The 57,671-nt window shown below is 55.6% G+C and carries 45 protein-coding genes (2 of these 45 running past the window's edge); 29 read left to right on the forward strand and 16 right to left on the reverse strand.

Annotated elements, in window-relative coordinates; genetic code table 11:
* The 3 genes from pflB to ycaO all read right to left on the reverse strand — a co-directional run.
* A protein-coding gene (gene pflB, locus C8D90_RS15780; RefSeq protein ID WP_115459423.1) for a formate C-acetyltransferase crosses the window boundary here: on the reverse strand, window positions 1-1,072 show its start. 1,211 nt of this gene lie to the left of the window's left edge; the window shows 1,072 of its 2,283 coding nt (coding positions 1-1,072); the start codon lies at window positions 1,070-1,072; its stop codon lies off the left edge, out of view.
* 62 nt (window positions 1,073-1,134) lie between these two features.
* The gene (gene focA, locus C8D90_RS15785) at window positions 1,135-1,992 is read right to left on the reverse strand and encodes a formate transporter FocA (RefSeq protein WP_115459424.1); all 858 of its coding nucleotides are present in this window, start codon (window positions 1,990-1,992) and stop codon (window positions 1,135-1,137) included.
* Window positions 1,993-2,388: 396 nt separating this feature from the next.
* Window positions 2,389-4,146, reverse strand: a complete 1,758-nt coding sequence (gene ycaO / locus C8D90_RS15790) for a 30S ribosomal protein S12 methylthiotransferase accessory factor YcaO (RefSeq protein WP_115459425.1) — start codon at window positions 4,144-4,146, stop codon at window positions 2,389-2,391.
* Window positions 4,147-4,289: 143 nt separating this feature from the next.
* On the opposite strand from ycaO, the gene ansB reads away from it, so the two are divergent.
* The 17 genes from ansB to C8D90_RS15875 all read left to right on the forward strand — a co-directional run bounded on the left by ansB (window position 4,290) and on the right by C8D90_RS15875 (window position 24,517).
* The gene (ansB, locus tag C8D90_RS15795; RefSeq protein WP_115459426.1) at window positions 4,290-5,336 is read left to right on the forward strand and encodes an L-asparaginase 2; all 1,047 of its coding nucleotides are present in this window, start codon (window positions 4,290-4,292) and stop codon (window positions 5,334-5,336) included.
* A gap of 293 nt (window positions 5,337-5,629) precedes the next feature.
* Entirely contained in the window at window positions 5,630-6,718 is a 1,089-nt protein-coding gene (serC, locus tag C8D90_RS15800) for a 3-phosphoserine/phosphohydroxythreonine transaminase (protein WP_115459427.1), read from the forward strand.
* 175 nt (window positions 6,719-6,893) lie between these two features.
* A complete protein-coding gene (gene aroA, locus C8D90_RS15805; RefSeq protein ID WP_115459428.1) occupies window positions 6,894-8,180 on the forward strand; it encodes a 3-phosphoshikimate 1-carboxyvinyltransferase in 1,287 nt (428 codons plus the stop codon).
* A 232-nt stretch (window positions 8,181-8,412) separates the two neighbouring features.
* Window positions 8,413-9,099, forward strand: coding sequence for a (d)CMP kinase (gene cmk, locus C8D90_RS15810; protein WP_115459429.1), 687 nt, complete (start codon window positions 8,413-8,415; stop codon window positions 9,097-9,099).
* A gap of 243 nt (window positions 9,100-9,342) precedes the next feature.
* Window positions 9,343-11,016 carry a 30S ribosomal protein S1 gene (rpsA, locus tag C8D90_RS15815; protein WP_115459430.1) on the forward strand — a complete coding sequence of 558 codons (1,674 nt, stop codon included), beginning with the start codon at window positions 9,343-9,345 and terminating at the stop codon, window positions 11,014-11,016.
* A gap of 83 nt (window positions 11,017-11,099) precedes the next feature.
* Window positions 11,100-11,384 carry an integration host factor subunit beta gene (ihfB, locus tag C8D90_RS15820; protein WP_115459431.1) on the forward strand — a complete coding sequence of 95 codons (285 nt, stop codon included), beginning with the start codon at window positions 11,100-11,102 and terminating at the stop codon, window positions 11,382-11,384.
* A 177-nt stretch (window positions 11,385-11,561) separates the two neighbouring features.
* Complete coding sequence (locus C8D90_RS15825; RefSeq protein ID WP_115459432.1) at window positions 11,562-13,859, forward strand: DNA internalization-related competence protein ComEC/Rec2; 2,298 nt, start codon at window positions 11,562-11,564, stop codon at window positions 13,857-13,859.
* 35 nt (window positions 13,860-13,894) lie between these two features.
* A complete protein-coding gene (gene msbA / locus C8D90_RS15830; protein WP_115459433.1) occupies window positions 13,895-15,643 on the forward strand; it encodes a lipid A ABC transporter ATP-binding protein/permease MsbA in 1,749 nt (582 codons plus the stop codon).
* A complete protein-coding gene (gene lpxK, locus C8D90_RS15835; RefSeq protein WP_115459434.1) occupies window positions 15,640-16,626 on the forward strand; it encodes a tetraacyldisaccharide 4'-kinase in 987 nt (328 codons plus the stop codon). Before msbA ends, lpxK begins: the two co-directional genes overlap by 4 nt.
* Window positions 16,627-16,847: 221 nt before the next feature.
* Window positions 16,848-17,057, forward strand: coding sequence for a transcription antiterminator/RNA stability regulator CspE (gene cspE / locus C8D90_RS15840; protein ID WP_115459435.1), 210 nt, complete (start codon window positions 16,848-16,850; stop codon window positions 17,055-17,057).
* Between the two features lie 218 nt (window positions 17,058-17,275).
* Window positions 17,276-17,491, forward strand: a complete 216-nt coding sequence (locus C8D90_RS15845) for a cold-shock protein (RefSeq protein ID WP_115459500.1) — start codon at window positions 17,276-17,278, stop codon at window positions 17,489-17,491.
* Between the two features lie 115 nt (window positions 17,492-17,606).
* The gene (locus C8D90_RS15850; RefSeq protein WP_115459436.1) at window positions 17,607-18,836 is read left to right on the forward strand and encodes a winged helix-turn-helix domain-containing protein; all 1,230 of its coding nucleotides are present in this window, start codon (window positions 17,607-17,609) and stop codon (window positions 18,834-18,836) included.
* A 369-nt stretch (window positions 18,837-19,205) separates the two neighbouring features.
* A complete protein-coding gene (locus C8D90_RS15855; RefSeq protein WP_115459437.1) occupies window positions 19,206-19,388 on the forward strand; it encodes a Trm112 family protein in 183 nt (60 codons plus the stop codon).
* Window positions 19,385-20,140, forward strand: coding sequence for a 3-deoxy-manno-octulosonate cytidylyltransferase (gene kdsB, locus C8D90_RS15860; protein ID WP_115459438.1), 756 nt, complete (start codon window positions 19,385-19,387; stop codon window positions 20,138-20,140). Before C8D90_RS15855 ends, kdsB begins: the two co-directional genes overlap by 4 nt.
* A gap of 139 nt (window positions 20,141-20,279) precedes the next feature.
* On the forward strand, window positions 20,280-21,173 hold the full coding sequence (locus tag C8D90_RS15865) for a YcbJ family phosphotransferase (RefSeq protein ID WP_115459439.1): 894 nt from the start codon (window positions 20,280-20,282) through the stop codon (window positions 21,171-21,173).
* A 364-nt stretch (window positions 21,174-21,537) separates the two neighbouring features.
* Window positions 21,538-22,932, forward strand: coding sequence for a nucleobase:cation symporter-2 family protein (locus C8D90_RS15870; protein ID WP_115459440.1), 1,395 nt, complete (start codon window positions 21,538-21,540; stop codon window positions 22,930-22,932).
* A 217-nt stretch (window positions 22,933-23,149) separates the two neighbouring features.
* Window positions 23,150-24,517: an 8-oxoguanine deaminase gene (locus C8D90_RS15875; RefSeq protein WP_115459441.1), complete on the forward strand. Its 1,368-nt coding sequence runs from the start codon at window positions 23,150-23,152 to the stop codon at window positions 24,515-24,517.
* 44 nt (window positions 24,518-24,561) lie between these two features.
* Here C8D90_RS15875 and C8D90_RS15880 read toward each other — a convergent pair whose 3' ends face one another.
* Window positions 24,562-24,825: a hypothetical protein gene (locus tag C8D90_RS15880; RefSeq protein ID WP_147291378.1), complete on the reverse strand. Its 264-nt coding sequence runs from the start codon at window positions 24,823-24,825 to the stop codon at window positions 24,562-24,564.
* A 15-nt stretch (window positions 24,826-24,840) separates the two neighbouring features.
* Window positions 24,841-25,614: an envelope biogenesis factor ElyC gene (elyC, locus tag C8D90_RS15885; protein WP_115459443.1), complete on the reverse strand. Its 774-nt coding sequence runs from the start codon at window positions 25,612-25,614 to the stop codon at window positions 24,841-24,843.
* 147 nt (window positions 25,615-25,761) lie between these two features.
* Here elyC and cmoM point away from each other — a divergent pair, with 147 nt between their 5' ends.
* From cmoM to C8D90_RS15920, 7 genes are all read left to right on the forward strand, one after another.
* Window positions 25,762-26,547 carry a tRNA uridine 5-oxyacetic acid(34) methyltransferase CmoM gene (gene cmoM / locus C8D90_RS15890; RefSeq protein WP_115459444.1) on the forward strand — a complete coding sequence of 262 codons (786 nt, stop codon included), beginning with the start codon at window positions 25,762-25,764 and terminating at the stop codon, window positions 26,545-26,547.
* Window positions 26,544-27,866 carry a chromosome partition protein MukF gene (gene mukF / locus C8D90_RS15895; RefSeq protein WP_115459445.1) on the forward strand — a complete coding sequence of 441 codons (1,323 nt, stop codon included), beginning with the start codon at window positions 26,544-26,546 and terminating at the stop codon, window positions 27,864-27,866. Before cmoM ends, mukF begins: the two co-directional genes overlap by 4 nt.
* Window positions 27,847-28,578, forward strand: a complete 732-nt coding sequence (gene mukE / locus C8D90_RS15900) for a chromosome partition protein MukE (protein ID WP_115459446.1) — start codon at window positions 27,847-27,849, stop codon at window positions 28,576-28,578. Before mukF ends, mukE begins: the two co-directional genes overlap by 20 nt.
* Window positions 28,575-33,032: a chromosome partition protein MukB gene (gene mukB / locus C8D90_RS15905; protein WP_115459447.1), complete on the forward strand. Its 4,458-nt coding sequence runs from the start codon at window positions 28,575-28,577 to the stop codon at window positions 33,030-33,032. Before mukE ends, mukB begins: the two co-directional genes overlap by 4 nt.
* 308 nt (window positions 33,033-33,340) lie before the next feature.
* On the forward strand, window positions 33,341-35,236 hold the full coding sequence (gene ldtD / locus C8D90_RS15910) for a L,D-transpeptidase (protein WP_115459448.1): 1,896 nt from the start codon (window positions 33,341-33,343) through the stop codon (window positions 35,234-35,236).
* A 192-nt stretch (window positions 35,237-35,428) separates the two neighbouring features.
* The gene (locus C8D90_RS15915) at window positions 35,429-35,977 is read left to right on the forward strand and encodes a YcbK family protein (protein WP_115459449.1); all 549 of its coding nucleotides are present in this window, start codon (window positions 35,429-35,431) and stop codon (window positions 35,975-35,977) included.
* A 72-nt stretch (window positions 35,978-36,049) separates the two neighbouring features.
* Window positions 36,050-36,697: an MBL fold metallo-hydrolase gene (locus C8D90_RS15920; RefSeq protein WP_115459450.1), complete on the forward strand. Its 648-nt coding sequence runs from the start codon at window positions 36,050-36,052 to the stop codon at window positions 36,695-36,697.
* 71 nt (window positions 36,698-36,768) lie between these two features.
* Here the strand turns inward: C8D90_RS15920 and C8D90_RS15925 are convergent, their stop codons facing one another.
* The 3 genes from C8D90_RS15925 to asnS form a co-directional block, all read right to left on the reverse strand.
* Entirely contained in the window at window positions 36,769-37,965 is a 1,197-nt protein-coding gene (locus C8D90_RS15925) for an amino acid aminotransferase (RefSeq protein WP_115459451.1), read from the reverse strand.
* A 242-nt stretch (window positions 37,966-38,207) separates the two neighbouring features.
* A complete protein-coding gene (ompC, locus tag C8D90_RS15930) occupies window positions 38,208-39,293 on the reverse strand; it encodes a porin OmpC (protein ID WP_312026878.1) in 1,086 nt (361 codons plus the stop codon).
* A gap of 325 nt (window positions 39,294-39,618) precedes the next feature.
* Window positions 39,619-41,019, reverse strand: coding sequence for an asparagine--tRNA ligase (gene asnS, locus C8D90_RS15935; RefSeq protein WP_115459452.1), 1,401 nt, complete (start codon window positions 41,017-41,019; stop codon window positions 39,619-39,621).
* A 278-nt stretch (window positions 41,020-41,297) separates the two neighbouring features.
* On the opposite strand from asnS, the gene C8D90_RS15940 reads away from it, so the two are divergent.
* Window positions 41,298-42,032, forward strand: a complete 735-nt coding sequence (locus C8D90_RS15940; protein ID WP_115459453.1) for a DUF6882 domain-containing protein — start codon at window positions 41,298-41,300, stop codon at window positions 42,030-42,032.
* Between the two features lie 44 nt (window positions 42,033-42,076).
* Here the strand turns inward: C8D90_RS15940 and pncB are convergent, their stop codons facing one another.
* Entirely contained in the window at window positions 42,077-43,282 is a 1,206-nt protein-coding gene (pncB, locus tag C8D90_RS15945; RefSeq protein WP_115459454.1) for a nicotinate phosphoribosyltransferase, read from the reverse strand.
* Window positions 43,283-43,474: 192 nt separating this feature from the next.
* Complete coding sequence (locus C8D90_RS15950) at window positions 43,475-45,199, reverse strand: GGDEF domain-containing protein (protein WP_115459455.1); 1,725 nt, start codon at window positions 45,197-45,199, stop codon at window positions 43,475-43,477.
* A 404-nt stretch (window positions 45,200-45,603) separates the two neighbouring features.
* On the opposite strand from C8D90_RS15950, the gene pepN reads away from it, so the two are divergent.
* Window positions 45,604-48,222 carry an aminopeptidase N gene (gene pepN, locus C8D90_RS15955; RefSeq protein ID WP_115459456.1) on the forward strand — a complete coding sequence of 873 codons (2,619 nt, stop codon included), beginning with the start codon at window positions 45,604-45,606 and terminating at the stop codon, window positions 48,220-48,222.
* A 55-nt stretch (window positions 48,223-48,277) separates the two neighbouring features.
* Here pepN and ssuB read toward each other — a convergent pair whose 3' ends face one another.
* Genes ssuB through ssuE form a run of 5 tightly spaced genes read right to left on the reverse strand, consistent with a single transcriptional unit; the run spans window position 48,278 to window position 52,586 of the window.
* On the reverse strand, window positions 48,278-49,066 hold the full coding sequence (gene ssuB, locus C8D90_RS15960) for an aliphatic sulfonates ABC transporter ATP-binding protein (RefSeq protein WP_115459457.1): 789 nt from the start codon (window positions 49,064-49,066) through the stop codon (window positions 48,278-48,280).
* Window positions 49,063-49,866 carry an aliphatic sulfonate ABC transporter permease SsuC gene (ssuC, locus tag C8D90_RS15965; RefSeq protein ID WP_115459458.1) on the reverse strand — a complete coding sequence of 268 codons (804 nt, stop codon included), beginning with the start codon at window positions 49,864-49,866 and terminating at the stop codon, window positions 49,063-49,065. The genes ssuB and ssuC overlap by 4 nt, the downstream gene beginning before the upstream one ends.
* 11 nt (window positions 49,867-49,877) lie before the next feature.
* Entirely contained in the window at window positions 49,878-51,014 is a 1,137-nt protein-coding gene (gene ssuD, locus C8D90_RS15970; protein ID WP_115459459.1) for an FMNH2-dependent alkanesulfonate monooxygenase, read from the reverse strand.
* A gap of 33 nt (window positions 51,015-51,047) precedes the next feature.
* The gene (locus C8D90_RS15975; protein WP_115459460.1) at window positions 51,048-52,007 is read right to left on the reverse strand and encodes a sulfonate ABC transporter substrate-binding protein; all 960 of its coding nucleotides are present in this window, start codon (window positions 52,005-52,007) and stop codon (window positions 51,048-51,050) included.
* A 15-nt stretch (window positions 52,008-52,022) separates the two neighbouring features.
* Entirely contained in the window at window positions 52,023-52,586 is a 564-nt protein-coding gene (gene ssuE, locus C8D90_RS15980) for an NADPH-dependent FMN reductase (RefSeq protein WP_115459461.1), read from the reverse strand.
* A gap of 268 nt (window positions 52,587-52,854) precedes the next feature.
* On the opposite strand from ssuE, the gene pyrD reads away from it, so the two are divergent.
* Both pyrD and C8D90_RS15990 read left to right on the forward strand, forming a co-directional pair.
* On the forward strand, window positions 52,855-53,865 hold the full coding sequence (gene pyrD, locus C8D90_RS15985; protein ID WP_115459462.1) for a quinone-dependent dihydroorotate dehydrogenase: 1,011 nt from the start codon (window positions 52,855-52,857) through the stop codon (window positions 53,863-53,865).
* A gap of 164 nt (window positions 53,866-54,029) precedes the next feature.
* Window positions 54,030-54,581, forward strand: a complete 552-nt coding sequence (locus C8D90_RS15990; RefSeq protein ID WP_115459463.1) for a cell division protein ZapC — start codon at window positions 54,030-54,032, stop codon at window positions 54,579-54,581.
* Between the two features lie 36 nt (window positions 54,582-54,617).
* Here the strand turns inward: C8D90_RS15990 and C8D90_RS15995 are convergent, their stop codons facing one another.
* Entirely contained in the window at window positions 54,618-55,721 is a 1,104-nt protein-coding gene (locus tag C8D90_RS15995; protein WP_115459464.1) for a YcbX family protein, read from the reverse strand.
* Between the two features lie 99 nt (window positions 55,722-55,820).
* Between C8D90_RS15995 and rlmKL the strand changes: the two genes are divergently transcribed.
* Window positions 55,821-57,671 carry the 5' portion of a bifunctional 23S rRNA (guanine(2069)-N(7))-methyltransferase RlmK/23S rRNA (guanine(2445)-N(2))-methyltransferase RlmL gene (gene rlmKL / locus C8D90_RS16000; protein ID WP_115459465.1) on the forward strand. 276 nt of this gene lie beyond the right edge of the window, so the window shows 1,851 of its 2,127 coding nt (coding positions 1-1,851); its start codon is at window positions 55,821-55,823; the stop codon falls past the right edge of the window.

Genomic DNA, 57,671 nt, shown 5'->3' on the forward strand with positions numbered 1-57,671 from the left:
GGAAACGGAAGCTGTTTTTGGTGACCAGGGTACGGCCATCCAGGCCCATACCGGCCAGGGATTCGGTTGCCCAGATCGGGTCGCCGGAGAACAGCTCATCATATTCCGGGGTACGCAGGAAGCGAACCATACGCAGCTTCATGACCAGGTGGTCGATCAGCTCCTGAGCTTCTTCTTCGGTCAGTTTGCCGGCTTTCAGGTCGCGTTCGATGTAGATATCCAGGAAGCTGGATACACGGCCGAAGGACATGGCGGCGCCGTTCTGGGATTTAACCGCGGCCAGGTAGCCGAAGTAGGTCCACTGCACAGCTTCACGTGAGTTGGTTGCCGGACCGGAAATGTCGCAGCCGTATTTGGCAGCCATTTCTTTGATCTGGCCCAGCGCACGGTGCTGGTCGGCGATTTCTTCACGCAGGCGGATGGTTGCTTCCAGATCGATACCGTTTTCCAGTTTCTCCTGCAGGGAAGAGAACTGGGCAAACTTGTCTTTCATCAGGAAGTCGATGCCGTATACGGCAACGCGGCGGTAGTCACCGATGATACGGCCACGGCCATAAGCATCCGGCAGACCGGTCAGCACGCCGGATTTACGGCAGCGCAGGATATCCGGGGTGTAAACGTCGAATACGCCCTGGTTGTGGGTTTTACGGTATTCGGTGAAGATTTTCTTCAGCATCGGATCCAGTTCACGACCGTAAACTTTGCAGGAACCTTCAACCATTTTGATACCGCCGAACGGAATGATGGCGCGCTTGAGCGGGGCATCAGTCTGCAAACCGACGATTTTTTCCAGGTCTTTGTTAATGTAACCGGCGTCGTGAGAGACGATGGTGGCAGCAACATCAGTATCAAAATCAACCGGCGCATGCGTGCGGTTTTCGATTTTGATGCCTTCCATGACTTTGTCCCACAGCGTGCTGGTTGCCGGAGTAGCGCCAGCCAGGAAGGATTCGTCACCTTCATAGGGGGTATAGTTCTTCTGGATAAAGTCACGAACGTTGACTTCTTTCTGCCAGTCGCCCGCGGTAAAGCCTTCCCACGCGGCTGCTTGTTTTTCATTAAGCTCGGTCATTTAGCACCTACCTTCTAGTGTGGATTTCTTGTAAACCCGTTTCTGCGCCGAGGCGGCAAGCATTAATGCTTATCGTCCGCGCGTAAATAAATCACCCAGTACGTCAAACCTACCAGCAGGCCTCCGCCGATGATGTTCCCGATCGTCACGGGAATCAAATTATCGGTGATGAAATTGCCCACGGTTAAATGTGCAAACTGCTCAGGTGCCGCGCCCACGGCCTGCCAGAACTCCGGCGCAGCAAAATTTTTGATTACGATACCCAGCGGAATCATGAACATGTTTGCGATACTGTGCTCAAAACCGCTGGCGACGAACATGGCTACCGGCAAAATCATGGCGAACATTTTGTCCAGCAGGCTGCGTCCGGAATAGCTCATCCAGACGGCCAGGCATACCATCAGGTTCGCCAGAATACCCAGGCAAACCGCCTCAATGAACGTATGATGCATTTTATGATCGGCGGTTTGTAAAACGTTCAGACCCCAACCGCCGTTGGCGGCCATATGCTCCCCGGACAGCCAAATCAGGGCGACGAACAACAGCGCGCCGATCAGGTTACCGACATAAACGTTCAGCCAGTTTTTGCCTAATTGGCCCCAGGTGATACGTCCGCTGGCTTTGGCGACCACGATCAGTACGGTTGAAGTAAACAGATCGGCGCCGCATACCACAACCAGCATCAGGCCAAGGGAAAAGCAGATACCACCGACAAGCTTGGCAAGGCCGAAAGGAATGGTGGCCGTGCCCGTCGTGGACGTAATATAGAAGACGAAGGCTATCGAAATGAAAACACCGGCGGTAATCGCCAGATAAAATGTTTTCAGCGGATGCTTGGTAGCTTTATAAACACCCGCATCTTCGGCCACTTTGGCCATAGCTGCTGGTAATAATAAATCAAAGGGGTTGTCAGCTTTCACACTAACTCTCTCTTAAGTTTAATCAGCGGGAAGATACTAGCAAAGCAGTATACTGCAAAAATTGATATGGATCATGGAGCACCAATCCTGCATTGACAAAAAAGCCCTAAAAACAGTGGGTTAAAATGCAAAGTCTTTGATTTAAATCGGAAAAAAATTTTTTAAAATTTACAAAATGAGTTGAAATCAGGGGTTGGAAAAAGTGTTGCAAGGTTAATTAAGATGCTTTTTTGATATCGATTTGATCGAGATGTTTTTGTTGTGAAATATAAAAGCAACTCAAGTTTAACAAATAAAGAAATAATTATCTTTACTCTGAAAAATTAATTCTACTCGCACAAAAAAACCTATAGCCGGTGAAAGCCGGAAGGCATGCCGCCCTCCGGCAATTGCGGCTTATTGCTGATGATTGCGCTTGGCGCGCTGCAGCTTCTCATAAGCGGTTAGCAGTGCCTGATGGGCCGGCAGGGCGCCCAACGCATCATCCACGGCCGGCAGGCCGTAGAAACGGCGTTCGCCGCGCAGCACGGCCTGTGCGGTCGCCAGCGTTTCGGCGCCGTACATACGTGAAAAGGCCGTGGCGTATTGTGCGGCTTCTCTGCCTTCCTCCTGCGAGAGCAACAATAAGGTATGCAGGCAGCGGTAAAAATTGGCCCGTTCCGGCGTAAAGACCGAAGCATTGAACTCTTGCGTCCACTCCGTCCAGATCAGCGCCTGCTCGAGATCGCTGCCGGCCAGCGCCAGCATGGCTTTAAGCTCGCCCACGCGCAGGGTATACCAGCCGTTGTCTTTGCCGGAAGCAATGCCGAGCAGCTCGCGCACCCGGGTGAAATCATCCAGCCCTTCATCGTCCAGCGTTTGGATCAGCGCCAGATAACGCCGGCGCGGCCATTCGCTTTGCGGAAGTTGCAGCAGGGTGGTGCGCAGGTGCGCGCCCATGTTGTTGTTCGCCAGCAGCAGATCTTCCGCCGGGTAAATGTCTGACATGCCGGGCGCCAGGATGCGGCAGGCGTAGACACCCAGATGTTCATAGTCGGCGATATAAACTTCCTGGCCGGCGTCCCGGAAGATATCCATTAATGTGGCGAACTCTTCTTCCGTCGAACCGCTGAAAGACCAGTCGGCAAACGGATAATCGGCGTCTTTCTTAAACAAATCCCAGGAAATCAGGCCGCTGGAATCGATAAAATGCGTTTCCAGGTTGGCGTGTTCGGCGACCTCTTCATCATCAAAGGTCGGTGCTGTAAAGACGTCCAGATCTTTCAGGCTGCGCCCCTGCAGCAGCTCGGTGACGGTACGCTCCAGCGCGACGCCGAAATCGGGGTGGGCGCCGAATGACGCGAAGCAGGTGCCGTTGGCCGGGTTAAACAACACCACGCAGATGACCGGATACTGGCCGCCCAGCGAGGCGTCATAGGCGAAAATCGGAAATCCTTCCTGCTCCAGCTTCGCAATGGCTTCCACCACGCCGGGATAGCGCGCCAGAACGTCCGGCGGAATCTCCGGCAGGCTGATGGACTGCGCGATGATGTGGTTTTTTACGTAGCGCTCGAAAATCTCCGACAGCCCCTGCACGCGGGCTTCCGTGCAGGTGTTACCCGCCGACATGCCGTTGGAAACGTACAGATTGCCGATGATGTTCACCGGAATATAGACCGTTTTCCCATCCGACTGACGGGTAAAAGGCAGGGCGCAAATGCCGCGCTCGCTGTTGCCGGACTGGAGATCGACCAGATCGCTGCCGCTTAATTCATCTTCCGGATTGTAAAACTCAAGCAACGCCTCATCCAGAATACCTTCCGGCAGGGTGTTGTCCTGCGGGATCGGGAACCATCTTTCATTCGGATAGTGAACGAAATCGCCGTTCGCGATTTGGCTGCCGAGATAGAAATCGGCAAAGAAGTAGTTGGTGGACAGGCGCTCGAAGTATTCGCCGAGCGCAGAGGCCAGCGCGGCCTTTTTACTGGCGCCTTTTCCGTTGGTAAAGCAAAGCGGGCAGTCCCGGTCGCGGATATGGACGGACCAGACATGGGGAACCGGGTTGAGCCATGAAGCTTCTTCGATATTGAAGCCCAGGTCGGCGAGCTTCTGCTGAAAACGGGCGATGGAATCTTCCAGGGCGGCGTCTTTACCGGGGATAAATGTTTGTGTCATGTCAGGCCAATGTTAATGAATAAAACAAGCATTCTACGTCCTTTTCCAAAAATGCTCTACGAATTCACTAACTTTGTTGAATGTCACAGTAATTGTATGGATATGGGTGATAATTCAGCGAGTTATCCTACAGGAGAGATCTGATGAAGTTAGTAAAAGTAAGCTTGTTGGCACTCTTGGTTTCAGGCTTCAGCGGCGCAGCCCTGGCGTTACCCAACGTGACGATTCTGGCAACGGGCGGAACCATCGCCGGCGGCGGCGATTCTGCAACGAAGTCCAGTTATAAGGCGGGTAAGGTTGGTGTTGAAACGCTGGTCGATGCAGTACCGCAACTGAAAGATATTGCCAACATCAAAGGCGAGCAGGTAGTCAGCATCGGTTCACAAGATATGAACGATGAGGTTTGGTTGAAGCTGGCGAAGAAAATCAACGCCGACTGCAACAAAACCGACGGTTTCGTGATTACCCATGGTACGGATACCATGGAAGAAACCGCATATTTTCTTGATTTAACCGTGAAGTGCGAAAAGCCGGTGGTCATGGTCGGCGCGATGCGTCCTTCAACGGCAATGAGTGCAGACGGCCCCTTCAACCTGTATAACGCGGTGGTCGCCGCCGCCGATCCGGCCTCCGCGCGCCGCGGCGTGCTGGTGGTGATGAACGACACCGTACTGGATGCGCGCGATGTGACGAAAACCAACACCACCGGCGTGCAGACGTTCCAGTCGCCGAATTACGGGGCGCTGGGATACGTTCACAACAGTAAAATCGATTACCAGAGAAGACCGGGACGTCGTCACACTTCGGAAACGCCGTTTAACGTCAACAATCTGAATGCGCTGCCGAAGGTGGGTATCGTCTATAACTATGCCAACGCCTCCGAACTGCCGGCTAAAGCTCTGATTGATGCAGGTTATCAGGGCATCGTCAGCGCCGGGGTGGGTAACGGCAACCTGTATCACAGCGTGTTCGATACGCTGGCCAACGCCGCGAAAAAAGGCGTGGTTGTCGTGCGTTCTTCCCGTGTTCCGACAGGGTCGACCACACAAGATGCGGAAGTGGATGACGTCAAATACGGATTCGTGGCCTCCGGCACGCTGAATCCGCAAAAGGCGCGCGTTCTGTTGCAGTTGGCGCTGACCCAGACCGACGATCCGCAAAAGATTCAGCAGATATTTAATATGTACTGAGTTGCTGCGGGCTGACGCCCGTACACGCTCCGCGCCCGTACCTTAACCGGTGCGGGCGTTTTTATCTCCGTAACAAAAATTAAACATGGGTTGGCGGAGGATATGCAGAAGAAAATGGTGCACAGGGAAAAGAGTGAAGGAGAAAGTACAGCATAAGCCGGACATGCCGGCATGCTTGCCTGATCGCTTTTGTCCGGAAGAAACGGGATAACCGTTGCAGTGAACGTGCGCGGGTGATAAAACCAAACGATTACGCGAATTTTTGGTACTTAATTACAAAGCGGTGAGGGGAAATGACACAGGTTTATAATTTCAGCGCCGGCCCGGCGATGTTGCCGACGGAAGTCTTGCGTCGCGCAGAGCAGGAATTGTGCAATTGGCATGGTCTGGGTACATCGGTGATGGAAATCAGCCATCGCAGCAAGGAGTTCATGCAGGTGGCGGCTGAAGCTGAGCAGGATCTGCGTGACTTGCTGAAGGTGCCGGATAATTACAAAGTTTTGTTTTGCCACGGCGGCGCGCGCGCCCAGTTTGCGGCAGTTCCCCTCAACCTGTTGGGCAACAGCCAGAGTGCGGATTATATGGACGGCGGTTATTGGGCGCACTGTGCGGTCAAAGAGGCGCTAAAATATTGCACGCCGGTGGTATGTGATATCACAACCCGCAACGCCGATGGCGAGCAGGCGATCAAGCCGATGCGCGAGTGGACGTTAACCGATGATTCGGCATTTCTGCACTTCTGCCCGAATGAGACGATTGACGGTATTGCGATTGATGAGCAACCGGACTTCGGCGACAAGGTCGTTGTGGCCGATTTCTCCTCCACCATCCTTTCCCGTCCGCTGGATGTTAGCCGCTACGGTCTGATCTACGCCGGTGCGCAGAAGAATATCGGCCCTGCGGGTATTACCGTAGTGATTGTGCGTGAAGACCTGTTAGGTAAAGCGCGTAAAGAGCTGCCGTCTATTCTGGACTACAAGGTTCTGGCGGAAAATGATTCCATGTTTAATACGCCGCCAACATTTGCCTGGTACCTGTCAGGTATGGTATTTAAATGGCTTAAAGAACAAGGTGGCCTGACGGAAATGCAGAAGCGCAACCAGGCCAAAGCTGAATTATTGTATAGCGCTGTCGATGGCAGCGATTTCTATAGCAATAGCGTCGCTAAAACTAACCGTTCATGGATGAACGTTCCCTTCCAGTTGGCCGATCCCAAATTGGATCCGTTGTTTCTTGAGGAAGCGAAAGCCGCCGGATTGCATGCCCTGAAAGGGCACCGGGTGGTAGGGGGAATGCGGGCGTCCATTTATAACGCTATGCCGATTGAAGGCGTGAAGGCATTAACAGATTTTATGGCCGGGTTTGAACGCCGCCACGGTTAAGCGTAAAGTACGAAAAACACCCTGAAACCCCGGCATGCCGGGGTTTTTTGTCGCCGATATTTTTTCAGCGGCAGCTTTTGGGGTGACAGCGTGACAAGAAATATGTACAACAGTGTCATCTTTTATTTGCAGGGCGAATACGCTGCTGCCGTTGAGTTTAGCCGGAGAACACATCATGCAGGATTCCCTGACATTATCACCGATAGCCAAATTTTCAGGGGAGATCAATCTGCCCGGTTCTAAAAGCGTTTCCAACCGCGCGTTGCTGCTGGCGGCGCTGGCCCGGGGAACGACCCGGCTGCACAACCTGCTGGACAGCGACGACGTCCGCCATATGCTCAATGCGCTGAAGGCGTTGGGCGTGCACTACCAGCTTTCCGACGATCGTACCCGCTGTGAAATTACCGGTGTCGGCGGCCCATTGCAGGCGAAAAGCGCGCTGGAGCTCTTTCTGGGCAACGCGGGGACGGCGATGCGTCCGCTGGCGGCCGCGTTGTGCCTGGGGCAGGGGAACGTCATTCTGACCGGCGAACCACGCATGAAAGAGCGCCCGATCGGCCATTTGGTTGACGCGCTGCGTCAGGGCGGGGCGCAGATTGACTATCTGGAGCAGGAAAACTATCCGCCGCTGCGCCTGCGCGGCGGTTTTCACGGTGGTGATATTTCCGTGGACGGCAGCGTTTCCAGCCAGTTCCTTACCGCATTACTGATGACGGCGCCGCTGGCCGGGCAGGATACGACGATTACGATCAAAGGCGATCTGGTATCGAAGCCCTATATCGATATTACGCTGGCGCTGATGAAAAACTTCGGCGCGCGCGCAACGCATGAAAATTACCAACGGTTCCATATTCCCGGCAATCAGCAGTATGTCGCGCCGCAGGATTATCTGGTGGAGGGCGATGCTTCGTCTGCTTCTTATTTCCTGGCGGCGGCGGCTATTCGCGGCGGCTGCGTGCGGGTGGGCGGCATCGGCAGGAACAGCGTACAGGGTGATATCCGCTTTGCCGACGTACTGGAAAAAATGGGAGCGGAAATTCGCTGGGGAGACGACTACATCGAGTGCTGCCGCGGTTCGCTGCACGGTGTGGATATGGATATGAACCATATTCCCGACGCCGCGATGACCATCGCCACTACGGCGCTGTTTGCCGAAGGCCCCACGACGATTCGCAATATTTATAACTGGCGGGTAAAAGAAACGGACCGCCTGAGCGCCATGGCGACGGAGCTGCGTAAAGTCGGGGCGGACGTGGAGGAAGGTGAGGACTACATCCGGATAACGCCGCCGCAGCAACTGAAGGCCGCCGAGATCGGCACCTACAACGATCATCGCATGGCGATGTGTTTTTCGCTGGTGGCGCTGTCAGACACGCCGGTGACTATTCTCGATCCGGGGTGTACGGCGAAGACATTCCCTGATTATTTCCGCCAGTTCGCCCGGCTGAGCCATTCATCCTAATCTGAAAAAGCGGCCCCGTGGGGCGGCGCTTGCCGCCCTGCTGATTGCCCGTTTGCGCAGCTCGGCCTGCATGCGCAGTCGCAAAGTGCAAAAAATTACCTACAGTAAATTGGTAGTTTTTCCGGCAACTGAACCGGCTGAGGGTAACAGATTGATGGCGGTAAGCGTATAATGCGCGCCGCTATGCCTGCCCCGGCAGGCGGACCGTTTTCCCTAACGCAAGGAGACATGAATGACGGCAATAGTTCCCGTGATCACCGTTGATGGGCCGAGCGGCGCCGGTAAAGGGACATTGTGCAAAGCGCTTGCTGAAACGCTGGGATGGCATTTGCTGGATTCCGGCGCCATTTACCGGGTGCTGGCGCTGGCAGCCCTGCATCATCAGGTTGATATTTCATCGGAAGAAGCCCTGGTTCCTCTGGCTGCGCACCTTGACGTACGTTTTGTGGCGCAAAGCGGGCAACTGCAGGTCATCCTGGAAGGCGAAGACGTCAGTAACGAAATCCGTACGGAAACCGTGGGCAACACGGCATCGCAGGCGGCGGCGTTCCCCCGTGTCAGAGAGGCGCTGCTGCGCCGTCAGCGCGCATTTCGCGAAGCGCCGGGCCTGATTGCCGACGGACGCGACATGGGTACCGTGGTATTTCCGGATGCGCCGGTAAAGATTTTTCTTGATGCCAGCGCGGAAGAACGTACGCATCGCCGTATGCATCAGTTGCAGGAAAAAGGCTTTAGTGTTAATTTTGACCGCCTTTTGGCCGAGATCCAGGAGCGGGACTACCGCGACCGTAACCGTGCCGTGGCGCCATTAGTGCCGGCGCAGGACGCGTTGCTGCTGGATTCGACCCGGATGTCCATTGAACAGGTCATCGACCGTGCGCTGGGCTATGTCCGGGAGAAATTGTCACTTCCTGAATGAGCGGCTTTATTGCAACAGCGCGGGAAGTCAGGTCGCTTTTTTGACCGTGAATGATAGCCAGTAATGCAAAAATGCACTCTGGCTATTGTTGTTATTGATATTTTTGTTCATCATCACCCGGTGAACGTTGTATAATTATTACCCCCCCTGCCGCAACGGAACCGTAGCAGGGTATGTTAAACAACCCCCATCTCGCAGGATGCCTGATGGACGTTAAATTAAAGAACCCTGAAGATTATCAACATGACTGAATCTTTTGCTCAACTCTTTGAAGAATCCTTAAAAGAAATCGAAACCCGCCCGGGTTCCATCGTTCGTGGTGTTGTTGTTGCTATCGACAAAGATGTCGTGCTGGTTGACGCCGGCCTGAAATCTGAGTCCGCCATTCCGGTAGAGCAGTTCAAAAACGCCCAGGGCGAACTGGAAATCCAGGTAGGCGACGAAGTTGACGTTGCACTGGACGCAGTGGAAGACGGCTTCGGCGAAACGCTGCTGTCCCGTGAAAAAGCCAAGCGCCACGAAGCCTGGCTGATGCTGGAAAAAGCTTACGAAGAAGCTGCAACCGTTACCGGCGTGATCAACGGCAAAGTGAAGGGTGGCTTCACCGTAGAACTGAACGGCATTCGCGCGTTCCTGCCGGGCTCCCTGGTAGACGTTCGTCCGGTGCGTGACACTCTGCACCTGGAAGGAAAAGAGCTTGAGTTCAAAGTCATCAAGCTGGACCAGAAGCGCAACAACGTAGTTGTTTCCCGCCGTGCCGTTATCGAATCCGAGAACAGCGCAGAGCGCGATCAGCTGCTGGAAAACCTGCAGGAAGGTATGGAAGTCAAGGGTATCGTTAAGAACCTGACCGACTACGGTGCCTTCGTTGACCTGGGTGGCGTTGATGGCCTGCTGCACATCACTGATATGGCCTGGAAACGCGTTAAGCATCCGAGCGAAATCGTGAACGTGGGTGACGAAATCACCGTTAAAGTGCTGAAGTTTGACCGCGAGCGTACCCGTGTTTCCCTGGGCCTGAAGCAACTGGGCGAAGATCCGTGGGTAGCTATCGCCAAGCGTTATCCGGAAGGTACCAAACTGACCGGCCGCGTGACCAACCTGACCGACTACGGCTGCTTCGTTGAAATCGAAGAAGGCGTTGAAGGCCTGGTTCACGTTTCCGAAATGGATTGGACCAACAAAAACATCCACCCGTCCAAAGTTGTCAACGTTGGCGACGTAGTGGAAGTGATGGTTCTGGATATCGACGAAGAGCGCCGTCGTATCTCCCTGGGTCTGAAGCAGTGCAAATCCAACCCGTGGCAGCAGTTCGCTGAAACCCACAACAAGGGCGACCGCGTTGAAGGTAAGATCAAGTCAATCACTGACTTCGGCATCTTCATCGGCCTGGACGGTGGCATCGATGGTCTGGTTCACCTGTCTGACATCTCCTGGAACGTTGCCGGCGAAGAAGCCGTGCGCGAATACAAGAAAGGTGATGAAATCGCCGCTGTTGTTCTGCAGGTCGATGCAGAGCGCGAGCGTATCTCCCTGGGCGTGAAGCAGCTGGCTGAAGATCCGTTCAACAACTACATCTCTATGAATAAGAAAGGTGTGATTGTTAAGGGTAAAGTCACTGCAGTTGACGCTAAAGGTGCTACAGTTGAATTGGCGGATGGCGTAGAAGGTTATCTGCGTGCTTCTGAAGCTTCCCGTGACCGCGTTGAAGACGCCACCCTGGTGCTGAACGTGGGCGACGAAGTTGAAGCCAAATTCACCGGCGTAGATCGTAAGAACCGCGTTGTAAGCCTGTCTGTACGTGCTAAAGACGAAGCTGACGAGAAAGATGCAATCGCTTCTGTGAACAACAAGCAGGAAGATTCAAACTTCTCTAACGCTATGGCTGAAGCATTTAAAGCAGCTAAAGGCGAGTAATGATGAGGGCGGCTTCGGCCGCCTTTTAACGGTAGTTAAGCTGCGGCGTGTTTCGTTAATACGGAGCACAGCTTGGAGGATATATGACCAAGTCAGAACTCATTGAAAGACTAGCTGGCCAGCAATCGCATCTCCCCGCCAAGGTGGTTGAGGATGCGGTAAAAGAGATGCTTGAGCATATGGCTGCTACGCTTGCCGGCGGTGAGCGCATTGAAATCCGCGGATTCGGCAGTTTTTCGCTTCACTACCGTGCACCGCGTGTTGGCCGTAACCCAAAAACCGGCGACAAAGTTGAGTTGGAAGGTAAATACGTTCCGCACTTTAAACCGGGTAAAGAGTTGCGCGACAGAGCGAACATTTACGCGTAAAACCGTAGTCGATAAAAATTCCGAGCGGCGCCTTTTATGGCGCCGTTTTTTTTGCCTGTTTCCGTTGCTGCGGCGTGCTCCGCAGTTTCCTCAGTAACATGCGTGATTGCCGTTTTTGTTTGCAATGTACTTTGACAAGTACGTTTTTGCCGGTTGGCTCCTCAACAGACAACCGGCATGCTGAGGCCCAAAGCAGCGGGAGGAGGCAGAAACATCGAAACGGGCAAAATCATTACCGCACTGGCAGCGGGATCCGCCATTATTGGCTTATTGCCGGTATTACCTTCGCACAATGTGTTGCTGCTGCTTTCCCTGGCCGCCATGTTGCTGCTTTGCTGTAATAACGCGCCGTTAATCCTGGTTGCGCTGCTGTGCTGCGGCGTAGTGTGGGGATGCCTGAACGCATGGCAGGTTATGGCGCCTCTGCGGCTGCTCCAGCCACATAATCGGGCGGTATTACTGCGGGGATACGTTATTTCAGCCAGCCTGCACGATGAGCGGGAGAAGATAAAGACGGTATTTCGGGTAACTCATGTCGGAGGTGAAAAATACCGGGTTCCGTTTAACGTCACGCTTGACTGGAATAACCGGCAATATCCGTTTTGCGCGGGTCAGCGCTGGGCGCTTAGCGTACGTTTGCGGGCGATACACAGCCGCCTGAATGAGGGGGGCTTTGACGGGCAACGGTATGCCGTCAGCAATGGCCGGGTGCTGCAGGGCAGCCCTGTATCTTACCGGGCGATAGATATGCGCTGCGGCTGGCGGCAGCGCATCATTGACCAGGCGCTGCAAAAGCTTCCTTCCACTGAAGGACGCGCCATTCTTATCGCCCTGGCTTTTGGCGAACGGGGATTGCTGAGTGCTGACCAGCGACGTTTGATGCAAGACCACGGCATTGCCCACCTGATGGCGATTTCCGGGCTGCATATTGCTCTGGCGGCATTATTCGGTTGGGGCATGGCCCGGCTGGGGCAACTGATTTTACCCGTGAACTATAATACGCCGACGTTTCCTCTGCTGCTGGGCATCGTTTGTGCCTGGGGCTACGTATGGCTTTCCGGCGCGAACCCGCCGGCATTGCGCGCCGGGGTCGGTTGTACCTTCTGCGCGGTGCTCAGCCTTTGCGGATACAGCATGACGGTACGCCAACGTTTTCAATGGGTTGTTGCCGCGATTGTGCTCTATGATCCCCTGACCGTGTTATCGCAGAGTTTCTGGTTATCATTTACTGCGGTAGGGTGCCTGACGTTATGGTATTGGCTGCTGCCGTTACCAGAAAACGTGCGCAGGAGAAGGCGCTTCTTTCCCGTGCGTCTTCTCCATTTGCAGCTTGGCATCATGCTGTTAATGCAACCACTGCAAATTCTCCTGTTTCATGGCGTCAGCCTGACGGCGTTGCCGGTCAATATGTTGGCGGTTCCCTTTGTTTCTTTTCTGCTGGTCCCGGTGATTCTTCTGGGGCTGTTGCTGCAGGCTCAGATCGTGTGGGCGGCTGCGGATATGTTGGTCAGCGGGCTGATGTCCCTGCTTCAACCGCTGCCGGCGCTGTGGTTTCCCGCCAGCGGAACCTGGGCGGCATTCGCCCTGATGCTGGCGCTATGGATGATGATGACGCTTCTCTGCCGCTGGCGTGGTTTTATGGGCGGTGGTGTGGCGGCGGCTGTCATCCTATATTCTATGAAGGTCGTGAATGTAGCAGATAAGGATACCTGGCATCTTCACATGCTTGATGTGGGGCATGGGCTCGCCGTGGCCATAGAGCGTAACGGAAAAGTGTTACTCTACGATATCGGCAACCGCTGGGACGGCGGGGATATGGCGACGATGGAAATCATTCCCTGGTTACGCGGCAAAGGGTTGGAACCGGAAGGCATTATCATCAGCCATATGCATACTGACCACAACGGTGGCTTGCGCCCGCTGCAAGAGGCGTATCCCGGCATCTGGCTGCGTTCCCCACAGATGGGCGACATGCCCTGTATACGCGGAGAGCGCTGGCAGTGGCAGGGGATTACGTTCAGTGCGCTGTGGCCGGAAAAAGCAACGGCTTCACCGGGAAACAATGCATCGTGTGTATTAATGCTCACGCAAGGGCGGCACAGGGTGCTGCTGACGGGGGATGTCGAGCAGGCGGCTGAAGGGGCGCTTGTCCGGTTAGAGAGAGACGGCTTGCGGGCAGATGTGTTACAGGTGCCGCATCATGGCAGCAATACTTCTTCATCGGCCCTGTTTTTAAGAACCGTTGCGCCACAGGTTGTATTGAGCTCGTCGGCCCGCTATTCTCCGTGGCGTTTCCCGTCAGGTAAGGTTTTGGAACGTTATCGCCGCCAGGGAGCCGGGTGGCATGACACAGCACATGCGGGGCAGATACGGGCCGGCTTTTCCGGCGCGGGCCTGCGCATTGTTGAATACCGGACACAATTAATTCCCCGCTGGTACCACGCTTGGTTTGGCGTTGGGGGGGAGAATGAGTAAAATAGCCAGCTATTTCAATTGAGGCGGTTAATTGCATGCTGAATGATAAAGATCTTTCGACCTGGCAAACATTTCGTCGTTTGTGGCCGATGATCTCTCCTTTTAAAGCTGGCCTGATTGTGGCGTCCGTCGCGTTGATTATTAACGCTGCAAGTGATGCGTACATGCTTTCTTTACTGAAACCGTTATTAGATGACGGTTTTGGTAAGGCTGGTTCAAGCATCCTGCGCTGGATGCCGCTTGCCGTGATAGGCCTGATGTTGGTGCGCGGGGTGTCGGGATTTATTTCCAGCTACTGCGTGTCGTGGGTGTCCGGCAAGGTGGTGATGAATATGCGTCGCCGTTTGTTCAGCCACATGATGGGCATGCCGGTCGCCTTTTTCGATCAGCAATCAACCGGAACCCTGTTGTCGCGCATTACCTATGATTCCGAGCAGGTTGCTTCCTCTTCTTCCAGCGCGCTGATTACCGTCGTACGCGAAGGCGCTTCGATTATTGCCTTGTTTTGCATGATGTTTTATTACAGTTGGCAACTGTCGGTGATTTTGCTGGTTATCGCTCCGGTCGTTTCCTTTGCGATGCGGATGGTATCCAAACGCTTCCGCAACATCAGTAAGAACATGCAAAACACCATGGGAATGGTGACCACCAGCGCGGAGCAGATGCTTAAAGGGCACAAAGAGGTACTGATTTTCGGCGGCCAGCAGGTTGAAACGGAACGGTTTAATAAGGTCAGCAACCGGATGCGTCACCAGAGCATGAAAATGGTGGCAGCGTCATCCATCTCCGATCCCATCATTCAGTTGATTGCTTCTTTCGCGCTCTCTTTCGTGCTCTACGCCGCCAGTTTTCCGAGCGTAATGGAAACCCTGACGGCGGGAACCATCACGGTTGTCTTTTCCTCGATGATCGCCCTGATGCGTCCGCTGAAGTCGCTGACCAACGTCAATGCCCAGTTCCAGCGCGGTATGGCGGCCTGCCAGACGTTGTTCTCTATCCTGGATATGGAGCAGGAGAAAGATGAAGGCAAGCGGGTTGTGGAACGGGCCAAAGGGGACGTTGAGTTTCGTCATGTGACGTTCAGCTATCCGGGAAAAGAGACGCCGGCGCTGCGTGACGTCAGCCTGCATATCCCCGAAGGGAAAACGGTAGCGCTCGTCGGGCGCTCAGGTTCCGGTAAATCCACGATTGCCAGCTTGCTGACGCGTTTCTACGATATTCAGCAGGGAGAAATCCTGATTGATGGCTACGACCTGCGCGAGTACACCCTGAGTTCTTTGCGTAATCAGGTGGCGCTGGTGTCGCAAAATGTGCATTTGTTTAATGACACCATCGCCAACAATATCGCCTACGCGCGTACTGATATTTACAGCCGGGAAGACATCGAAAAGGCGGCTCACATGGCGTATGCCATGGACTTCATTTCTAAAATGGATGAGGGGCTGGATACGGTGATCGGTGAAAACGGCGTATTGCTTTCCGGCGGTCAGCGCCAACGTATTGCGATAGCCCGCGCTTTGCTGCGTGACAGCCCGATTCTGATCCTCGATGAGGCGACTTCCGCGCTGGATACTGAATCTGAGCGCGCGATACAGGCAGCACTGGACGAGTTGCAGAAAAACCGCACTTCGCTGGTCATCGCTCATCGCCTGTCCACGATAGAAAATGCCGATGAAATCCTGGTAGTGGAGGATGGCCGTATTGTTGAACGCGGCAATCACGAAACCCTGCAGGCGCTTGGCGGTGCTTATGCACAACTGCACCGGATGCAGTTCGGCCAATGATTGAACGTATCTGGTCAGGTCAATCCCGCCTTTACTGGCTGCTGCTGCCGCTCTCCTGGCTGTATGGCCTGGTGAGCGTTGTGCGCCGGGCCTGTTACCGCTGGGGAATATTCTCCGGCTGGCGCGCCCCGGTGGCGGTTGTGGTGGTTGGAAACCTGACCGCAGGCGGAAATGGTAAAACGCCGGTTGTGATCTGGCTGGCGGAACAACTGCTGGCGCGTGGTAAGCGCGTCGGCGTGGTGTCCCGTGGGTATGGTGGTAAGTCGGATGTTTATCCGTTGGTGATTGACGACGCTGTGACAACCGCGCAGGCCGGCGATGAACCGGTGCTGATTCATCAGCGTACCGGCGTGCCGGTGGCCGTGGCACCCCGGCGCAGCGAGGCGGTTAAGGCGCTGCTTGCGCGTCAGTCGCTGGATGTGATCATCACGGATGACGGCCTGCAACATTATGCGTTGGCACGGGATCTTGAGCTGGTGGTTATTGACGGCGTTCGCCGCTTCGGTAATGGCTGGTGGTTGCCTGCCGGCCCGATGCGGGAGCGGGCAGGGCGCCTGAAAGACGTTGACGCCGTGATTGTGAACGGCGGCGAAGCGCGGGAAGGCGAAATTCCGATGTCGTTGGCTGGCGATACGCTGGTTAATTTGCGCAGTGGGGAACGCCGTCCGGCTGCGGGCTTCCCCCGCTCGGTCGCCATTGCGGGAATCGGACATCCGCCCCGTTTTTTCAATACATTAGGTATGCTGGGTATTCCGCTGTCTGACACCGTGGCTTTTGCCGATCACCGTGATTATGCGGAAGAAGAACTGGCCGGGTTAACGCCGCAAGGCGAGCCGCTGCTTATGACCGAAAAAGATGCGGTCAAGTGTCGTCACTTCGCACATGACAACTGGTGGTTCTTACCCGTTGATGCCCGGTTTCCTGAATGGCAGGCGTCCGGGCTGTTGGAAAAGGTACTTATCGCCATCGATAAAAAATGTTGAATAAAATTGCTTGCCCGGTACGGATTTTTATGCGTAAATACATACCGGCCTGTGATGCAGACCTATTTATGTAGACATAAGATAAAGCAGTTCTCCTCAAGTCGTTATCGTTTGATTCCGCCTGTTCGACGAACCTCCTTCTTAGTGCCACCCATAAGTTAGTATCTGAGTACTTGGCCTAATGCCCTCGGGCTTGTTTCATTAAATCAAAGGTAATATCAATGAGTAAGAAAACCGGTCAGGTTAAGTGGTTCAACGAAAGCAAAGGTTTTGGTTTCATTGAGCAGCATGACGGCGGTAAAGACGTGTTCGTTCATTTCTCTGCTATCGTCAATGACGGTTTCAAAACCCTGGCCGAAGGCCAGCGTGTAGAATACACCATTCAGGACAGCCCGCGCGGGCCGGCTGCCGCGAATGTAGTCGCTCTGTAAGATACGGAGCATATAAAGTGCGATGATGAGTCGATCGTTAATCCCGGAATAAGAAACCGGTGATGCTCATCTCCGCATACCAAAGCCCGCATATTGCGGGCTTTTTTGTTTAATCAGCTCGATGAGGTTCTTAACGATAACTTGAAAATGAGCGGTAACACCCCCAATTCTTTTTATGAGTCATGAATGACGGGTGTAAATATAAGAAGGTAAAAATTATGACACAAACTTTAAAAATGGGTTTTGTAAAGTGGTACAACCCGGCCGATGGTTTCGGTATTATTTCTCCGAATGACGGTGGTAACGATCTCTATGTCAACCGTTCAGCGATTGCGAACTCACGTAATAAGACGCTGACGGAAGGCCAAAGGGTAGAATTCTCTACTTATCTGAGCAGCCGCGGCCTCTCTGCCGCAGACGTTATCGCTTACTGATAACACCGTAACAGCCAGCAACCCTTTCCTGAGACATCTTCCTGCTGGCTGTTTCTGATACATTCCCCCTATAATCAATCTTTAATCTTAATTTCCTTCGTTATCAGGAGCATTCATGCCGGATATGAAGCTGCCTCTGCGAGTATTACGTTACTTACATCTGAGCGCCCAGGGGCTTGCCCATCCGCGCCGGCGCAAGGCGGTATTCACCGATGTTGCTGCCTGTATACGGGAGATGGGGCTGCTCCAGATCGACACCATAAACGTGGTGGCCCGCAGTCCGTACCTGGTGTTATTTTCCCGCCTGGGAGACTACCCCGCGCAGTGGCTGGAGGATACCCTGCGACAGGGGGATATTCTGGAATATTGGGCGCATGAGGCCTGCTTTATTCCACGGGAAGATTACCGTTTGGTGCGCCCCTCCATGTTGGCGCCGGAGGCGATGGGGTGGAAATATTCAGCGCAGTGGCATGATACACACCGACAGGATATTGAAGCGCTGGTCAGGCATGTGCGTGAAAACGGGCCGGTACGTTCTGTTGAGCTGGGTAAGCAGCGTAAGAAAAGTAACGGCTGGTGGGAGTGGAAGCCGGAAAAGCGGCACCTGGAAACCCTGTTTACGCTGGGAGAGCTGATGGTGTGCGCCAGGGAAAATTTTCACCGTGTCTACGACCTGGCGGAGCGCGTCATACCGGAATGGCGTGATGAAGAGCATGGGCTATCGTTGGATGTTGCCCGTCGCATCATGCTGGAAAAAAGCGCCAGTGCGCTGGGCGTGTTCCGCGCCGCCTGGCTGGCGGACTATTACCGTCTCAAGCGGGTAAATGCGGCGAATGTTGTGCAGGGATGGCTTGAGGAAGGAAAAGTGATCCGGGTGGGTTGTGAAGAACTGGACGGCGACTTTTTCGTGCATCATTCGCTGTTGCCTTTGTTGGACCAGGCGGAATCACTGAAGGCAACGCATACTTCGCTGCTGTCGCCGTTTGATCCTGTGGTATGGGATCGAAACCGGGCCAGCGAACTATTTGGTTTCGAATACCGTCTGGAATGCTATACGCCGGAAGCGAAGCGGCGTTACGGGTACTTTGTGCTGCCGCTGCTGCACAAAGGCGGGTTGGTCGGGCGAATGGACTGCAAGCTTCACCGTCAGCAGGGGGTGCTGGAAGTGAAGCGTTGTTATCTGGAATCTGATACTAAAGTCACGGCGGGGAAAGTCCGTGATTTCCGGGCGGCGCTAACGCGCTTTGCCGACTGGCAGCGGGCGGATTCCGTGGCTATCGTGGCGCAACCGGAAAGCCTGCGGCGGATATGGGGAAGCGGATGGCAAGTCCGTGAGGACGAATAAAACAGAAGGGCAATGGATAACCATTGCCCTTTGGCGTTTAGTTGCTGAAGTTAGCAAACATAGCGATGATTTTGTGCAGCACTTTCATAACTCTTCTTCGTTGGTATTTTGCAGGTGTTACTCTATTTTGTGATGTAAATCACATTTCAAAACTACGCTTCCCGCCGGAAAAAAGCAACGTGATTATTTATCTCCCTCCCGTCGTATTTTCATGATGTTCCGGACTTCGCAATGAAGAATAAGAATTTACTCTTTACCAATATGATACGTATAAACCCGCTTATCGCCGTGGGTGCGTAACGGCCGGCAACGGGGTATGCTATCCGCCATGCATTTATTACTGACGTGCGACACTGATTAGGAAGAACTATGGATCACCGTTTACTTGAAATCGTTGCCTGCCCGGTTTGCAACGGCAAACTTTACTTCGATAAAGAAAATCAGGAACTGGTCTGTAAGGCTGACCGTCTTGCTTATCCGCTGCGGGACGGGATTCCGGTGCTGCTGGAGAATGAAGCGCGGGTGTTACCCCTGGATGAGGGTGCAGCATGAGTTTTGTTGCGATTATCCCTGCCCGTTATGCCTCAACCCGTCTCCCCGGCAAACCGTTGGCGGACATCGGTGGTTTGCCGATGGTGGTGCGCGTTATGGCGCAGGCCAAAGCATCCGGCGCGTCACGGGTGATCGTGGCGACCGACCATGATGACGTCGTCAGCGCCGTGCAGGCCGCCGGCGGCGAAGTCTGCATGACCCGAGCCGATCATCATTCCGGCACGGAGCGACTGGCGGAAGTGATTGAACGCTACGGCTTCGCGGATGATGAAATCATTGTTAACGTACAGGGCGACGAGCCGCTCATTCCGCCGGTTATCATCTCGCAGGTGGCGGAAAACATCGCCCGCAGCGAAGCCGGTATGGCGACGCTGGCCGTGCCGATTACCAGCAGTGAAGAGGCCTTTAACCCCAACGCGGTGAAGGTTGTGTGTGACAGTAAAGGCTATGCGCTCTATTTCTCCCGCGCCACGATTCCCTGGGAGCGCGATCGGTTCGCCGTATCCCGTGAGCAGATCGGCGACGTTTTCCTGCGCCATATCGGCATTTATGCTTATCGCGCCGGCTTTATCCGCCGTTATGTCACCTGGGCGCCCAGCCAACTGGAGCAAATCGAGATGCTGGAGCAACTCAGGGTGCTGTGGTACGGCGAGAAAATTCACGTTGCCGTCGCGCTGGCGGCGCCCGGTACGGGCGTAGACACGCCGGAAGATCTGCAACGGGTGCGCGAACTGGTCCGGAACGGCGCATAGCGCCGTTTCATTCCCCCCGCCAGCGGATTAATTTACTGAGGAGCGTGCGATTGCACGCTCTTTTGATCTGGGTTGGGAATGTAAAATTTATTCTGTACGATGATAGACCTCCCAGTCAGAGCGGTGAAAGGTATTGGCGATGGAGCACCTGAAAGCGGAACTGAGCGTAGTATTGGGCGAACCGGTCGGAAGGCTGGAGCGCATCAGCGAACAACCCTACGCACATTTGTTTGCGCTTTATAATCAACAGGGAGCGCCGATACCGCTGGTTGCCAAAAGCTATGTGTGCCAGGGCATCGCACAACAGGAAGCTTACAAACTCTCAATGCTGGCCCGCCAGGGTGACATCCGCCTGCCGACGGTTTACGGCATGCTGACCACGCACCAATCCCCTTATAAAGAAGTGATGCTGATTGAACGCCTGCGCGGCGTGTCCGTGGAAGCGCCAACGCGCACGCCGCAGCGTTGGCAGTGCCTGATGGATCAGATCGTCGAGGGCGTGCTGGCCTGGCACCGCATTGACGGCCATGGTTGCGTCGGCTGCGTGGACAGCGTACAGGAAAACAGCTGGCCGGCATGGTATGGGCAGCGCCTGGAGGTGATTTGGGCCACGCTCAACAGCATGCGGGGCAACCAGCTTGATATGGAAACCCGCCGGATTCTGTTCCGTAGCCGGGAATGCCTGCCGGCGCTGTTCGCTGGTTTCGACGACAGTTGCGTGCTGGTGCATGGCAACCTGACGCTGCGCAGCATGCTGAAGGATCCGCGCAGCGACCAGCTTCTGGCAATGCTGAACCCCGGCATGACGCTCTGGGCGCCGCGTGAATACGATCTTTTCCGCCTCAGCGAAGACGGGATGGCAACGATGTTGCTGCATCGTTACCTGCAAAAAGCGCCCGTCAGCGAGGATTTCATGGCGCGCCGCTGGCTGTACGTTCTGTGGGAGTCCATCGGGCGTTTTCTGCATACGGGGACGCTGGAGCATGAGGTGGTGAATCATGCCGCCCGTGAACTGTTACCCTGGCTGGAGTAACGCGCGAGTATCATTTTTGCGAAACTGAATTACCATTTTGATACGTTTGACACGCTGGTTCTGATAAATATCTCTTATCCATCCCCTTATTTTTGTTAAACGGGTTTACCTGGCAGGAGCAGGCCCGTTTATGTGCTTTCTTTATGTGAACTCCTTTGCAGAATTTCATCTTCCTGCCCCGTAATAGCGGAATATCTAACGGATTGTGCACGTTACATGCATAACGTTTCGGTCGCCGTACCGGGAACGTCATCCCGGCGGGGAGCATCGATGAGAATGCCGTACATCAGTATCCGGGAAAGCCAGGGCTTTCATACCGTAACCGCCGGCAAAGCCGGTTGTGTTGTAAAGGAGTGATGTGTCTATGAGTGTCATTAATGCCCAGCAAAGTGACGGGGAGGCCCGTCGGACTCAAAAAACCGACAATGTTGAACGTATGTTGCCCGTGGGGCAACTGTTTACGCTGGGGCTGCAGCATGTCCTGGTCATGTATGCCGGCGCTGTTGCCGTGCCGCTGGTTATCGGCGGCAGCCTGGGGCTTCCCAAGGAGCAAATCGCTTTTCTGATCAGTTCCGATCTGTTCTGCTGCGGGGTCGTGACGTTGCTGCAATGCCTGGGAATAGGGCGGTTCGCCGGGATCCGGCTGCCGGTGATTATGTCGGTGACGTTTGCCGCCGTTACGCCCATGCTGGCTATCGGCGCCAACCCGGAAATCGGCCTGACCGGCATTTTCGGCGCGACCATCGCATCGGGCATTATCGCCACGCTGCTGGTGCCGCTAATCGGCCGGTTGATGCCGTTGTTTCCTACCGTGGTAACGGGCGTGGTAATTACTTCCATCGGTATCAGCATCATGCAGGTCGGTATCGACTGGGCCGCCGGGGGGAAAGGAAATCCCGATTACGGTCATCCTCTCTATCTGATCACTTCCTTTTTGGTACTGACGTTTATCTTGCTGGTTACCCGTTTCGCCAAGGGGTTCCTGAGTAACGTTTCGGTGTTGCTGGGGATTATTTTCGGTTTCGTGCTGGCTTTTTTCATGGGAAAGGTCAGCTTCGCCGGATTAAGCGAAGCGGCGTGGTTTGCGCCGATTAAGCCCTTTGCGTTCGGCTGGCCGACGTTTGAACCAATATCGGTACTCACGCTGACCGTGGTGATGCTGATTACGTTTATTGAGTCGATGGGGATGTTTTTGGCATTGGGCGATATTGTCGGACGTCCGGCAAAGCAGGAGGACATCGTGCGCGGTCTGCGCGTTGACGGCATCGGTACGATTATCGGCGGGATGTTTAACAGTTTCCCTCACACCTCGTTTTCCCAGAACGTCGGTCTGGTCAGCGTAACCGGCGTTTCCAGCCGCTGGGTCTGCGTAATGTCAGGCGGGATTCTGCTGGTATTCGGGTTGGTGCCCAAGATGGCGGTTGTCGTGGCTTCCATTCCGCAATTCGTGCTGGGCGGTGCAGGCATCGTGATGTTCGGCATGGTGTTGGCGACAGGGATTCGCATTTTGTCGCGCGCCAATTATTCCACCAATCGTTACAACCTCTATATCGTTGCGATCAGCTTAGGCGTAGGGATGATTCCGACGGTTTCCGGTCAGTTTTTCCAGCAAATGCCGGAGGTGTTTCAGCCTTTACTGCACAGCGGCATTTTGTTAGCCACGGTAAGCGCTGTAACGCTGAATCTGTACTTTAACGGCTATCACCCTGAAAAAGCGAAAGATGGCGAAGAGGGAGAGGCGGAGCAGGCGACGGGGTAAGTGACCATCAGACCGATCCGCGGAAGTGTGATGGCCTGAATGGCGATAAAGATGGAAATTTGTACACTAAAGACGGTAAGCGCAATAACAACAGCGGGCGGCGCAATGCCGCCCCGATAACGGCGCTGTCTCTGCTATTCCGCGCCGGGCCTGCCGGGTTTCGGTGGCCGGGAGACAGTTGCAGCATGTGAGCACATTGTCCTGATGAGGAAATAACATGCATAAAAAAACGCTGCTGGTTAAAAACGCCGAGCTGTTGGTCACCATGGATGACGAACGGCGTGAAATTCGTAAAGGAAGTTTGATCGTCGAAGGGAACCGGATCGTTGCCGTCGGCGGGCGTGAACTTCTGTCCGCCGGCGTTGATGAAGAGCTGGATTTGCGCGGACACGTCGTCATTCCGGGCTTGATCAACACCCATCACCATATGTTTCAGTCACTCACCCGCGCTATTCCTGCCGCACAGGACGGAGAGTTATTCAACTGGCTGCAACAGCTTTATCCGATTTGGGCCAGGCTCACGCCTGAAATGATCCACATCTCGACCCAAACGGCCATGGCTGAACTGATGCTTTCGGGCTGTACCACCGCCAGCGATCATCTGTACGTGTATCCCAACGGTTGCCGGCTAGACGACAGCATTGAGGCCGCAAGGGAAATCGGCATGCGTTTCCATGCCTGCCGCGGCAGTATGAGCGTCGGCCGCAGTAAAGGCGGGCTGCCGCCGGATGAGCTGGTAGAGAGCGAAAACGCTATTCTCGAAGATTCCCGCCGGTTGATTGAAAGCTATCATGATGCCGGTCGTTACAGCATGCTCAGAATCGCCCTGGCGCCTTGTTCGCCGTTTTCCGTCAGCCGCGAGCTGATGCAGAAGACTGCACGGCTGGCGCGCCAGTACGGCGTCTCCCTGCATACGCATCTGGCGGAGAACGACAACGATATTCGCTATAGCCAGGAGCGTTTCGGGATGACGCCGGCGCAGTACGCGGAAGATCTCGGCTGGGTCGGGGCCGATGTCTGGCATGCGCACTGCGTCAAGCTGGATGAGGCGGGCATTGCGCTGTTTGCCCGCACGGGGACCGGCGTGGCGCATTGCCCCTGCTCCAACATGCGCCTTGCTTCCGGCATCGCGCCCGTGCGCGCTATGCTGGATGCCGGCGTTAAGGTCGGGTTAGGCGTCGACGGTTCCGCGTCAAACGATGCGGGCAGCATGATTGGCGAAGTCAGGCAGGCGATGCTGCTGCAACGCGTAGGGTTTGGCCCCGATGCCATGACGGCCCGTCAGGCGCTGGAGCTGGCGACGCGCGGCAGCGCAGCGGTACTGAACCGTGATGATATCGGGGCTATTGCTCCGGGAATGGCGGCGGACTTTGTGGCATTCGATCTGAATCGCCTGAGCCTTGCCGGCGCGCGGCACGATCCGCTGGCGGCGCTGGTGTTCTGCAATCCGGGCGAAGTTGCCTACAGCGTGATCAACGGACGGGTGGTGATCCGCAATGGGGAAATACAGACCGTGCGGCTACCGGAAGTGATTGAGAAACATAATCGCCTGGCGTGCTTACTGACGCATCCTGAGCTGTTGTAGCATTACGTTGTTTTGTGTCAGGGGGAATGCCTTACGGCATTCCCCTATATTTTGGCCGCGCGCAGCAGTCCGCTGCACAGATACCAGAATAAGATGGGAAGAACCAGCAATGCTGCGAAGGCGAGGAAGAGGGCTAAGTTGGTATTGATGCCCGTGGTCCAGCTCAGAACGAAGCCAATGGCGCTGATGCCGTTCAACGGGTTGGCATCCAGCTCGGCCTGCATTGGCTTGCAGAAAAAATCCAGAACGATGATCTGCAATTCAAATATGGCGGCTGCGCCGAGCAACATCAAAATTCGTCGTAACATAGCATATCCTGACCGTTATTCTTGTTGTTGATTTGAAGCCGTTAAATTCTGCCACCAACTGCCCAGGGTTTCATACCAGGCCCGTTCGCTGTGCCCGAGATAAAACGCCGACGGCAACGCTTTCTCCCAGGGATTCAGCGCCGAAGTGATCGCAAGCTGATTAGCCGGCGCCGGAATCGGGGTCAGCCCCTGTTCTTCAAAAAAGCGGACGGCCCGCGGCAAATGGTTGGCCGATGTCACCAGAATCAACGGCTGATGGCCGACGATGCCGGCAATGCCCTGTGCCTCTTCGCGGGTATCCTTCGGCGTATCCAGCAGAATAATTTCATCCGGAGAAACCCCCAGGCTCTCGGCCACGTTGGCCGCCACGCGCGCGCTGCTGATATTGCTGGTTTGCGCTACGCCGCCGGTAAAAATAATCTTTGCTCCCGGATGCAGCCGCAGCTGGCGAATGCCCTCCGTTACCCGCGGCAGACTGTTGTTGAGCAGGTTGGAACTGGGCGCCCATTGCGGGTTATAGGTATAACCGCCGCCTAACACTACGATGAATTTCGCCGGGGTTTGCGCGTTCAGCGTTGAATAGCGTTTTTCCAACGGCAGCAGCAGGCGATCGGCTATAGGTTGCAGGCTTAACAGCAAAATCGCCAGCCAGGCGAGAGAAATCAGAGCTTTCCCGCTTCGCTGCCAGCGGGTAAACCACAGTAAAACCAACCCCAATGCGATAATCGCCAGGAAAAGCGGTAGTGGTAATAACAGGCCACCGATAAACTTTTTCAGGGTAAACAGCATCGGGCAACATCCTTTTTGAGTGAAAATACGGCATCTGACATGAATATTGAGTCAATGAGATTCATTCTACGCCTGCCTGTGTCAAAATAGCAGGTTTAGGGCGATGAGTTTGGGATGTTTCCGTCTGCATTCCGTGGAGCAGATTGTATGCAGGATCGAAATTTTGATGATATTGCCGATAAATTCACGCGCAATATCTATGGTACGACGAAAGGGGAGATTCGTCGCGCTGTCCTGTGGCAAGATCTGCAACAGATGCTGACGGCCTGGCCGGAACGGCAACTGAACATTCTGGACGCCGGCGGCGGTATGGGGCAGATGTCCAGCGAGCTTGCGGCGTTGGGGCATCGGGTGATTCTGTGCGATATCTCCGCCGAAATGTTGAGCCGGGCGCAGGCGCATGCCGAACAAAAAGGTGTGAGCCACAACATGCAATTCATACAAAGTCCGGCTCAGGAGATGGTTCAGCATTTGGAACAGCCTGTCGATCTGATATTGTTCCATGCTGTTCTGGAGTGGGTCGCCGACCCCCGGATGGTGCTGCAATCACTGTATGGCTGTCTTAGGCCGGGTGGTGCGTTATCATTGATGTTTTATAACTATAATGCCCTGTTGATGCGTAACATCGTGTTAGGTAACTTGGACTATGTCAAAGCCGGTATGCCCAAGCGTAAACGGCGTTCATTATCCCCTGATCACCCGTTGGACCCGGCCCGGGTTTATGACTGGCTGGAGGGAATGGGTATGCACATCACCGGTAAAAGCGGCGTACGGGTATTTCACGATTACATGCAGAATAAACGACAGCAGATTGAGGATTTTGCCGACGTGCTGGCGCTGGAGCAGCGTTACTGCCGGCAGGAGCCTTTTGTCAGCCTGGGGCGCTATATCCACGTTATGGCGCGTAAGCCCACAGTGAAGGACGGACTATGAGTGATTTTACCCAGACGGTACCGGAACTGGTTGCCTGGGCACGGAAAAACGATTTCGCCATTTCTCTGCCTACGGAGCGTCTGGCGTTCATGCTGTCTATCGCCACGTTGAACAGCGAGCGGCTGGACGGGGAAATGAGTGAAGGGGAACTGGTGGATGTGTTCCGCCAGGTGAGCAAGGCTTTTGAGCAGACGCATGAAACCGTCACCGTACGTGCGAACAATGCGATCAACGATTTGGTAAAACAGCGTCTGCTCAACCGCTTTACCAGCGAACTGGCGGACGGCAATGCGATTTACCGCCTGACGCCGCTGGGTATCGGCATCACCGACTACTATATCCGTCAGCGTGAGTTTTCCACGCTGCGTCTTTCCATGCAGCTTTCCATCGTGGCGCAGGAACTGCGCGCCGCCGCGGAAGCGGCCGAAGAGGGCGGCGATGAGTTTCACTGGCACCGCCATGTGTTCGCGCCGCTGAAATATTCGGTCGCCGAGATTTTTGACAGCATCGACCTGACTCAGCGCATCATGGATGAGCAGCAGCAAGGGGTGAAAGAAGACATCGCCGCGTTGCTGAACCAGGATTGGCGGGCGGCGATTTCCAGCTGTGAAATGCTGCTTTCCGAAACGTCCGGCACCCTGCGCGAATTGCAGGATACGCTGGAGGCCGCGGGCGATAAGCTCCAGGCCAACCTGCTGCGCGTGCAGGAGGCGACGATGGACAATACAGAGCTGGACTTCATCGACAGGCTGGTGCTTGACCTGCAAAACAAGCTGGACCGCATCATCAGCTGGGGGCAGCAGGCAATAGACCTGTGGATTGGCTACGATCGCCACGTACACAAATTCATCCGTACCGCCATCGATATGGATAAGAACCGGGTATTCGCCCAGCGTCTGCGTCAGTCGGTACAAAACTACTTCGAGAACCCCTGGACGCTCACGGTCGCCAACGCCGATCGCCTGCTGGATATGCGCGATGAAGAGTTGGTGCTGCGCACCGAAGAGGTGACCGGCGAGCTGCCGCCTGATTTGGAATATGAAGAGTTCTCCGAGGTGCGCGAACAGCTTATCGCCCTGATTGAAGAGGAATTGCAGGTCTACAAAACCGAGCAACGGCCGCTGGATGTCGGGGCCGTGCTGCGTGAATACCTCACCCGATATCCCCGTCAGCGCCATTTCGATTTAGCACGAATTCTGGTAGACCAGGCGGTGCGCCTGGGTATTGCTGAAGCTGATTTCACCGGATTGCCCGCGGAATGGCAGGCGATCAATGAGTACGGAGCCAAGGTACAGGCCCATGTCATCGACAAATATTGAAAATGTGATGCCAGCGAAGCTGGCTCAGGCGGTGTTTAATCCGCTTTTCCCCGCCCTGGACAGCCAACTGCGCGCCGGGCGGCATATTGGCATTGACGAGCTGGATAACCATGCTTTTCTGATGGATTTTCAGGAAGAGCTGGAAATGTTCTACGGCCGCTACAACGTCGAATTAATCCGCGCGCCGGAGGGATTTTTCTACCTGCGTCCGCGTTCGACCACGCTGATTCCCCGCTCGGTGCTGTCCGAGCTGGACATGATGGTGGGGAAAATTCTCTGCTATCTCTACCTGAGCCCGGAGCGCCTGGCGCACGAGGGGATCTTTACCCAGCAGGAACTGTATGACGAACTGCTGACGCTGGCGGATGAAAGTAAACTGCTGAAGTACGTCAACCAGCGTTCTACCGGCTCCGACCTGGATCGCCAAAAGTTGCAGGAAAAGGTGCGTACGTCGCTGAACCGCCTGCGCCGGCTCGGGATGGTTTATTTCATGTCCGGCAACGACAGCAGCAAATTCCGCATCACGGAATCGGTGTTCCGCTTCGGCGCCGACGTGCGCAGCGGGGACGACCAGCGCGAAGCGCAGCTGCGCATGATCCGCGACGGCGAGGCGATGCCCATTGAGAATACCTTATCCCTGAATGATGAGGCGGATGAGAATGAGTCCGGCACGGACAACGTGACAGACAGCGCGGAGGATGAACAGGAATGATTGAACGCGGAAAATTTCGCTCGCTGACGCTGGTTAACTGGAACGGCTTCTTCGCCCGGACGTTTGATCTGGACGAGCTGGTCACCACGTTGTCGGGCGGTAACGGGGCGGGCAAGTCCACCACCATGGCCGCGTTTGTAACGGCGTTGATTCCCGACCTTACCCTGCTGCACTTCCGTAACACCACCGAGGCGGGAGCGACGACCGGCTCACGCGACAAAGGGCTGCACGGTAAACTGCGTCCGGGCGTGTGCTACTCCGCGCTGGATATCGTCAACTCCCGTCATCAGCGCATTGTGGTCGGCGTACGTTTGCAGCAGGTTGCCGGGCGCGATCGCAAGGTGGACATCAAGCCTTTCATTATTCAGGGCCTGCCGACGGCTTACCAGCCGACGGAAGTCCTGACGGAGACCGTTGGTACGCGTCAGGCGCGCGTGCTGCCGCTGCAGGAGCTGAAAGAGCGCCTCGAAGCCATTGAGGGCGTGCAGTTCAAGCAGTTCAACTCCATCACGGATTACCATTCCCTGATGTTCGATCTGGGGGCAATCCCGAAACGTCTGCGCTCCGCATCGGACCGCAGCAAGTTCTACCGCCTGATTGAAGCTTCGCTGTACGGCGGGATTTCCAGCGCCATTACCCGTTCATTGCGTGATTACCTGCTGCCGGAAAACAGCGGGGTGCGTAAGGCATTCCAGGACATGGAAGCCGCGCTGCGTGAAAACCGCATGACATTGGAGGCGATCCGGGTCACCCAGTCCGATCGCGATCTGTTCAAGCACCTGATTTCAGAAGCCACTTCTTACGTTGCGGCGGATTATATGCGGCACGCCAATGAGCGACGCATTCATCTTGATCAGGCGCTGGTGCTGCGCCGTGATTTGTTGGGCAGCCGCAAGCAACTGCTGAATGAGCAATACCGTCACGTTGAGATGTCGCGCGAACTGGGCGAACAGAGCGGGGCGGAATCCGATCTCGAAACCGATTATCAGGCCGCCAGCGATCACCTGAACCTGGTGCAGACGGCGATGCGTCAGCAGGAAAAGATCGAGCGTTACCAAAGCGATCTGGAAGATCTTTCATACCGTCTGGAAGAGCAGACCGAGGTTGTGGCCGAAGCGACGGAGCTGAACGCTGAGTATGAGGCGCGCTCCGAAGCGGCGGAACTGGAGGTCGATGAGCTGAAAAGCCAACTGGCCGATTATCAGCAGGCGCTGGACGTACAGCAAACCCGTGCCATTCAGTATCAGCAGGCGTTGCAGGCGCTGGAGCGCGCGCGTCAGCTTTGCCAGTTGCCCGATTTGTCCATGGACAACGCAGAGGAACATCTGGAGGCCTTCCAGGCGCGCGAGCAGGAAGCCACGGAAATTCTGCTGCAACTGGAACAAAAAATCAGCGTGGCCGATGCCGCCGTGTCGCAGTTTGAAAACGCTTATCAGCTGGTAATCAAGCTGGTCGGCGACGTCAGCCGCAGTGAAGCCTGGCAGGCAGGGCGTACCTTATTGCGCGACTGGCCGGGCATGCAGCATCAGGCAGAGCGCCTGCAACCGCTGCGCATGCAGCTTTCTGAGCTGGAGCAGCGCCTGCGTTCTCAACAGGATGCCGAGCGTCTGTTGCAGGAGTTCTGCAAACGCAGCGGTCAGACATGCCAGCCGGAAGAGCTGGACGAGATGCTGGCCGGGGCGGAAGCGCAGGTGGAATCCCTGTCTGCTGAAGCTTCGCAGGTCAGCGAGCAGCGTATGGCGGTGCGTCAGGAACTGGAACAGATCGCCTCACGCACCAAAGAGCTGACGGCCAGGGCGCCGGCCTGGCTGGCTGCGCAGGAGGCGTTGACCCAGTTGAGCGAGCAGTGTGGTGAATCCCTGGAGGACAGCCGCCAGATAACCGAACAGATGCAGCAACTGCTGGAGCGTGAGCGCGAAGCCACGGTGGAGCGTGATGACGTTACCCAGCAGAGACGCATGGTTGAAAGCCAGATAGAACGCCTGAGCCAGCCCAGCGGGGCGGAAGACGCGCGTATGATCGCGCTGGCCGAGCGTTTTGGCGGCGTATTGCTGTCAGAAATTTATGAAGACGTTACCCTCGATGACGCGCCTTACTTCTCGGCGCTGTATGGACCGTCACGCCACGCTATCGTGGTGCCCGATCTGTCGCTGGTACGAGACTCACTGGCGGGGCTGGAAGATTGCCCGGAAGATCTCTACCTGATCGAAGGCGATCCGCAGTCTTTCGATGACAGCGTATTTGCCGCAGAAGAGCTGGAAGGCGCGGTGGTGGTGAAAATCGCCGATCGCCAGTGGCGTTATTCCCGCTTTCCTGAGGTGCCGATATTTGGTCGCGCCGCGCGCGAAAGCCGTCTGGAAACGCTGTACGCCGAGCGTGATGAGCTGGCGGAGCGTTATGCGACCCTGTCATTCGACGTGCAAAAAACACAGCGTCTGCATCAGGCATTCAGCCGCTTTATCGGCACTCATCTGGCTGTGGCGTTCGAATCGGACCCCGAAGCTGAGCTGCGCCAACTGAACAGCCGGCGCGGTGAAATTGAGCGCATGATCAGCAATCAGGACGGTCAGGGGCAGCAACAGCGTCAGCAATTAACGCAGGCCAAAGAGAACGTGGCGCTGCTCAATAAGCTGGTGCCGCTGACGGGGCTGCTGCTGGACGAGACGCTGGCTGACCGGGTGGATGAAATCCGGGAAGAGCTGGATGAAGCGCAGGAAGCCAGCCGTTATTTACAGCAAAACGGTGCAGCTTTGGCGCAGTTGGAGCCGGTTATCGCCGTTTTGCAAAGCGATCCGGAGCAACACGAACAGTTGCAGATCGATTACCAGCAGGCTCAGCACAATCAGCGTGTGGCAAAACAGCAGGCATTCGCACTGACGGAAGTCATTCAGCGCCGGGCGCACTTCAGCTACAGCGATTCCGCCGGGATGCTGACGGAAAACTCGGATCTGAACGATAAGCTGCGCCAGCGCCTGGAACAGGCGGAAAGCGAGCGTACCCGCAGCCGTGAGCAACTGCGCCAGCAGCAGACGCAACTGGCGCAATACAATCAGGTGCTGGCCTCGCTGAAGAGCTCGCATGACGCCAAGCGCGATATGCTGAAAGAGCTGACGCAGGAACTGCAGGACATCGGCGTTCAGGCCGATGCGTCCGCTGAGGAACGCGCCCGTGGGCGCCGTGATGAGCTGCACGCCTTGCTGAGCGCCAACCGTGCGCGGCGCAACCAGTTGGAAAAACAGATTACCTTCTGCGAAGCCGAAATGGACAGCCTGCAGAAGAAGCTGCGTAAGGTGGAGCGTGATTATCACGCGATCCGCGAGCAGGTGGTCACGGCGAAGGCCGGCTGGTGCGCGGTTATGCGCCTGGTGAAAGACAACGGCGTAGAGCGGCGTTTACATAAACGCGAGCTGGCTTACATGGACGGGGACGAGCTGCGCTCCATGTCGGATAAAGCGCTGGGGGCGTTGCGTCTGGCGGTGGCGGATAACGAGCACCTGCGTGACGTGCTGCGTTTGTCTGAGGACTCCAAACATCCGGAACGTAAGATCCAGTTCTATATCGCGGTGTATCAGCATCTGCGCGAACGTATCCGCCAGGATATTATCCGCACCGACGATCCGCTGGATGCCATTGAACAAATGGAAATTGAACTGGCGCGTCTGACGGAAGAGCTCACTTCACGCGAGCAGAAGCTGGCGATCAGTTCGAAGAGCGTGGCGAACATCATCCGTAAGACGATTCAGCGTGAGCAAAACCGCATCCGCATGCTGAACCAGGGGCTGCAGGCCGTGGCGTTCGGCCAGGTGAAGAGCGTACGGCTCAACGTTAACGTGCGTGAGTCTCACGCTACGCTGCTGGCCGTGCTGGCCGAGCAACAGGAACAGCATCAGGATTTGTTCAACAGCAGCCGCCTGACCTTCTCCGAAGCGCTGGCGAAGCTGTATCAGCGCCTCAATCCGCAGGTGGATATGGGGCAGCGCACGCCGCAGACGATTGGCGAAGAACTGCTGGATTACCGTAACTACCTGGATATGGACGTGGAAGTTAACCGTGGCTCCGATGGTTGGCTGCGCGCGGAAAGCGGGGCGTTGTCGACCGGTGAGGCTATCGGTACCGGGATGTCGATTCTGGTGATGGTGGTGCAAAGCTGGGAAGAGGAGTCGCGCCGCCTGCGCGGTAAGGATATCTCTCCCTGCCGTCTGCTGTTCCTTGACGAAGCAGCCCGTCTGGATGCCAAGTCTATCGCGACCCTGTTCGAGCTTTGCGATCGTCTGGAAATGCAGCTGATTATCGCGGCGCCGGAAAACATCAGCCCGGAAAAAGGCACGACGTACAAGCTGATGCGTAAGGTGTTTAACAACGTTGAACACGTCCATGTGGTCGGGTTGCGTGGTTTTGCGACTGACAAGAAGGTTTCGGACTCGCTGGACGCGATAGAATCTGCCCAATCGTAGAGGGGAGATAATTCCTTAATTGCGCTGATTATTCAGAAACGGCCTCTACTCAGGCCGTTTTTTTTGGCAAAATAAGCCAGCGTACGGATTTTCGTCAGAGAGTAAGTCATCCTTCAGATTTATCTCTCGGATTGCACTAAGGAAAGCAGAAAATAATTTCTGTTTGTATAATTTAAAGTAAGTTGTACCGGCCATTATCCGCAAACCGTTCCCGTTTACCCAAACGGAGCGGGTGGTCGGCAAGCAGGAAGCGACAGCTTGGTTATCGGATAATGGTTTTAATGTGAGCAGAACTTAGGGAGCAAGGGATGTTGCTGAACAAGAGATTCAGTTTTCACCGTCTTATGATTGGCTGCGCGTTAGCATTCAACGTAATGCCGGTTATGGCAAACACCGACGGCCAGACAGACGTTCAGAGTCCGGCGCCGGTGATGAGTGTATCGCAGGCACGCAGTGAATTGCAGTCGGCCGTACCCTCCGGTGTATCATTACGCTATTTGCCGGAGTTGTCTTCGTTATACGCCGCCAACCACATGGAAGCCATGTGGCAGGACCGTGAAGCAGTGCAGGCTTTTCAGCAGCAGTTGGCTGAGGTTGCGCTTTCCGGTGTGCAACCGCAGTTTACCCAATGGGTCACCTGGCTGACCGACCCTGAAATCAATGATATGAAACGCGATATCGTCCTGTCTGATGCGATGATGGGCTATATGCAGTTCGTATCCGGCGTCAGCGCCACCAAAGGCAGCTGGCTGTACAGTTCCGTGCCTTATAAGATTGCGCCGCCGCCGTCCAGCCTGGTCAACAACTGGCAGCTCGCCGTACGCGACGGCCATCTGAAGGCCTTCGTTGAATCATTGGCGCCGTCGCATCCGCAGTACATCAGAATGCATCAGGCGCTGAAAGGCATGTTGGCGGATTCCCGCCCCTGGCCGCAGCTTTCCGCCTCCGGCCCCAGCCTGAAGCCCGGCGCGCGCAGTCAGGATATCCCGGCGCTGCGCGATATTCTTACCCGTACCGGTATGCTGACGACTCACGTTCAGGACGTCATTGCTGAAACGCCGGCCAGTGAAGGAAAAGAGCCAGGCGCTCAGGAGCAGGGCAATGCCGTAGCCGTTGCGGTCAGCCCTGCGGCCGCGCCGGTGACGGATCTGACGCAGGAAAGGCCTGCGCCGGAGCAGCGCATGCTGAGGGCGGTTACGCCGGCGGCAGACGCCGCTAAAGCTGACGCAGAACCTGCGCCGGCGCAGCGGATGCTGCAATCCACCGCGGCGCCGGTGGTCTCCGGCAGCGATAACATTTATACCCCGGAGCTGGTGGAGGCAGTGAAACGCTTCCAGCAATGGCAGGGACTGACGCCTGACGGCGTGATTGGCAACCGTACCCGTGAATGGCTCAATGTTTCTTCGCAAACCCGTGCGACGCTGCTGGCGCTGAATATTCAGCGTCTGCGAATTTTGCCGGGGGAAGTGAATACCGGGATTATGGTAAACATTCCCGATTACTCCCTGAGCTATTATCTTAACGGCTCTGAGGTGCTGAGCTCCCGGGTTATCGTGGGCAGTCCGGCGCGTAAAACGCCGTTGATGAGCAGCGAGCTGAATAACGTGGTGGTCAACCCGCCGTGGAACGTACCGACCAAGCTGATCCGGGAAGATATCGTACCGAAAGCGAAGCGCGATCCCAGCTATATCCAGCGCCATAACTACACGCTGTTCTCCAGCTGGAGCGGAGATGCCCAGGTTGTTGACCCGTCGATGATCGACTGGAGCATGGTTTCTGCCGGCAACTTCCCTTACCGTATCCGGCAGGCGCCGGGTTCCGGTAACTCGCTGGGCCGTTACAAGTTCAACATGCCGAACAACGACGCTATCTATCTTCACGACACGCCCAATCACGGATTGTTTGAGAAAGATATCCGGGCGCTGAGCTCAGGATGCGTACGCGTCAACAAGGCGTCTACGCTGGCAAACATGTTGTTACAGGACGCAGGCTGGAGCAATGCGCGGGTTTCTTCCGCACTGAAGGGCGGCAATACTCAGTATGTTCCCGTACGTCAGCGGATCCCGGTTCGTCTCTATTATCTGACTGCCTGGGTTGCCGACGATGGTAAGCCTCAGTTCCGTACAGATATTTACAATTATGACAACACGGTGCGTTCTGGCGCGAAGGTCGTTGCTCAGGCCGAGCAGCTTTTTCAACTGTAACAATAAATTAGCATTTTAGCGCCCGGCGTGAATATCTATGCGATGGGGAGAAAACGGGGAGAAATAGTGTGATCTCCCCGCAACCCCGGACGCCTCGCGGGTTGACTCATCGTTGAGGGGCGGTTAATGTTCATAGCGGTGCGCTTTTTTGCGTAGTTTTTAAGTAACTCTTGCCAGGAATTAACTCAGCTCATGGACTCTATAAATATTCATCGCCGTAGATGGCTGGCGTTAGGCGGTGCGGCCTTAGGGATGGCAATGCTGCCTGGGCAGGCGTTTGCAACACTTTCTACTCCGCGTCCGCGTATTTTGGTGGTAAATAACCTGAATACCGGTGAGAAGCTGAAAGCCGAATTTTTTGACGGAAAACGCTATATTCAGGAAGAGCTGCAGCGGCTTAACCATCTGTTTCGCGATCACCGGGCGAACCGGGTGAAAACCATCGATCCACACCTTTTTGATCAGCTTTACCGTCTCCAGGGATTACTGGGTACGCGTAAACCCGTTACGCTGATTTCCGGTTATCGTTCGCTGGGAACCAATGATGAAATGCGCGAGCACAAGCGCGGCGTGGCGAAGCACAGCTATCATACGTTGGGTAAGGCGATGGATTTCAACATCGAAGGTATTCAGTTGAGCAATATCCGCAAAGCGGCGCTGAAAATGGGTGCCGGTGGTGTAGGATATTATCCGCGCAGTAACTTCGTGCATATTGATACCGGTCCGGTCAGAAGTTGGTAATTAGCGGGCTTACGGGTACATTGAATTCAATATAAAACGCCGGCTTATGCCGGCGTTTTGTCAGGATGGTCTATGAAATATCAAATCATTCCGGTAACGGCATTTCAGCAAAATTGCACCTTAATGTGGTGTGCGGCAACGCGACTGGCGGTGGTCGTGGACCCCGGCGGCGAGGCGGGCAAGATTCGGCAGGCCATCAATGATCTGGGGCTGAACGTGACGTTGATTCTGTTGACGCACGGCCATCTTGATCACGTTGGCGCCGCGGCTGAACTCTCCGCGTCGCTGGGTGTTCCGGTGTTCGGCCCGCAGGAGGAAGACCGCTTTTGGCTGGAGGGCCTGCCGGCCCAAAGCAAGATGTTCGGTATGCCGGAGTGTGCCGTTGTGACGCCCGATCGCTGGCTGCAGGAAGGGGATGTGATTTCTGTGGGCAATGAGACGTTGCAGGTGCTGCATTGCCCCGGCCATACGCCGGGACACGTTATCTATTTCAATCCCGAAGGCCGGCTGGCGCAGGTGGGAGACGTCCTGTTCAACGGCAGCGTAGGGCGCAGTGATTTTCCGCGCGGCGATCACCAGGCGCTGATTGACTCCATCAAGAATAAGTTATGGCCGTTAGGCAACGATGTGACGTTCATTCCCGGGCACGGCCCAACCTCTACCTTCGGCGCAGAACGGCAATCCAACCCGTACGTGAGCGATGAGCCGCCGGTTTGGTGATGGCTTACGATCTATAAAAGCAAAAGGGACCGCAAAGGTCCCTTTTTTCTGCCCGGATTTGTCTTGTCCGGTTACTTCTTCAGTACAGCAACGATGGCTTCACACAGCGGCGCCATGTTGTCCGGCGTCATGCCGGCGACGTTGACGCGTCCGGAGTTGACGGCATACACGCCGAATTCCTCACGCAGACGCAGCACCTGCTCTTTGGTCAGGCCACTGAAGGAGAACATACCATTCTGCTTAATGATGAAGCTGAAGTCCTGCTCAGCGCCTTTTTCCTGCAGCGTGTTCACGAACAGCTGGCGCATACGCTGGATGCGCTGACGCATGTCCGTGAGCTCCTGCTCCCAGATGGCGCGCAGAGCATCGTTACTCAGGACGGTGGCAACGATGGAACCGCCGTGTGCCGGTGGGTTAGAGTAGTTGGCGCGGATGGTGGATTTAATCTGGCTGAACGCCTTGTCGGCAGTTTCGCTGTCGGCGGCGACCAGCGTGCAGGCGCCCACACGCTCGTTATACAGGCCGAAGTTCTTGGAGAAAGAACTGGCGACCATCAGCTCGTCATGCTTGGCGGCAAAAATACGCAGGCCCTGCGCATCTTCATTCAGGCCGTTGGCGAAGCCCTGGTACGCAAAGTCAAACAACGGCAACCAGCCTTTGGCGACAGACATCTCCGCCAGCTTCTCCCACTGCTCCGCCGTCGGGTCAATACCGGTCGGGTTATGGCAGCAGCCGTGGAACAGCACCACGTCACCCGCAGCGGCCTGCTCAAGATCTTTCACCAGGCCGTCAAAGTCCAGCTGGTGGTTCTCTGCGTCGTAGTAAGTGTACTCACGAACCTCCAGGCCGGCGGCGCCAAAGACGCTCTTATGGTTCGGCCAGCTCGGGTTGCTGACCCAGATGCGCGTCGCGCTGGTGTGTTTGGCAATAAAGTCCGCAGCAACGCGCAGGGCGCCCGTACCACCTGGCGTTTGAGCGCTGTGGGCACGTTTATCGTTGATGATGGGGTTATTTTTACCAAACAACAGTTCCAGCGTGCATGACGCGAAGGCCGGGATGCCGTCGATGCTCAGGTAATTTTTGGTGGTTTCATTTTCCAGCAGATATTGCTCTGCCTTTTTTACGCTGGTCAAAACCGGGGTGTTACCGGTTTCGTCTTTATATACGCCAATGCCTAAATTGATTTTGTTCGGACGGGGATCGGCGCGAAATAGGTCAGCGAGTCCCAGTATAGGGTCGGCAGGTGCTGCGGGAATATTTTCAAACATGAGAAGGCTTCCATGAATCGAAATGAACCAGAGTGAAGCCTCAGGTTACCGCTGCGCTAACCGATTGCCAACCGTTTGCGATAAAAAGAATACAAAGTTGTTGGGATAAGAGGAAAGAGCAGATAAATACGCGGTAAATCAGCGCGTAAGGCGTGATAAGTGGAGAAAATAACGCATAGAAAAGCGGGGCCGAAGCCCCGCTTAAACAACAGGTATTGCAGTCAACCTTGCGGTTGCGGCAATTAGAACTGGTAAACCAGACCCAGAGCTACGATATCGTCAGTTGCGATCTTGTTTTTCTCGGTGAACGCGTTGTCGTCCAGCAGGTTGATTTTGTAATCAACATAGGTAGACATGTTTTTGTTGAAGTAGTAGGTAGCGCCAACATCAACGTATTTAACGATGTCCTGGCTGTCGCCATAGCCGCTGCCGTTCAGGTTCTTACCTTTAGACTGCAGGTAAGCGATGGACGGGCGCAGACCGAAGTCGAACTGATACTGAGCTACAACTTCCCAGCTCTGAGTTTTGTTAGCAAAACCTTCGTAATCAGCAACATAGATGGTGTTACGGCTTTCTGCATACATTGCAGCCAGGTATACGTTGTTTGCGTCGTACTTGGCACCAACGGTCCAGGTTTCAGCGTTCTTACCTTTGCCGTCAAAAGCTTCCTGTGCATCAGTACGGTCAGAACCAGCGTAAGCAGCACCCAGGCTTACACCCCAGCCGAGATCATAAGTAGAGGAGATACCCCAGCCGTCGCCGTTCTGCTTCTTCTTGTCACGGCCATCGTTTTCGTTCTTGCCCTGATACTGCAGAGCGAAGTTCAGGCCATCAACCATGCCGAAGAAGTTGCTGTTACGGTAAGTAGCAACACCGTTAGCACGACCGTTCATGAAGTTGTCGTGAGCGGTGTAAGAGTCGCCACCGAATTCCGGCAGCATATCGGTCCAAGCTTCAACGTCATAGATAACGCCGTAGTTACGACCGTAGTCGAAAGAACCGTAGTCAGCGAACTTCAGACCAGCAAAGCCCAGACGGGTCTTGGTGCCTTCGGTGCCTTGATACTCAGCTTTGTTTGCTTGGACGTTGTATTCCCACTGACCGTAACCAGCTAACTGATCGGTAATCTGGGTTTCACCTTTGAAACCAAAACGAACATAGGACTGGTCGCCGTCGTTGCCTTTGTCATCAGAGAAATAATGCAGACCGTCAACCTTACCGTACACATCCAGCTTGTTGCCGTCTTTGTTATAGATTTCAGCCGCGTTAGCCGCGCCAGCAGCCAGCAGAGCCGGGATTACCACTGCAAGAATATTGCGTTTCATCATTATTACCCTCATTGGTGTTATATTTTTTGACACCTGCCACTGCCTTTATTCAGTTACGTAAGGAACTATTTTGTTACTTGCGGAACTAATAACGAGAGTATGGTGTCTTCCTGTGTCTGCATCGCAGTGTTCCATCCGAAGGGCGGTTAATCTACCCTGAAAATGATACAAATATATTGTTGCGGTAACAAAAGGCAATAATGTGTATCAAAATGTAAAAATCAGGGAACTTTGTGACGTATATCTACATTTAAAAAAAGAGGGGATTAGCATCGCTAATCCCCTCTTTGTTATGGGAAAGTGTAACTAACGTTTAAAACGCTAATCAGAATGTTGCATTTCGTGGCGTGCGCGGGAACGGAATTACATCGCGAACGTTCTGTACGCCAGTCACATAGGCGATTAAACGTTCAAATCCCAGACCAAAGCCCGAGTGCGGAACGGTACCGTAGCGACGCAGATCGCGGTACCACCAGTAATCCTCTTTTTTCAGCCCCATTTCTTCCAGGCGCACATCCAGCATATCCAGACGCTCTTCACGCTGAGAACCGCCGATAATCTCACCGATACCCGGCGCCAGCACGTCCATCGCCGCAACGGTCTTGCCGTCTTCATTCATACGCATATAAAACGCTTTGATGTCTTTCGGGTAGTTCTTCACCACGACCGGCGCTTTAAAGTGTTGCTCGGCCAGATAGCGCTCATGCTCGGAGGAGAGGTCCACGCCCCAGTACACCGGGTTTTCGAACTTCTGACCGCAGTTTTCCAGAATGGTCACGGCATCGGTGTAGTCCACCTGCGCAAAGTCGGACTCAACAAAACGCTGCAGGCGCGCAATGGCGTCTTTATCGACGCGCTCAGCGAAGAACGCCATATCATCCGCACGCTCTTCCAGTACCGCTTTGAAAACGTATTTCAGCATCGACTCGGCCAGCGCCGCGATGTCAGACAGATTGGCGAACGCCACTTCCGGCTCGATCATCCAGAACTCAGCCAGGTGGCGGCTGGTGTTGGAGTTTTCAGCGCGGAAAGTGGGGCCGAAGGTGTAAACCTTGGACAACGCACAGGCGTAGGTTTCGCCGTTCAACTGACCGGATACGGTCAGGAACGACTCACGGCCGAAGAAGTCTTCGCTGAAGTCCACGGCGCCCTGCGGCGTACGCGGCAGGTTTTCCAGATCCAGCGTGGAAACGCGGAACATCTCACCGGCGCCTTCCGTATCGGAGGCGGTGATGATCGGCGTGGACACCCAGAAATAGCCGTTCTCATCAAAGAAGCGGTGGATAGCCTGGGCCAGCGTATGACGCACACGGGCGACGGCGCCGATCAGGTTGGTACGCGGACGCAGGTGCGCGACTTCACGCAGGTATTCGATGCTGTGGCGCTTGGCCGCCATCGGATAGGTATCCGGATCGTCCACCCAGCCGACAACCTTGACCTGATCTGCCTGTAACTCAAAGCTCTGGCCATCACCGGGTGAGGCCACGACTTTACCGCTGATTTCAACGGAGCAGCCGGTGGTCAGGCGCAGAACTTCATCCTGATAATTCGACAGAGAATTATTAACGACGGCCTGTAAAGGATTAAAGCAGGAACCGTCATAAACGGCGATAAAGGAGATACCGGCTTTAGAATCTCTCCGGGTACGCACCCAGCCGCGTACGGTAACTTCACTGTCTACCGCGACACGACCTTGCAGTACGTCGACTACAGGCACAACGCTCATATATTTCTCTCTTTTGTATTGACTTAGTGAATAAACGACACTCCGCCCGCATCCGGCGGCCATCATGCTATGTTACTTGCCCTCTCAACAGACACAAGAGGAAATCGCATTCCGGCAGTAATAACCTCCAACTGCGGAAAAACAATCGCATTCATTGTAAGAAATTGTAGGGGCAAGACGAATATAAATGAAAATTATCATATTGTGCGAGCCGGAAAGAGGTGAAAAAATACGGCGGTTATTTTTTCAGGCGGGTGACGCTTAAGACGGAAACATAGATGAATCTGATTAAAACACTCTTCAGTGGTCGGCGGAATCCGGATGAACAGGCGGGCGGTCAGCTCGTAAAGGAGAGCGCGCCTTGTCACAGCTGGCAGGCGTTGCTGGAGCGATACGGCGCGCTGGCGCTGGAGAAGCAGCAGAACCTGGGCGAAATCATTGACGGATTATCCTGGGAAGCGGACATGAAAAGCGGGCGCATCGGCTTTGCCGGCAAGGTCGCTTTTCCTATGCAGATTCTCGGTACGTTATCCCGCTCGTCAGAGACCTGGCTGTGGAGCTGGGCCAACACCCTGTCGGATATCGCTCCCCGCCAGCTGGCGCAGGCGCTGAGAATGAGGCGCTATGGCGAAGAGAATGGCATTACGCTGCTCTCACAGGCGGAGTTGCCGATCAAAGAGGAAGAGCTGGATATCATCGGCCTGATCGCCGCCGGTATGTTTAATACCAGCGGCTACTATCTGGCGGATTTTGAACGCGGCATCATGTGCGTCACCCTGAAGTCGGCCGACATTGATGACAGCTATACCAATGCGCATCATGCGGTACTGACGATCTTTCCCCGCTTTATTTCTCTGTACGACGTCGATCACCGCAATGCCCTGTGCAGTTATCTGCAACTGAAAGGGTATGAGGTGTCGCAGGAGGCGGACAAGGTGACCGGATGCCGGCAGGACGGCACTATCACGGCGGAATTTGATGAACACTCGCGTCTGAGGCTGTTGCAGGGATAACGTCGGGATGAAAAAGCAAAGGGCCGCGTCGGCCCTTTGTCATATCAGCTGGCTTTTTTCACCAGCGGCAAATCGAACGCTTTTCTCAGCGCTTTAACGAACGCTTTATCCTGACAGATGGTTTTCCCCGGGCTGTCGGACAATTTAGCAACCGGCTTACCGTTGCACTCCACCAGCTTAATGACGATATTCAGCGGCGTAACGCCGGGGATGTCGCAGGTCAGCCGGGTGCCGATGCCGAATACCAGATTAATACGGGTATAGAACTGGCGGTACAGCGTCAGGGCTTTTTCCAGATCCAGGTTATCTGAGAACACCAGGGTTTTACTCATCGGGTCGATGCCCAGCTTCTCGTAATGCGCGATCGCTTTTTCTCCCCATTCCACCGGATCGCCGGAGTCATGGCGTAAGCCGTCATAACGGGTGGCGAACTGCGGGCCGAAGTCGCGCAGGAAGGCATCCATAGTGATGCAGTCGGTCAGGGCAATACCTAACTGATCCGGGTATTCATCCAGCCAGGCCTGCAGCGCGGCGCGCTGGCTGTTGGCCAGCACCGGGCAGATTTGCTGATGCGCCTGAAACCATTCATGTGCCTGCGTGCCTACCGGCGCCAGCTGTAAATTCCTGGCGAGCAGGTAGTTGCTGGTGCCGACCAGATAGGGAAATTCGTTCTTCAGCGTATCGACGATGGCATTTTGCACCGCGAAGGAGAAGCGGCGGCGCGAGCCGAAGTCCATCAGTTTGAAACGTGACAGATCAAGATCGCCGCTCAGTTGATGAAAGCGCGCCAGCTTGTTGCGCAGGTGGTCCACCGCCATGGCGGGCGTGACCGCCGGCGAACGCTGACGATGAACGACTTCGCTGATAACGGCGAGCAGCGGAACTTCCCACATGATCACCTCGCGCCACGGGCCGGTAATACGAATCCGCAGGTGGCCTGCGTCATCTTTTACCGTCACCTGACGGGGATCAAAGCGAAAATCACGCAGCCAGTCCAGGTAGTCCTGCTTAAAAAAGGGCAGGGAGGCGAGATAATGATATTCATCATCCGTCAGCGCCAGATCGCCCATCATGGCGATCTGTTCCGCGATCTGGCCGACATAGGCGCCCAGAAAATCCTCGCTGCGACAACGAAATTCCGCCGCGACGGGCACGGAATAGTAGCGGTGAAAAACGGCCTGCTGCATATGCAGTTTATAGGCGTCGGTATCAAGCAGTGAGGTCAAAATCGGGGAGGCGTAGTGTGTCATGGCGCGTTACAGCATCCTCGTCAGGATTTCCACAGTAGTGATATGCCCTTTGTTTAGCGGGCATTATCAGTAAACCGGAGGAGTATACCCGGTTTATTGTGATATTGAAGCCAGGATCACACCATAAGGTGTTAATCAGGTCGAGGATTAAACGTGCCATTTACCTTATCACCACGAATCGTTAAAACATGATTAACGCGTTTGGAGAAAGACAAAGCCGTCGTTCTGATAAAAACTGACCCGGTTTTTACCGCTTTTCTTGGAAAAATAGAGAGCTTCGTCGGCCTGCTTAATGGCAAGGTTTATCGTGGCATAGCTGATGATATTGGCGATGCCGCAACTGATGGTAAAGCCAATCTCGCCGCCGCGCGATGTGCCGATGCGCAGGAGCTCGGTTTGCGTGCGCAGGTGATCTATGCGCTGCAAGGCTTCCTGCGACGAGGCGCTGGGCGCGACAATGGCAAACTCTTCGCCGCCGTAGCGGCAGTAAACCGCATCCTCTCCCAGCACGGTGGTTAAGGTGTGGCTGAAGGCGATTAACGCCTGATCGCCCACGTCATGGCCGTAACGGTCGTTGAGCTGTTTAAAATTATCAATGTCGATCAGGCAGAAAACCAACGGATAGCGCTGAAGCGGGATCTGACTGCACTCATTAAAGAATTTCCGCCGGTTATAAATATTGGTCAGCGGATCGATAAATGAACTGTTCAGCAACTCATCAATCAGGGTCTGCTTGTCGGCCTCCAACTGGCGTTTTTCAATCTGGTCGAGGCGCAGTTGGTTGATGGCGTTCGAAATCGCCAGAAGTTCGCCGGTGACCATCGTTGCATCGGGTTGAATGCTCAGATCCCCGCGCGACAGCTTAATAATATTTTTGTTGGTCAGCGTTAGCCAGGCGGTGATTTTTGAGGCAAAGATCAGCACCGGCATAATAATGAACAGCGCAAGCAGCCAGGAGAGGGAGATCATGCCGTAAAGCTGGGCCTGGCTGGCGTAAATTTTTTGCTTCAGGTTTTGTTTTTCCTGCGCAAAGCTGTCTTCAATAAATTCGGAGGAGAGCTGCCTCAGTTGGAGAGAGTATGCATAATAGTTGTCCAGTTCGCTTTCCGTCGGTTCATCCAGTGAGTCGGTCAGGAACGCGGCGAATTTCAGCATGTGCTCTTTAGAGAGCATATCAATCAAACGCCGGACGCGCGTAATATCTACGCTCGAGTAAGACGGCTCGGTGGAAATAATGAATACCAGGCGGGCGCGCAGCGAATCCAGCACGCCGATGAGCTCAATAGCCTTCAGGTAAGTATGCTTTCTGTCACTCGCGTTTCTCTTTAAGTCAACAATCTGATCGACCAGCTCTGTCAGCGTCAGGTCCATCCGGTTATTGACCCGGATACTTTCGATAAACAGGTAGGAGTGGGTATCGGAAAATGTCGTGTCATAGGCATACATGAAATAGAGATTATTTAGCTCATTGATGTATGACGCACTATTGATATTCAGCTGACTATGAATGTCCCTGCCGGCGGCGGAAATCTCCAGGTTGTCGTTGCGGATCAACTGATACACCACCATCGCAGTCTTATCAAACAGGCTGCGGGCCTTTTCCGTCATCGGGTCGTCGTTATCTTCTTCTTCCGGCGCGCTGATCAGGGACTGCATACTGCGGCGCAGGTTTTCTTCCGCGTTGCTGATGCGATCCCGGGTAATGTAGTCACTGATCAGACTGAATTTTTTTAAGCGGTGAGAGAGCAATGAAGCCTGAAATGTCTGCGTCAGCTCATAAAGCTGATTGACCTTCTGCAGGTTGAGCTGATTGCGGGAAAACGCATCCCGCGCCGTTGCCAGCGAGCTGAAAATGAAAATACCGAAAAAGAAGACCAACGTTACGGTAAAAATATAGATCAGGGTTTTTAGCTTCATTATCCTGCCGGCATCTGGCTTGCTGCGTCGAATTATAGCATCCCCGGGCATGGGCGGAGGGAGAGATGACGGGCGCGAACTTTATCGCTGAACGTCGGCTTCCGTAGCGGGGACAAGGCAATACCATAACATACATTTACCCGCGGCAGGACGGGCTGAGAATTATCCTATCTGCTGCGTGCGTGAAACACCGGCGTTAAGGACCGGGCGCGGTGGCATGCATACGCATCATCAATGCATTAACAACATCGCGCAAACAACATCGCGCATGACCGGGGATATAACGCTTCGGTTTTACGATCGGTATGTTAAAATTTAGCTAAACGCCGGTTATCCCGCCAGTGGGATCGACCGGTCATCATGCGGCCATAATCCGCCTTCCGATGAAACGCACAAGGGTAGCTATGACACATCAACCGCAAGCTAAATATCGTCATGATTATCGGGCACCGGATTTTACCATTACCGATCTGTCGCTGGATTTTGATTTGGATCCCGACAATACGCAGGTGACGGCGATAAGCCAGGTTAAACGGCAGGGCGCCGCCGGCGCGCCGCTGGTGCTGAATGGTGAAGACCTGACGCTGAAAAGCCTGCACGTCAACGATCGCCCGTGGGAAGACTATACCGAACAAGACAACACGCTGACGCTGAACAACCTGCCGGACAGCTTTACGCTGACCATCGTCAACCTGATTCATCCGGCTGAAAACAGCGCGCTGGAAGGACTCTATGTCTCCGGTGATGCGTTGTGCACCCAGTGCGAGGCCGAAGGGTTCCGCCATATTACCTATTATCTGGATCGCCCCGATGTTCTGGCGCGTTTCCGTACCCGCATCGTGGCTGACAAAGCCCGCTATCCTTACCTGCTGTCGAACGGCAACCGCGTGGCGCAGGGCGAGACGGACGATGGGCGTCACTGGGTGCAGTGGGAAGATCCGTTCCCGAAACCCAGCTACCTGTTCGCGCTGGTGGCCGGCGACTTCGACGTGCTGCGCGATACCTTCGTCACCCGCAGCGGCCGTGACGTGGCGCTGGAGCTTTACGTCGATCGCGGCAACCTCGATCGCGCCGGCTGGGCGATGACGTCGCTGAAGAACGCCATGAAGTGGGACGAAGAACGTTTCGGCCTGGAGTACGATCTCGACATTTATATGATCGTCGCCGTCGATTTCTTCAATATGGGGGCGATGGAAAACAAAGGGTTGAACGTCTTCAACGCCAAGTACGTGCTGGCGAAGGCAGAAACCGCGACCGACAAAGACTACCTGGGCATCGAAGCGGTGATCGGCCACGAATATTTCCACAACTGGACCGGTAACCGCGTCACCTGCCGCGACTGGTTCCAGCTCAGCCTGAAAGAGGGGCTGACGGTGTTCCGCGATCAGGAGTTCAGTTCGGATCTCGGCTCGCGGGCGGTCAACCGCATTGGCAATGTGCGCGTAATGCGTGGCGCGCAGTTTGCGGAAGACGCCAGTCCGATGGCGCATCCGATTCGCCCGGATAAAGTGATTGAAATGAATAACTTCTATACCCTGACCGTATATGAGAAGGGCGCAGAGGTGATTCGCATGATGCATACTCTGCTGGGCGAAGCGAATTTCCAGAAGGGGATGAGGCTCTATTTCGAACGCCATGATGGCAGCGCGGCCACCTGTGACGATTTCGTCCAGGCGATGGAGGACGCGTCCGGCGTCGATCTTACCCTGTTCCGCCGCTGGTACAGCCAGTCTGGCACGCCGTCGCTGATGGTGCGCGATGAATACGACGCCGGCCAGCGGCAATACCGGCTGTACGTCACCCAGCACACGCCGCCCACGGCGGATCAGAAAGAGAAGCTGCCGCTGCATATTCCTCTGGATATCGAACTGTATGACCAGCAGGGCAACGTTATCCCGCTGGTGGCCGACGGCGAGCCGGTCAGCAACGTGCTCAACGTGACGGAGTCCGAGCAGAGTTTTGCCTTCGACGACGTTCCCCATCAGCCGATCCCGTCCCTGCTGCGGGAGTTTTCGGCGCCGGTTAAGCTGGATTATCCCTACAGCGACCAGCAGTTGGCTTTCCTGATGCGCCATGCGCGCAACGAGTTCGCCCGCTGGGATGCCGCGCAGATGCTGATCGCCAAATATGTGCGCCTGAACGTGGCGAAATTCCGCGAACAGCAGGCGTTATCACTGCCGATCCACGTCGTGGACGCCTTCCGCGGCGTGCTGCTCGATGAAAACCTGGATCCGGCGCTGGCGGCGCAGATCCTCAGCCTGCCTTCCGAAAACGAAATGGCGGAGTGGTTCCCGGTTATTGACCCTGAAGCCATTGCTGCGGTGCATACGGCGGTTACCCGTCTGCTGGCGAAGGAAATGGCGGATGAGTGGCTGGCGGTTTACCGCGCCAACCAAACGCCGGTCTACCGCATCGATCATGCGGACATCGCCAAACGTACGCTGCGTAACGTCTGCCTGCATTATCTGGCCTTCGGCGAAGACATTAGCCAGGCGGATGAGCTGGTCAGCAAGCAATACGATCAGGCCGACAACATGACCGATGCGCTGGCTGCTCTGGCTTCATCGGTGGCGGCGCAGTTGCCTTCGCGCGATCGCCTGATGAAAGCGTTTGACGATCGCTGGCATCAGGACGGCTTGGTGATGGATAAATGGTTTATTCTGCAGGCCACCAGCCCGGCGCAGGATGTGCTGAGCCAGGTCAGGGCGTTGCTGAAGCACCGTTCGTTCAGCATGAGTAACCCGAACCGCATCCGCTCGCTGATCGGCGCCTTCGCATCGGCGAACCCGTCGGCGTTCCACGCCAAAGACGGTTCCGGCTACCGTTTCCTGGTCGAAATGCTGAAGGATCTGAACACCCGTAACCCTCAGGTGGCTGCGCGCATGATTGAACCGCTGATCCGCCTCGGACGTTACGATGAAGGGCGTCAGGTGTTGATGCGTAAGGCGCTGGAGGAACTGAAAGGCTTGGAAAACCTGTCCGGCGATCTGTTCGAGAAGATCACCAAAGCGCTGGAAGCCTGATTAGCGGATCAGCGCGTTAAAGAAAATACCGGGCATGACGCCCGGTATTTTTTTGTCAGCGGGAGAACGCAATGTTCTCCTGCGGTGCCGCCACTTCCTCTTCTCCCATCACGCGGGCCAGTATGTGCGCTTCGGCGCGGGCCAGCGCTTCCTGATCGCGTCGCCGCGGCCGGGGGATATCAAGGGTAAGATCAAGCCCGATGCCGCCTTGCTCCACCAGAATAACCCGGTCTGCCAGGGCAACGGCTTCGCTGACGTCGTGCGTGACCAGCAAGACGGTAAATTTATGCTGCAACCAGAGCTGTTCTATCAGGCGCTGCATTTCAATGCGCGTAAGCGCATCCAGTGCGCCGAGCGGCTCATCCAGCAGGAGCAACCGTGGGCGGTGCACCAGCGCGCGCGCCAGGGCGACCCGCTGCTTTTGCCCGCCCGACAGCGCGGCCGGCCATTCATGGGCGCGTTCGGCCAACCCGACGGCATCCAGGGCGGCGAGCGCCTGCCCGCGCCATTCGCCGTGCAGCCCCAGCCCGACGTTATCGATCACCCGTTTCCAGGGCAGCAGGCGGGCATCCTGAAACATCAGGCGGGTATCCCGGCGCTGGCTGAGCAGACCGGCATTGCCGCTGCGCAGGTGGCCGGACGAACCTTGCTCCAGCCCGGCCAACAGGCGCAGCAAGGTACTTTTGCCGCACCCGCTGCGCCCGACGACGGCGATAAACTGACCGCCGGGAACGTGCAGGCTGACGTCCTGTAAAATCCGGCGCTGGCCGTAATATTTGGTGACGTTCTCCAGCGTTACGGGGATCCCCGCGGAAATCGGGGTCGCGGAAAGGGAGCCGATCATAAGTTTTCTCCGGTTGCGGGTTGGTAAGCCGGGTGCCAGCGCAGCCACAAACGTTCGAGTTGAACGGCGCTGACGTCGGCCAGCTTGCCCAGCAGGGCGTAAAGAATGATGGCGACCACCACCACGTCGGTTTGCAGGAACTCGCGCGCGTTCATCGCCAGATAGCCGATGCCGGAATTGGCGGAAATAGTTTCCGCCACGATCAGCGTCAGCCACATATAGCCGAGCGCGAAGCGCACGCCGACCATAATGGCGGGCAGGGCGCCCGGCAAAATGACCTGAGTAAACATCTGACGGCGGTTGAGACCGTAACTGCGGGCCATTTCCAGCAGCCCGGCGTCGATGCCGCGGATGCCGTGATAGGTGTTCAGGTAAACGGGGAACAGGGTGCCCAGCGCCACCAGGAAAATTTTGGCGCTTTCATCAATGCCGAACCACAGGATAACCAGCGGGATCAGCGCCAGGTGCGGAATATTGCGCAGCATCTGGATGGAACTGTCCAGCAGACGCTCTCCCCAACGTGACAGGCCGCTGATCAGCCCGAGCAGCAGCCCCAGCCCGCCGCCGATGATGAACCCCAACAGGGCGCGCCCGGTGCTGATTAACAGATGGTGCCCCAGTTCGCCGCTGGCGGTCAGTCGCCAGGCCGCTTCGGCCACGGCGGCAGGGGCGGGCAGGATCCGGCTGGAGAGCCAGCCGGCTTGCACTGAGAGCTGCCAGGCGAGCAACAACGCCAGGGGAATCAGCCAGGGAACCAGGCGGCTGCGCCATAAGGCGTTGTACCATGGAGTGCTGTGCATCGCATTTCTCCTCAGCTTTGCGCCGCTTTGCGCAGGATGAAATCATTGGCGACGATTTCGCCCTGCGGTTCCAGCGTGACGGGCGGGGACGTCGCCAGCGACAGATGAGGAAACAGCAGCTCGCTCACCCGGTAGGCTTCTTCAAGGTGTGGATAGCCGGACAAAATAAAGGTGTCTATCCCCAGATCCGCATATTCGTGCATCCGTTCCGCCACCGTCGGGCCGTCCCCGACCAATGCGGTACCCGCGCCGCCGCGCACCAGTCCAACGCCGGCCCACAGGTTGGGACTGATTTCCAGACGATCGCGGCGCCCGCCGTGCAGGGCGGCCATGCGTTGCTGACCCACGGAGTCCGTTTTGCTGAAGGCTTCCTGCGCTTTGGCGATGGTGGCATCGTCCAGATGGGCAATCAGATCGTCCGCCGCCAGCCAGGCCTGCTCCGTGGTTTCGCGTACGATAACGTGCAGACGAATGCCGAAGCGCACGCGGCGACCGAAACGGGCCGCTTTCTCACGCACCTGCGCGATTTTTTCCTTCACCTGCTGGGGCGGCTCCCCCCAGGTCAGGTACATGTCTACCTGCTCCGCCGCCAGATCGATCGCCGCGTCGGACGATCCGCCGAAATAGAGCGGCGGTCGCGGTTGCTGCACCGGCGGGTAAAGCAGCCGGGCATCGTCGACCCGGATGTGCTTGCCCTTAACGTTCACGGTTTCGCCTTCCAGCAGGCTGCGCCAGATGCGGGTAAACTCGGCGGAGGCCTCGTAACGTTCGTCGTGATCGAGGAATAGCCCTTCCGCCGCCAGCTCTTCCGGATTACCGCCGGTCACCAGATTGAACAGGGCGCGCCCGCCGGAGAGGCGATCCAGCGTTGCGGCCTGGCGCGCGGCCAGCGTAGGGGAAATGATGCCCGGACGTAAGGCGACCAAAAACTTCAGGCTCCGGGTGACGGGGATCAGCGAAGCCGCCACCAGCCAGGAATCTTCACAGGAACGACCGGTTGGGATCAATACGCCGCCGAAGCCGAGACGTTCTGCCGCCTGCGCGATCTGTTGCAGATAGCCGTGATCGACCGCGCGTGCCCCCTGCGTACTGCCGAGGTAGCGGCCATCGCCATGGGTGGGAAGAAACCAGAATACGTTCAGACTCATGTGCTGCTCCTTAATTTTCCTTGAGAAAAAGCCTTATGACTTAACGTCGGCGTTCGGCTGCCAGATGCGCCCGGAAATATCGACCGGGGAAGGCAGCAGGTGATTTTGGTAAAACAGATCGGCAGTTTGTTGTTGTGCCTTGCGGGTATGCTCATCAATGGGGTGGATCGCGCTGACCGGGCGATGATCCAGATAGCTGGCGATCACCGGTTCGGGCAGGCCCATCGCCGCAGCAAGTTGCGTGATGCTTTGCGCGCGCTGGCTGCGGGTAAGGGCATCGGCCTGGGTCAATTGATCGAGAAGGTCATAAATGAAAGCCGGGTAGCGCTGCGCGTAGTCATGGCTGGCGAGATAAAAGGAGCCGGTCTGGTTCAGCGTCGTGCCGTCTTTCAGCACCCGCACGCCGCCGTTCAATAAGGCAGCGGAGTAGTAAGGGTCCCAGATAGCCCAGGCATCAACATTTCCCTGCAGGAACGCCGCGCGGGCATCCGCCGGCGTGAGGTAAACCGGCGTGATGTCGCTGAAGCTCAGGCCGGCTTCCCGCAATGCGCGCAACAGCAGGTTGTGCGAGCTGGAGCCTTTCTGGAAAGCAACCTTATGGCCTTTCAAATCACCGACGGTTTTAATGTCGCTGTTTTCCGTCACCAGAATGACTTCGGCTTTAGGCTTGGGCGGCTCAACCCCGACGTAAACCAGATCCGCGCCGGCGGCCTGGGCGAACAGCGGCGGAATGTCGCCGGTAGAGGCGAAGTCGATGCTGCCGACGTTGAGCGCCTCCAGCATTTGCGGACCGGCGGGAAACTCGACCCAACTGATGCGGGTGTCGGCGAAGCGCTTCTCTAACTGCCGGTTGACCTTGGCCAGCACCAGATTAACGGACCCTTTCTGATAACCGATACGTAGCTGTGCGGGATCCTGTGCGCTGGCCTGTGCAGAGGCGCTCCACAGGCCAAACAGCAACGGCAGGGAAAACAGCAGGCGAATGGACTTCATGTGCGTTCTCCCTGATTAAACGGCCGCAATGGCCGGCGTGAATGATGATGTACGGCGGCGTTCCAGCGTATGCAGAAACGTGTTCAGGGCTTCATCAAGGCGCAGTTGCAGCGACGGCGAAAACGTCATGCCCTGATCGTTGCGGGTAATCTGACTGTCATCGGCGAAGATCCCGTGCAGCACCTCCTGCGCTTTCAGCGCACTCAATACCGGCTTCAGGGCATAGTCCAGCGCCAGCAGATGCCCCGGCGATCCGGCTGTAGCGATGGGCAGAACGACCTTGTGTTCCAGTGCGCGCTCCGGCAGCAGATCCAGGATCGTTTTCAGGGCGCCGGAGTAGGCGGCTTTATAAACCGGCGTCGCGACGATCAGGCCGTCTGCGTGGATTAAGGCGTTAATCAGCGACTGCACACGGGGGCTGGCGGTATTGGCGCCAAGCAGCTCTTCCGCAGAAAAGTTTTGCAGACCGTAGGACGCGACGTTGACGTCGCGGCTTGCCAGCCATTGATGGGCGAAGTTAAGCACCGCTGAAGAACGGGAGTTTTTTTGCGGGCTGCCGGCGAGGGTTATGACTAACATCTGCACTCCTTATTCCATAAATGAATTATTGTTTTGAAATCGATAACAGAATGCTATTAACCCTAGCAGGTCTAAATTTATTCTTATAAATCTTATTTTTTGATTTTTTATTCCTTTTTTGTATATCAGAGGGGAATATGGGCCGTAGGCCCGGCAGAAAAGGTAAACGTTTGCGCTGATTGAATGCTTTTTGTTTTTAATCAATTCCCTTCAACGGGCAAATCACTGATAATACGCCCCCGGTTTGCACCGGGACTCAGGAGATAACATGTTTTACCCGCTCATCAGAAAGGCGTTGTTCCAGCTTAATCCGGAACGGGCGCATGAATTTACCTTCCAGCAATTACGCCGTATTACCGGCACTCCCCTTGAATTTCTCGTCCGTCAGTCCGTTGCCGCAAAGCCGGTAAACTGCATGGGGCTGTCGTTTAAAAATCCGCTGGGCCTGGCCGCCGGCCTGGATAAAGACGGCGAATGTATTGACGCATTAGGGGCAATGGGATTTGGTTCCATTGAAATCGGTACGGTAACGCCGCGCCCGCAGCCGGGAAATGATAAGCCGCGTTTATTCCGCATCGTGGAGGCGGAAGGGTTAATTAACCGGATGGGGTTTAACAACCACGGGGTTGATAATCTGGTCGAGAACGTGAAGAAATCCCATTTCGGCGGGATCCTCGGAATCAATATCGGCAAGAATAAGGATACGCCGGTTGAAAACGGTAAAGATGATTATTTAATTTGCATGGAAAAGACCTATTCTTATGCGGGTTATATTGCCGTCAATATCTCTTCTCCCAACACGCCGGGGTTACGTAGTTTACAGTATGGCGAAGCGCTGGATGATTTATTGGGCGCGATAAAAACGAAGCAGGCGGAGTTACACCAAAAGCATCACAAATATGTTCCTGTGGCGGTTAAGATCGCGCCGGATCTTTCACATGAAGAATTGATCCAGGTAGCCGATGCGTTAGTCCGTTATAATATTGATGGTGTAATTGCCACGAATACGACGCTTGACCGGAAACTGGTTGCCGGACTGAATTATTGTGAGCAAGCCGGGGGGCTCAGCGGGCGTCCGCTCCAGTCACGCAGCACGGAAGTGATTCGTTTACTTTCCGCAGAACTTCAGGGACGTTTACCGATTATCGGCGTGGGCGGAATTGATTCCCTAATAGCCGCGCGGGAAAAACTCGACGCCGGTGCAACCCTGATTCAAATCTATTCCGGTTTTATCTTTAAAGGTCCCGGATTAGTGAAAGATATCGTTAACTACCTCTAAATTTCTGCCTGTATTTCCGCCATTCCTATCCCGGGGGTTTATTTATTCCCCGGGGTAGTCTATATTTTCACCTGTCCGATAACGCAGTTGTTTGTCCATGCCAGGAGGCTTATTCCAACCGCGTTGGTAATAGCGGCGTTGTTTATGCAGTAAAAGGAAAAGCGATGAACATAAAACCCGATGATAATTGGCGTTGGTATTTCGATGAAGAGCACGATCGTTTAATGCTCGATTTAGCGAACGGAATGGTTTTTCGATCCCGCTTTCCGGCAAAGATGTTAACGCCGGATGCGTTTGGTGAAAGCGCTTTTTGCGTTGACGATGCAGCGCTCTATTATCAGTTTGACGAGTGCTGCCGCAGAATAGGTTTAACGCGGCAGCAATGTGCCGAGCTGGTATTAAATGCATTGGTGGCGAACCGTTTCTTAAAACCGCTGATGCCGAAAAGTTGGCATTTCAATCAGCAAACGCTGGCTATACGTCCCGGCGTCGGCGAGTGCGTGGCGGTGCATGTTGAAGCGTCGGCGGAATACGCCAGCCTGCTGGTGGTTGAAGCGGGGGATAACGCCAGCCTGTGCCTGCTGGCTCAGCCGCAACTGGTGCTGGCCGGGCGCGCCATGCAACTGGGCGATGCGATTAAAGTTATGCACGATCGTCTGTTGCCGGTGACGGTAGTCGAGCATTCCCGTCATCAGAATTTGCCACAGGCGGTATAACGCGCCGGATATATTTTCCGGCGCAACGGGGCCATTTCAGGCGAGCCGGATATTGCTTTTAGGTATGCAACTGCACGTCAGAATTGTTCCGTTATCGCTCACCGCGCTTTGCTTGAGCGCCGTGACTTCACCTTCTTCCAACGTCAGCCGGCAACTGCCGCAGATTCCCGCCCGGCAAGAATAAGGAATGCGGAACCCCTGCATTTCCAACTGCTCCAGCAACAACTGCTGATTATTACCGGTAAAAACGTTGCCCTGATAGTCAATCTGCACGTCATGCGCCTGCGCAGCCGGTGCTTCCAGGTTTTCCGTTGTTTCGCCCGCATGGTAAGGGCGTGGCGGCCTGGTCGCTAACACCTCCACCTCATCGCCCTGACGAATAATGCCGCTGTTGCGCGCGATCATATTCATCCCGAAATCCACGTCGCCGTTATCGGCGGTGCGGAAGCTTTGCAGGGTCGCCAGCGGTTCGGCGGAAGGGTGCTTGCGCCCCCGTTCGATATTGACGGTGGTCAGCACGCAGCGGCTGCACGGTTTGACCAGATCGAACGTCACGCCGCCCACGCGCACGGTTTGCCAGCCGTCCTCAGCGAACGCCGGCGCGCCGCTGACCACCAGATTGGGCCGGAACTGCTCAATGCGCACCGAGGCCGGGCAACGCCGTTGCAACTCCCGGAACGACGCTTCATTAATCAGTAAATAAGGGTAGCCGTCGGCAAAAGTGAGCGGGACTTCCGGGTAGCGCTTAACCCGGCGGCTGGGCTCGGTGCCCAGCCAGCGCAGTTGCACGTCGCGCTGTAATTGCCGGCTCAGCCATTGGTTAATGGCGTCGGGCGCGATGCGCGCGGTGAAGTGGTTGCCCCAGACTTCAGTCGGCATCGCCTGCGCGGCAAAATCCTGCCAGCGTGCTATGACCGCCTCGCCGTCCGGCGCGGTAATGGCGATGCCGTCCGGCAACAGGGCCGGGGTAAACGTCACCATCTGCGGGTATTGGCGTGCGGTAATAAAGGTGCCGTCCTGCTCTGTCACCATCAGGATACGATCGAAAGACAGCCCGGAGGATGTTGCCTGAGCCTGTGAAAGCTGTATACCTCGCATAGATTTAACAGGATGAATGAACAGCTTTGACAATGTGAGCATGATAATCCCGGACCGGTAAACTGAAAGCAGCAACTTTATGACATGCGGTCGGGATTAGCTATAATGCGCCACAACTTTATTTATAGTGACACGAATAGTATGAAATCTCTGTTTGCCAGCACCGCACGCGGCCTTGAAGAGTTATTGAAAACCGAACTGGAAACGCTGGGCGCCCAGGAATGTAAGTTGACGCAGGGCGGCGTGTATTTCCAGGGCGACGAACGCCTGCTGTACCGCAGCCTGCTGTGGAGCCGGTTGGCGTCGCGTATTTTATTGCCGCTGGGTGAATTCAAGGTATACAGCGATTTGGATCTTTATCTGGGCGTACAGGCGGTCAACTGGCCGCAGGTATTCAGCGTGGATAAAACGTTCGCCGTGCATTTTACCGGCACCAATGATGAGATCCGCAACAGTCAGTACGGGGCGCTGAAGACCAAAGACGCCATCGTCGACGGCTTTATGCGTAAGCTGAACGTGCGTCCGGCCGTAGCAAAACAGAATCCCGACATTCGTATCAGCGTATTTTTACAGCGCGAAATGGCGACCGTTTATCTGGACCTGAGCGGCGAAGGTTTGCATCAGCGCGGTTACCGTGAAGGCACCGGCCAGGCGCCGCTGAAAGAAACGCTGGCCGCTGCGGTGGTGATGCGCTCCGGCTGGCAGCCGGGCACGCCGATGGTTGATCCGATGTGCGGCTCAGGAACCCTGTTAATTGAAGCCGCGATGATGGCCAGCGACAGGGCGCCGGGGTTGCGGCGTACACATTGGGGCTTCAGCGCCTGGCAGGGCCATGATGAAGTCCTGTGGCGCGAGGTAATGGCCGAAGCGCAGGTGCGCGCCCGGCGCGGATTGCAGGAGACGACGTCGCGCTTTTTCGGTTTTGACGTTGATCGCCGGGTCATCGATCTGGCGCGCGCCAACGCCCGCCGGGCCGGCGTTGGCGAAGTGATCTCTTTTGAGGCCGGCGATGTCGCCCGTCTGCAAAATCCTCTGCCGCAGGGGCCGGTCGGCACCGTTGTCAGCAACCCGCCGTATGGCGAGCGCCTGGAGAGCGAACCGGCGCTGATCGCCCTGCACAGTACGCTGGGGCGGATTATGAAAAGCGCGTTCGGCGGCTGGCAGCTCTCGTTGTTCAGCGCATCGCCCGAACTGCTGAGCTGCCTGCAACTGCGTGCTGAACGTCAGTTTAAGGCAAAAAATGGCCCGCTCGACTGCGTGCAAAAAAACTACCGCCTGGCGGCGGCGGAAGGGCGTGAGCATGTCGCTTCGGGCGAAATCGCTGCGGATTTTGCCAACCGTCTGCGTAAAAACCTGAAGAAGCTGGATAAATGGGCGAAGCAGGAGGGCATTGAATGTTACCGCATTTATGACGCCGATCTGCCGGAATATAACGTGGCTATCGATCGCTATGCCGACAAGGTTGTGGTGCAGGAGTATGCGCCGCCAAAAAGCGTCGATCCGCAGAAGGCCCGCCAGCGCCTGTTTGATATCATCAGCGCAACGCTGAGCGTTCTTGCGCTCCCGACCGGCGCGCTGGTGCTGAAAACCCGCGAACGCCAGAAAGGGAAAAGCCAGTATGAGAAGCTGGCGCAGAAGGGCGACTTCTTCCAGGTAACGGAATACAACGCCCGTTTCTGGGTCAATCTGACCGACTATCTTGACACCGGGTTATTTCTCGATCACCGCATCGCCCGGCGTGAGCTGGGCAAAATGAGTAAAGGGAAGGATTTCCTCAATCTGTTCGCCTATACCGGTTCCGCCAGTGTGCACGCCGGGCTGGGCGGCGCGCGCAGCACCACGACGGTGGACATGTCACGCACCTATCTGGAGTGGGCGGAGCGCAATTTGCAGCTCAACGGGCTGTCCGGACGCCAGCACCGGCTGATTCAGGCCGATTGCCTGTCCTGGATGCGGGACTGCCGCGAGCAGTTTGATTTGATCTTCATCGAT

The organism is Enterobacillus tribolii (assembly GCF_003363015.1).
Taxonomy (GTDB): Bacteria; Pseudomonadota; Gammaproteobacteria; order Enterobacterales; family Enterobacteriaceae; genus Enterobacillus; species Enterobacillus tribolii.

Coding starts and splice junctions, on each gene's coding strand:
- ycaO (WP_115459425.1), bottom strand. CDS start 4,146: ATGACACAAACATTTATCCCCGGTAAAGACGCCGCCCTGGAAGATTCC.
- ansB (WP_115459426.1), top strand. CDS start 4,290: ATGAAGTTAGTAAAAGTAAGCTTGTTGGCACTCTTGGTTTCAGGCTTC.
- serC (WP_115459427.1), top strand. CDS start 5,630: ATGACACAGGTTTATAATTTCAGCGCCGGCCCGGCGATGTTGCCGACG.
- aroA (WP_115459428.1), top strand. CDS start 6,894: ATGCAGGATTCCCTGACATTATCACCGATAGCCAAATTTTCAGGGGAG.
- cmk (WP_115459429.1), top strand. CDS start 8,413: ATGACGGCAATAGTTCCCGTGATCACCGTTGATGGGCCGAGCGGCGCC.
- rpsA (WP_115459430.1), top strand. CDS start 9,343: ATGACTGAATCTTTTGCTCAACTCTTTGAAGAATCCTTAAAAGAAATC.
- ihfB (WP_115459431.1), top strand. CDS start 11,100: ATGACCAAGTCAGAACTCATTGAAAGACTAGCTGGCCAGCAATCGCAT.
- C8D90_RS15825 (WP_115459432.1), top strand. CDS start 11,562: ATGCTGAGGCCCAAAGCAGCGGGAGGAGGCAGAAACATCGAAACGGGC.
- msbA (WP_115459433.1), top strand. CDS start 13,895: ATGCTGAATGATAAAGATCTTTCGACCTGGCAAACATTTCGTCGTTTG.
- lpxK (WP_115459434.1), top strand. CDS start 15,640: ATGATTGAACGTATCTGGTCAGGTCAATCCCGCCTTTACTGGCTGCTG.
- cspE (WP_115459435.1), top strand. CDS start 16,848: ATGAGTAAGAAAACCGGTCAGGTTAAGTGGTTCAACGAAAGCAAAGGT.
- C8D90_RS15845 (WP_115459500.1), top strand. CDS start 17,276: ATGACACAAACTTTAAAAATGGGTTTTGTAAAGTGGTACAACCCGGCC.
- C8D90_RS15850 (WP_115459436.1), top strand. CDS start 17,607: ATGCCGGATATGAAGCTGCCTCTGCGAGTATTACGTTACTTACATCTG.
- C8D90_RS15855 (WP_115459437.1), top strand. CDS start 19,206: ATGGATCACCGTTTACTTGAAATCGTTGCCTGCCCGGTTTGCAACGGC.
- kdsB (WP_115459438.1), top strand. CDS start 19,385: ATGAGTTTTGTTGCGATTATCCCTGCCCGTTATGCCTCAACCCGTCTC.
- C8D90_RS15865 (WP_115459439.1), top strand. CDS start 20,280: ATGGAGCACCTGAAAGCGGAACTGAGCGTAGTATTGGGCGAACCGGTC.
- C8D90_RS15870 (WP_115459440.1), top strand. CDS start 21,538: ATGAGTGTCATTAATGCCCAGCAAAGTGACGGGGAGGCCCGTCGGACT.
- C8D90_RS15875 (WP_115459441.1), top strand. CDS start 23,150: ATGCATAAAAAAACGCTGCTGGTTAAAAACGCCGAGCTGTTGGTCACC.
- C8D90_RS15880 (WP_147291378.1), bottom strand. CDS start 24,825: ATGTTACGACGAATTTTGATGTTGCTCGGCGCAGCCGCCATATTTGAA.
- elyC (WP_115459443.1), bottom strand. CDS start 25,614: ATGCTGTTTACCCTGAAAAAGTTTATCGGTGGCCTGTTATTACCACTA.
- cmoM (WP_115459444.1), top strand. CDS start 25,762: ATGCAGGATCGAAATTTTGATGATATTGCCGATAAATTCACGCGCAAT.
- mukF (WP_115459445.1), top strand. CDS start 26,544: ATGAGTGATTTTACCCAGACGGTACCGGAACTGGTTGCCTGGGCACGG.
- mukE (WP_115459446.1), top strand. CDS start 27,847: ATGTCATCGACAAATATTGAAAATGTGATGCCAGCGAAGCTGGCTCAG.
- mukB (WP_115459447.1), top strand. CDS start 28,575: ATGATTGAACGCGGAAAATTTCGCTCGCTGACGCTGGTTAACTGGAAC.
- ldtD (WP_115459448.1), top strand. CDS start 33,341: ATGTTGCTGAACAAGAGATTCAGTTTTCACCGTCTTATGATTGGCTGC.
- C8D90_RS15915 (WP_115459449.1), top strand. CDS start 35,429: ATGGACTCTATAAATATTCATCGCCGTAGATGGCTGGCGTTAGGCGGT.
- C8D90_RS15920 (WP_115459450.1), top strand. CDS start 36,050: ATGAAATATCAAATCATTCCGGTAACGGCATTTCAGCAAAATTGCACC.
- C8D90_RS15925 (WP_115459451.1), bottom strand. CDS start 37,965: ATGTTTGAAAATATTCCCGCAGCACCTGCCGACCCTATACTGGGACTC.
- ompC (WP_312026878.1), bottom strand. CDS start 39,293: ATGATGAAACGCAATATTCTTGCAGTGGTAATCCCGGCTCTGCTGGCT.
- asnS (WP_115459452.1), bottom strand. CDS start 41,019: ATGAGCGTTGTGCCTGTAGTCGACGTACTGCAAGGTCGTGTCGCGGTA.
- C8D90_RS15940 (WP_115459453.1), top strand. CDS start 41,298: ATGAATCTGATTAAAACACTCTTCAGTGGTCGGCGGAATCCGGATGAA.
- pncB (WP_115459454.1), bottom strand. CDS start 43,282: ATGACACACTACGCCTCCCCGATTTTGACCTCACTGCTTGATACCGAC.
- C8D90_RS15950 (WP_115459455.1), bottom strand. CDS start 45,199: ATGAAGCTAAAAACCCTGATCTATATTTTTACCGTAACGTTGGTCTTC.
- pepN (WP_115459456.1), top strand. CDS start 45,604: ATGACACATCAACCGCAAGCTAAATATCGTCATGATTATCGGGCACCG.
- ssuB (WP_115459457.1), bottom strand. CDS start 49,066: ATGATCGGCTCCCTTTCCGCGACCCCGATTTCCGCGGGGATCCCCGTA.
- ssuC (WP_115459458.1), bottom strand. CDS start 49,866: ATGCACAGCACTCCATGGTACAACGCCTTATGGCGCAGCCGCCTGGTT.
- ssuD (WP_115459459.1), bottom strand. CDS start 51,014: ATGAGTCTGAACGTATTCTGGTTTCTTCCCACCCATGGCGATGGCCGC.
- C8D90_RS15975 (WP_115459460.1), bottom strand. CDS start 52,007: ATGAAGTCCATTCGCCTGCTGTTTTCCCTGCCGTTGCTGTTTGGCCTG.
- ssuE (WP_115459461.1), bottom strand. CDS start 52,586: ATGTTAGTCATAACCCTCGCCGGCAGCCCGCAAAAAAACTCCCGTTCT.
- pyrD (WP_115459462.1), top strand. CDS start 52,855: ATGTTTTACCCGCTCATCAGAAAGGCGTTGTTCCAGCTTAATCCGGAA.
- C8D90_RS15990 (WP_115459463.1), top strand. CDS start 54,030: ATGAACATAAAACCCGATGATAATTGGCGTTGGTATTTCGATGAAGAG.
- C8D90_RS15995 (WP_115459464.1), bottom strand. CDS start 55,721: ATGCTCACATTGTCAAAGCTGTTCATTCATCCTGTTAAATCTATGCGA.